Below are 56,001 nucleotides of genomic sequence, written 5' to 3'. Positions count from 1 at the left end.
ACGACTGCGGCCGACTGGAGCCCCAGTGCCGTTGCTGCAGACCCCAAGAAGAAACAGGCCGTCGACAAGATCGTGGCCTGGGCTAAGCAATTGCAGGAGGGCGTGAACAAGGCTATTGCCTTTTCCAAGCCTCAGGATGCATTTGATGGCGTTCCTCCGATCCAAACACTACTGACTGCAGATTGAGACACGCGTCACGCCCACAAAAAAAGCACCCACTGGTGCTTTTTTTGTGTCTGCACACTGCGTTGTCAGCGCACCGTGCTCGCATCCTGTCCAAACAAAATCTTCTTCGCCGCTTCGTCCATGCCCGGGTTGCGGATGCCTTCGGCAATTGCATAGGCCTTGACTGTCGCAGGGCGCGCCGCTACGCGGGCAAACCAGGCGGCCAGGTGGGGGAAGTCTTCCAGCTTCTGGCCCTGGCGCTCGTAGGGCACGATCCAGGGGTAGCTGGCCATGTCGGCAATGCTGTACTCGCCCGCAATGTAGTCCCGGCCATCGCTCAGGTGTTTGTTGAGCACGCCGTACAGGCGCGATGTCTCTTTGGTGTAGCGCTCGATGGCGTAGGGCAGTTTCTCGGGCGCGTACTGGCCGAAGTGGTGGTTCTGCCCGGCCATGGGGCCCAGGCCGCCCATTTGCCAGAACAGCCACTGCAACGTCACGTTGCGGCCGCGCAAGTCCTGCGGCACAAAGCGGCCAATCTTGTCGGCCAGATACAGCAGGATGGCGCCGGATTCGAACATCGGGATCGGTGCGCCGCCGTCGGCGGGCGACTGGTCCACGATGGCGGGGATGCGGTTGTTGGGCGCAATGGCCAGGAACGCGGGCTGGAACTGCTCACCACGTCCGATGTGGACGGTGTGCAACTGATAGGGCAGGCCGGCCTCTTCCAGAAACATGGTGATCTTGTGGCCGTTGGGTGTGGTCCAGTAGTACAGGTCAATCATGCAAAGCGCTCCCTTTCTTTGAAGCGCTGCACCTTAGCGGATTTCAGGAAACCCTGCTGGCCGCGGAAAACCGCAGCATGCCATCGGGCCCCCGCGTGCGCTGCAGTTGTCCCGCGTACCAGAGCGCGTGCAGGTGGGCCACAGATTCGCCCAGCGCAAAGGTGGTCTGGTGGAAGTCCATGGCGCGCGTGAACAGCACGGGAATGATGTCGGCGGCACTGCAGGGCTGCTGGCGGCACGCCTCCAGTACCTTGTCCAGGTGGGCACGGTGGTGGTCGTGCAACTGCTGGATGCGTTCGTGCAGGCCGGTAAAGGGTTTGCCGTGTGCGGGCAGCACCAACGTGTCGGCGGGCAGGGGGCGGAACTTGTCGATGGAGCCCAGGAACAGGGCCAATGCATCGGCCTCAGGCTCGGACTCGTAGACGCTCACATTGGTTGAGATGCGCGGCAGCATCATGTCGCCGCCGATGAGCACGTTCAGGCTTTCGCAGTACAGCGCCATGTGCTCGGGCGCATGGCCGTAGCCGCTGATGCAGCGCCAGGTGTGGGCGCCTATGCGCAGCGTCTGGCCGTCCAGCAGGCGGTGGTAATCGTCGGGTACCGAAGGCACTAGGGTGGTGAAGTAGTCGCGCCGGTTCAGCAATTTGGACTGGGTCTCTTCGTCGTTGAGCCCGTGCTGGGCAAAGAAGGCCGCCGTGCGCGCACCGCCGAAGCTGGTCGGCGCCAGACACGCTAAGCGAGCGACTTGGTAGTCCAGCCCGCTGATCCACAGCGGTGCATTCCATCGCTGGCACAGCCAGTGCGCCAGTCCAATGTGGTCGGGGTGCATGTGGGTGACGATGACGCGCAGGATGGGCAGGCCTTCCAGCTCCTGCGCAAAGATGTCTTCCCATTGGGCCTTGGCCTCGTCGCGGTGGATGCAGGTGTCCACCACGCTCCAGCCCGCCACGCTATCCATCTCGTCGCGCAGCAGCCAGAGGTTGATGTGGTTCAGCGCAAACGGCAGGGCCATGCGGATCCACTTGATACCGGGCGCCACCTCGATGCAGCGGCCGCTCTCGGGCAGGGTGTCGCCCAGGGGGTAGTGCAGGCGCTGTTCCAGGTCGTTCATAGGCCCCAATCGTTTTGCTTCATAATTGACGTTTACGTAAACGTCAATCCAGGTTGGCATTGTAGACAGGCCCTGCTTGTCGCGGTGTCGCCACTTTTACCGCACCATGAGCACCACCTACAGCATCAGCGATCTGGCCCGCGAGTTTGACCTGACCACCCGTGCCATCCGGTTTTACGAGGATTTGGGCTTGCTACAGCCCGAGCGTACTGGGCCGGGTGGGCGTAACCGCGTGTACAGCGGCCGCGACCGTACCCGGCTCAAGCTGACGCTGCGCGCCAAACGGCTGGGCCTCTCCCTGACCGAGGCGCGCGACATCATCGAGATGTACGACAGCCCGCGTGACACGGGGGCCCAGCTGCAGAAGTTTCTGGACGTGCTGGCCGCCCACCGCAAACAGGTGGAAGAGCAAATGGCCGATCTGCAGGCGAACCTGGACGAAATCAAAGTGCACCAGCGCGAAGCGCGGGCCCTGCTGACCAAAAGTGAGCAAAAGGCCAAGGGCGTGACCAAGCCCGCCAAAACCCCCACCAAACCATAACGAGGAGACCCCATGAACACCCTGCCCGGACTGAACTTCCAACTCGGCGAAGACATTGACGCCCTGCGCGACGCGGTGCGCGAATTTGCCCAAGCCGAGATTGCGCCCCGCGCGGCCGAGATCGACAAGACCGACCAGTTCCCCATGGACCTGTGGCGCAAGATGGGTGACCTGGGCGTGCTGGGCATCACCGTGGGCGAGGAGTACGGTGGCGCCAACATGGGTTACCTGGCGCACATGATTGCGATGGAAGAAATCTCCCGTGCATCTGCCTCCGTGGGCCTGAGCTACGGCGCGCACAGCAATCTGTGCGTGAACCAGATCAAGCGCAATGGCACGGACGCGCAACGCGCCAAGTACTTGCCCAAGCTCATCAGCGGAGAGCATGTGGGTGCACTGGCCATGAGCGAACCTGGAGCTGGCAGCGACGTGCTGAGCATGAAGCTCAAGGCCGAAGACAAAGGTGGTTATTACCTGCTCAACGGCAACAAGATGTGGATCACCAATGGCCCCGATGCCGACACGCTGGTGGTCTACGCCAAGAGCGAACCCGAACTCGGCGCGCGCGGCGTCACCGCCTTCCTGATCGAGAAAGGTATGCCCGGTTTCAGCATCGCCCAAAAACTCGACAAGCTGGGCATGCGCGGCAGCCATACGGGCGAGCTGGTGTTTAACAACGTGGAAGTGCCGCTAAGCAATGTGCTGGGTCAAGTGAATGGCGGCGCCAAGGTGCTGATGAGCGGGCTGGACTACGAACGCGCCGTGCTCACCGGCGGCCCGCTGGGCATCATGCAATCGGTGATGGACAACGTCATCCCCTACATCCACGACCGCAAGCAGTTTGGCCAGAGCATTGGTGAATTCCAGCTCATCCAGGGCAAGGTGGCCGACATGTACACGGTGCTGCAGGCGGGCCGCAGTTTCGCCTACACCGTGGCCAAAAACCTGGATCTGCTGGGCACCGAACACGTGCGCCAGGTCCGCAAGGATTGCGCCTCTGTCATCCTCTGGACGGCCGAAAAGGCCACCTGGATGGCGGGCGAGGGCGTGCAGATCTTCGGCGGCAATGGCTATATCAACGAATACCCGCTGGGCCGCCTGTGGCGCGACGCCAAGCTGTACGAAATCGGGGCTGGGACCAGTGAGATTCGCCGCATGCTGATCGGCCGGGAGCTGTTCGCGGAGACAATGTAGGGCTGATGAAGTCCACAATTACCCGCACCCTGACAACCCTTCTCCATGGCGCCCTGCGCGGCCTGCTGCGCGCTTGGGTGCTGGTGGTGCCGCTGGTGCTGGCACTCAGCCTGATTCGGCTGGGGCAACTGGCGTATTTCTGGCCCAGCGGTTACCAGGCCTCCAGCGGGGACCTGACTGCTGTAGTGGTCCAGGGGCTGCGTTTTGACCTGAAGGTCAGCGCGATTGCCGGCTTTTTGCTGCTGCTGGTGCTGCCTTGGGTATCCGGCAAGGTGCAGGCCCGTATTGCCGGTGGGGTGGCCTTTGTGTTTGTGATGGCCTCGCTGGTCAATCTGCACTACTTTGGTTTTTACAAGACGCCGATCGACTCCTTGGTGTTTGGGCTGGTGGAGGACGACACCGCCGCCGTGCTGGAAACCATTTGGCGCGACTTTCCGGTCATCTGGACCCTGCTGCTGGCGGCTGCCCTGACCTGGGCTGCCATTGCGCTGCACCGCGGGCTGGTGCGGCGCCTGCAGCCCGATACCCTGCTGCAGACCCGCCATGCCCTGACCAAAGTGTTAGTGGTGCTGCTGGTGCTGTTTGCCATGTTGTTTGCGGGCAAAGGCACCTTGCGGCAGATGGCACTGCAGCGCCAGCATTTGACGGTGACCACTTCGCAGTTCCTCAACGACATGGTGCCCAACGGCATCATTGCCCTCAAGTACGCGTGGGACAGCCGGGGCCAATCGCAAAACCTGTCGGACCCGCTGGTCGGACTCCAGGCCATGGGGTTTGAATCGCCGCAGGCCGCAGCCCAGGTGCTGGGGCTGCCCATGGGGTCGGACGATGAAGTCAAGGCCGCGCTGTACCAGCACGACCCGCTGCCGATGGGCACTGCCAAGAAGAACCTGGTGTTTTTTCTCATGGAGTCGTGGAGCGCCGAGCCCATGCTCTACCAGAGCCCGAAGTTCGACGTGTTGGGCCGCCTGGCGCCCACGCTGACCGACCCGAGCAAAGCCTGCCACTTTCGCAACTTTGACTCGGCCCACGCGGGCACCCACCCCTCGCTGGAAGCTATCCTGTTTTCCACCCCCATCACGCCGCTGACGCTGGGTGACGTGGGGCGCAAACCGATTCCCTGGGCGCTGGCCAAGGTGGTCAAGGACGCGGGTTACCAAACCCTGTTTGTCACCTCGGCCCGCTCGGGCTGGCGCGACCTGAACCGGGTGCTCAAGGTGCAGGGGTTTGACGAGGTGGTGGACGCCAACACGCTGAAGGAAGCCTACCCCGAGGCCACGCTGGGCATTTGGGGCGTGTGGGACAGTTATGTCTTCAAGTACCTGAGCAAACGCATGGCGGCGCAGCCCCCCGACAAACCGCTGTTTGTGTTTGTGCTCACCAGCACCAACCACCCGCCGTATGACCTGCCGGCGGACTACCAGCGCGTGCCACGCGACATGGGCCTGTGGAAGGGTGAAACCAGCTCCGAGACGCTGATCCCCAACTTGGACAGCTACCACTACGCGGCCGACCTGCTGGGTGGTTTTGTGCAAGAGATTCAAAATGGCCCCCTCAAGGACAGCACGCTGATTGCCGGCACCGGCGACCACAATGTGCGCTCCTTTGGCGTGTATGCCGAGGCCAGCCGCCGCTACCTGGTGCGCCAAGTGCCGTTTGTCATCTGGGGCAACAAGCTCCAGTGCGGCAACCAGCTGGACCAGCCCGCCAGCCACCGCGACATGTTCAACACCCTGCTGCCGCTGGCGGGCATTGATGCGCCATACATCAACGCCGGGCGCAACCTGCTCAAGCCGCTGCCCGCGCAGCCCGACCCGATGAATGCGCCGCGCGCCATGTTTTTTACCGGGGATGCGCGCAACGCCCAGGGCATGTGGCAGCTCGGTAACCCCAGCTCGTTTGTCTGCACCGGGGCCCAGGCGCCGGCTGGCGCGTGCGAGTTCAATGCGCTGGACGACCAGCAGGAACGTGCCCGGTACGGACTTCTGGACTGGCATGTGCGTATCTCACTTAAGAAATAATAGAAGCCTATGACTGACAAACTCAACGACCTCTTTTCCCGCAACCGCGAATGGGCCGCCGAGATGGAGCGCAGCCGTCCCGGCTTCTTCACCGGGCTGGCCAACCAGCAAAAGCCCAAATACATGTGGATTGGCTGCTCCGACAGCCGTGTGCCCGCCAATGAGATCATCGGCCTGGCGCCTGGCGAAATTTTTGTCCACCGCAACGTGGCCAACGTGGTGGTGCACTCCGATCTGAACGCGCTGTCCACCATCCAGTTCGCGGTGGAACGGCTCAAGGTCCGTCACATCATGGTGGTGGGCCACTACGGCTGCTCGGGCGTGCAGGCCGCACTGGAAGGCGCGCGTATTGGCCTGGCCGACAACTGGCTGCGCCACATCCAGGACGTGCGAGACCGCCACCGCGATGTGATGGACCTGATCCCCGAGCATGGCAAGGCTGCGGCCCTGTGCGAGCTCAATGTGATCGAGCAGGTCATCAACGTGGCGCAAAGCACAGTGCTGCAAGACGCCTGGGCCGCCGAGCAGGATGTGACGCTGCACGGCTGGGTCTACGGTGTGCACGACGGCCTGGTGCAGGACCTGCACATGACCGTGGCACGCCAGGACGACCTGGAGTCGCTCTACCGCGAAGCCGTGTCCGGCGTGCGCCTGATGCCCAGAAATTTAAGATAAATAAGCTTCTAGCGCCCGTGGAATATGCGCGAGCAGCTATTTAATTGATAGCGATTAGGGCGCAACATGTTCCCCACCCGGCTCGATTCCTCGGTCGCTTACGACATCGCCCGCGCGATGCTGGATGGTTTTAACCGCCACTACCAGCTGTTCCGCGCGGAAAGTGCCCGCGCCAAACACCGCTTTGAGGTGGCTGACTGGCATGGCCAGCAGCGCGCCCAGCGCGAGCGCATCGAGTTTTACGACCTGCGGGTGAAAGAGTGCTCCAAGCGGCTGGAGCGTGAATTCAAGGCGGGTGAGCAGGGCATGGACGTGTGGCAGCAGATCAAGCTGCATTACATTGGCCTGCTGGTGGACCACCACCAGCCCGAGCTGGCCGAGACCTTCTTCAACTCGGTCACCACCAAGATCCTGCACCGCAGCTATTTTCAGAACGACTTCATCTTTGTGCGCCCCGCGGTCAGCACCGAGTACATCGAAAACCTGGTGTCCTCCGGCCGCCCCAGCCACCGTCCCACCTACCGCAGTTATTACCCCGCGCAGGACGAGGTGCAGGCCCAGCTGCTGCGCATGGTGCAAGACTTTGATTTGCGTGTGCCCTTTGACGACTTGGAGCGTGACGCCACCCGGGTGAGCGAGGTGATGCGCACCCAGCTGGGCGACGTGAAGCTGCGCGCCAACTTCCAGGTGCAGGTGCTGTCCAACTTGTTCTTCCGCAACAAGGGTTGTTACATCATCGGCAAACTCATCAACGGCTTTGTGGAACACGGCTTTGCGCTGCCCGTGCTGCATGGCCCGAATGGCAAGCTGCGCATCGACGCGGCGCTGTTTGGTGAGGATGACTTGCTGCGCCTGTTCAGTTTTGCGCGTGCCTATTTCATGGTGGACATGGAGATACCCAGCGCTTACGTGCAGTTTCTGCGCAGCATGATGCCGCGCAAGCCGCGCAACGAGCTCTACAACGCGCTGGGGCTGGCCAAACAGGGCAAGACGCTGTTCTACCGCGACTTTTTGCACCATCTGCAGCACAGCACCGACCAGTTCCGTATTGCAGCGGGTATCAAGGGCATGGTGATGCTGGTGTTCGACCTGCCCAGCTACCCCTATGTGTTCAAGGTCATCAAGGACTACTTTCCGCACCAGAAAGAGACCACTCGGGATCAGGTCAAGGCCAAGTACCAGTTGGTCAAGCAGCACGACCGCGTGGGCCGCATGGCCGACACGCTGGACTATGGCGACGTGGCCTTCCCACGCGAGCGCTTCAGCGACGTGCTGATGGCCGAGTTGTTGCAGTTCGCCCCCAGCCAGATCGAAATCAGCGACCGCGATGGGGACGACCAAACCGAGGTCATCATCCAACACCTCTACATCGAGCGGCGCATGATCCCGCTCAATATGTACTTGCAAGAGGCGTTTGACGCCGGCGGTGCCGACCCCGCCAACACCAGCCCGGCCGCGCAGCGCGCACGTGAGCAGATCACCCGCGCCGTCATCGACTACGGCTACGCCATCAAGGACATGGTGGCCGCCAACATTTTCCCCGGCGACATGTTGTGGAAGAACTTCGGTATCACGCGCAACAGCCAGGTCGTGTTTTACGACTACGACGAGATCGAATACCTGACCGACTGCAACTTCCGCAAGGTGCCCGAGCCGCGTAACGAGGAAGAGGAAATGTCCGGCGAGATCTGGTACCGCGTCGGCCCGCACGACGTATTCCCCGAAACCTTCGCCCCCTTTCTACTGGGCAACCCCCTGGTACGCGAAGTCTTCATGCAATACCACGCCAACCTGCTGGACCCTGCCTTCTGGCAGACGCAGAAAGAGCGGATTGCGGCGGGGTATGTGCATGATGTGTTTCCGTATGAGCGGGAAAAGAGGTTTATCAACAAAGTGTGATGGGGCGGGACGATGAAATTCAGAAATTTACTGGTGTGTGCGCTGCTCTGTATGGCCAGCCTGTGGTCGCAGGCACAAAATAATTTGCAACCCAAATACGGTGGACAGACGAAAAATCCTGCACAGCTGGCGGCGGATGCGGAATTTCTGGCGGGTGCAGACAAGGCATTTGGCAATGACCGTGTGAAAGCGGCCAACGAAGTCGCTGCGAGGGGGTGGACGTTGCTACGTGGAGGCAAGCTGGACGACGCCATGCGTCGCTTCAATCAGGCGTGGTTGCTAAATCCGGAGGATGGATCTGCCCTGTGGGGCATGGCTGTGATTGAGATGAGCAGACAGCGCATAGCCTCTGGTCGCGAGCTGTTTGAGGAGGCCGCAAAATCGATGTCTAAAGACATCGATTTTCAAGTGGACTATGTGCGTACCAAGGCTCAACTGGCGGACAGCGAGGCCGAGTTGAAGGCCACCTGGCCGGAATTTGCACGCATCTTTGCCAAGGCGCCTGACCACACGTTGAACCTGCAAAACTGGGCGATCAGCTACTTCGTGGTCGAACGGTACCGGGACGCATGGGAGAAGATTCTGCTGGCCGAAAAGACGCCACGTGCGCGCGAATTGGACCCCAACTTCATCAAAGCGCTGAGCGCGAAAATGCCGCGCCCCTGAGCGCTGGCCTTGGCGGGCGGCGTGTGACTTGGCGTACACTCCGCCCTGCCCGGGGTGCGCAATGGTTGCGCTGAGATGGATACCGAACCCGCGAACTTGATCTGGTTCATACCAGCGTAAGAAGTGCAGCGCAGCCGACGGCCGAATGCCGTCCGGGCGGCGTCTTTTCTCATCAGTTTGCGGAGCCGTGTTTTTTCTCTGAGTCTTCGGGTCTTAACCGGAGAACTCCCGTGAACGCACCCGACAAACTCGCCCAGTTCATTCGCCTGACGCGCGAACCGCTTCCCGCTTCCACCAAACGTTATCTGCAAGGCAGCCGCCCTGACATCCAGGTGCCGTTGCGCGAAATTTTGCAGAGCAATGGCGAAGCCATCACGGTGTACGACACCTCCGGCCCCTACACCGACCCGCGTGCCAACATCGACGTGCGCCAGGGCCTGCCGCTGGTGCGCCAGGGCTGGGTGGACGGCCGGGGCGACACTGAGTTGTACGAAGGCCGCAAACCCTTTGCGCTGGATGACGGCCTCAAGAACGGTGAGACCGATGCCCTGGCCGCCCTGCGTGCCCAGGCCGCCGGCCTGCAGCGCCAGCCACGCCGCGCGCGCAGCGGTGCCAACGTGACGCAGTTGCACTACGCCCGCAAAGGCATCGTCACCCCCGAGATGGAGTACGTGGCCCTGCGCGAGAACCAGAATCTGGAATGGCAGGCGCAGTACCTGGGCAATGCCGAGCGCGAAGCACGCCTGGCCGGCAACAGCTTTGGCGCCAGCATCCCCAAGGTGGTAACGCCCGAGTTTGTGCGCGATGAGGTCGCGCGCGGCCGCGCCATCATCCCCGCTAACATCAACCACACCGAGCTGGAACCCATGGCCATTGGCCGCAACTTCCTGGTGAAGATCAACGCCAACATTGGCAACTCGGCCGTCACCTCTAGCATCGAGGAAGAAGTGGAAAAGCTGGTCTGGTCCATCCGCTGGGGCGCAGACACCGTGATGGATCTGTCCACCGGCAAAAACATCCACACCACGCGCGACTGGATCGTGCGCAACAGCCCCGTTCCCATCGGCACCGTGCCGATCTACCAGGCGCTGGAGAAGGTGGGTGGCATTGCCGAAGACCTGACCTGGGAGATCTTCCGCGACACGCTGATCGAACAGGCCGAGCAGGGCGTGGACTACTTCACAGTGCACGCTGGCGTACGCCTGCCCTTCATCCACCTGACGGCCAACCGCGTGACCGGCATTGTCTCGCGCGGCGGCTCCATCATGGCCAAGTGGTGCATTGCGCACCATAAAGAGAACTTCATCTACACCCACTTCGATGAGATGACGGAGATCATGAAGGCGTATGACGTGAGCTACTCGCTGGGTGATGGCCTGCGCCCCGGCAGCGGTGCCGATGCGAACGACGAGGCGCAGTTTGCCGAGCTGCGTACGCTGGGCGAGCTCACGCACAAGGCCTGGCAGCAGGATGTGCAGGTGATGATCGAAGGCCCTGGCCACGTGCCCATGCACATGGTGCAGGCCAATATGACCGAGCAGCTCAAGCACTGTGGTGAGGCCCCGTTCTACACCCTGGGCCCACTAACCACGGACATTGCGCCGGGCTACGACCACATCACCAGCGGCATTGGCGCGGCCATGATTGGCTGGTTCGGCACCGCCATGCTCTGCTACGTCACACCCAAGGAACATCTGGGCCTGCCGGACCGCGAAGACGTGAAGGTCGGCATCATCACCTACAAGATTGCCGCCCACGTGGCCGATGTGGCCAAGGGCCACCCCGGCGTGCGGGCGCGGGATGACGCGTTGTCCAAGGCGCGCTTCGAGTTCCGCTGGATGGACCAGTTCAACCTCTCGCTGGACCCGGAAACCGCCAAGCAGTTTCACGATGAAACCCTGCCTGCCGAGGGCGCTAAGGTGGCGCATTTCTGCTCCATGTGCGGCCCCAAGTTCTGCAGCATGAAGATCACACAGGAAGTGCGCGACTACGCCAAGAACCTGGGCGTGAGCGAAGAGCAGGCGCTGCAGTCGGGCATGGACGTGATGTCCGACGAGTTCAAGAAGGTGGGCGGGGAAATTTATATCCCCATCGCCAGGGCAGAAGACACCAAGGCCTGACCGTGGCCGCCAAACGCATCGGCATTGTCGGCGCGGGCGTGCTCGGGCGGCTGCTGGCGTACACGCTCAGCCGCGCGGGCCACGCGGTGCAGGTGTTCGACCCCGCATCCGGTCCCGGTCCGCGCGCGGACTCGGGCTCGCTGGCTGCGGGTTGGACTGCCGCGGGCATGTTGAGTCCCGTGGCCGAGCTGGAGCGCGCGGGTGCCGAGGTGTTTGCGCTGGGTATACGCTCCTGCGCGCTGTGGCCTCAGATCGTGCAAGGTTTGGATCAACCCGTGGAGCTGCGTATGCAGGGCAGCCTGCTGCTGGCCCACCGCAGCGATGCAGGCGCCGCCCAACGCGTGGTCGGGTTGCTGCAGGCCAAGGCGGATGCGCCATACCAGCCGCAGCCCCTGACGCCCGCGCAGTTGCGCGAACTAGAGCCCAGTATCAGCGGCCCGGCACTGGCCTGGCTGCTGCCGTGTGAAGGGAAAATCCATCCGATCCAGGCGCTGCAGGCCCTGGCGGCGCAGGCCACGGCGCAGGGTGTGCAATGGCATTGGGGCACGACGGTGAGTGCGGTGGAGGCGAGTGTTTTGCGCGTGGGTGATGCACAGCACCGCTTTGACCATGTCTTCGACGTGCGCGGTGTGGGCGCCAAGCCCGCACTGCCCGTGCGCGGCGTACGTGGTGAAGTGTTCTGGCTGCACGCGCCCGGCGTGCAGTTGCACCGCCCCGTGCGCCTGCTGCATCCACGCCATTCGGTCTACCTGGTGCCGCGGCCCGGCGATGTCATCGTAGTCGGCGCCAGCGAGATCGAGAGTGAGGACCGCTCGCCCGTGTCGCTGCGCAGCACGCTGGAACTGCTGAGCGCCGCCCACAGCGCCATCCCCGCACTGGCCGAAGCACGCGTGCTGCATTCGGAGACCAACCTGCGCCCCGCGCTGCCCGACAACCTGCCCGTGGTGCGCCACCGCGCAGGCAAAACAGAAATCAACGGCCTCTTCCGCCACGGCTGGCTCATCGCCCCCGCCCTGGTGGAGCAGGCCCTGCACGAGTTATCGCTATGAGTACAACAGACACTGCACTGCCCACCATCACCGTGGTGGTGAACGGCAACCCGGAAAACACTACTGCCCGCACCCTGCAAGCCTGGGTGGATGCACGCGGCGTGCTACCTGCAGCCCTGGCAACTGCCGTCAACGGCAACTTCGTACCGCGCAGCCTGCGCGCGCAACAGCCATTGGCCGAGGGCGACACCATCCTGACTTTCCAACCGATAGAAGGAGGTTAAGCAAATGTCCGCAACACCAAGAGACTGGGAGGTCGGGCGTTCTGCGCAGGTAAAGGAGGAGCCCGCAGCGCGGGCGGGGGACACGGAGCAGAACGTCCGGCCTCCCAGTCGCTCCCATGACCAGAGCCAATGGCACATCGGCGGCCGCACCCTCACCAGCCGCTTCTTCCTAGGCACCGCCAGCTACCCATCGCCCCAATTGCTGCAGGACGCCATCGCCGCTTCTGGAGCACAGGTCGTCACTATGGGCTTGCGCCGCCAACTCGCCCATGGCGCAGAAGCAGGGGACTTCTTTGTCCTGGTGAAAGCCACCGGCGCCCACCTGCTGCCCAACACCGCCGGCTGCCACACCGCACGCGAAGCCATCACGCTGGCCCACATGGCACGCGAGTTGTTCGACACCACGTGGATCAAGCTCGAAGTGGTGGGCGACGCCCACACCCTGCAGCCCGACCCGTTTGAGTTGCTGGCCGCCGCCACGCAGTTGGTGAAAGACGGCTTCGAAGTCTTCCCCTACTGCATGGACGACCTGGTGAGCTGCCAGCGCCTGCTGGACGCGGGCTGCAACATCCTCATGCCCTGGGGTGCACCCATCGGTTCGGGCCAGGGGCTGGTGAATCCCGGCGCGCTGCGCACCCTGCGCGCCCGGCTGCCCGGCGTGCCGCTCATCGTGGACGCAGGCATAGGCTCACCTGCCGACGCCGTGCAGGCCATGGAGCTGGGGCTGGACGCCGTGCTGCTTAACAGCGCCGTGGCCCACGCGGTGGACCCGGTGCGCATGGCGCGTGCGTTCAAGCTCGGGATCGAGTCTGGCCGCCTCGCGTTTGAAGCTGGCGTCATGGCCCGCCAAGACATGGCTGTGGCCTCCACGCCCGTCGCCGGCCATCCTATTTTGCTCTGAGGTTGCTATGAAAAAAGAAGCTACTCGCGCAATGCCTATGAGCTCCAGAAGCACTTTAAGTACTGAAACTCCCCCGGTGGCTGCCGGCGCACGCCCCGTGGTCTGGAGCATTGCGGGTTCGGATTCGGGCTCCGGTGCCGGCCTGCAGGCCGACCTCAAGGCGCTGCAGGCGTTTGGTGTTCATGGCTGTACGGCCGTGGCCGCCCTCACCGCACAGAACTCCGTGGCCGTTACGCGCGTGGAGCCGGTCAGCGCCGAGTTGCTGGACGCGCAACTGGCAGCCCTTGCTGCGGACCTGCTGCCTCAGGCCATCAAGACCGGCCTGCTGGGCAGCGTGGAGAACCTGCACGTGGTTTGCCAATGGGTGGACCGACTGCGCGCGCAGGGCCAGCCCGTGGCGCTGGTGGTGGACCCGGTACTGGGCTCGACCACCGGGGCCAGCTTTGCAGGGGATGCCTTGGTGCAGGCCTACCTGCAAAAGCTGTTGCCACGCGCCACGCTGGTCACGCCCAACCGCGCGGAGGCCGAACGCCTATGCCTGCGTGTGGGACAAACATATGAAGTGGGACAACCCTCGGTGGTCATTACCGGTGGTGACGACGCGAGGGCCAACGGCTTGGCCAGCGACTGGTTCAGCAGCCCACAAGCCTGCGGCTGGCTCAGCCTGCCGCGCGTGGACACTCCGCACCACCACGGCACCGGCTGTACCTTTGCTTCAACAGTCGCCGCCGCGCTGGCCAGTGGCTACTGCGTGGCCGATGCGGTGGTGCTGGCCAAGATGGCCACCACGCACGCCCTGCGCCACGCCTATGCCGCAGGGCAAGGCGCGGGCCCCGTGCAGGCCTTGCCAGACTTTGCGCAGCACGCCGACAACCTGCCGTGGCTGCAGGCGCAACCCGCCGCGCAGACGGCCTTTCCCGATCTGAGCAACCCGGCTCTGGGCGTCTACGCCGTGGTGGATAGCGCCGCCTGGGTACGCCGCGTGTTGGCCGCTGGTATTCGCACCGTGCAGTTGCGCATCAAAGACCCCGCCGAGCCCACGCTGGCCGCGCAGATTGCAGAGAGCATCGCCATCGCGAATGCGACTCCGGGCGCACAACTCTTCATCAACGACCACTGGCAACTCGCCCTGCAGCATGGCGCCTATGGCGTGCACCTGGGCCAGGAAGACCTGGACACCGTGGACCTGGACGCCCTGAGAGCAGCCGGCGTGCGCCTGGGCCTAAGCACCCACAGCTACTGGGAAGTCGCCCGTGCCTGGGCCCTGCGCCCCAGCTACATCGCTTGCGGCCCCATCTTCGCCACGCAGAGCAAAGACATGCCCTGGATCCCCCAGGGATTGGACAACCTGCGCTACTGGGCGCATGTGCTGCCAATGCCCGTGGTCGGCATTGCAGGCATTGATGCGAGTAATGTGGCAGATGTGGCCGCGACGGGCGCTGCCAGTGCGGCGGTGATTTCGGCGATAACGAAGGCGGGTGATCCCGAGGCGGCGTGCAAGGCGTTGATGCAGCGGTTTGAGAGGTTGCTCCTATAGACTGAGACTCAAAATAGGAAATTCACACTATGAACGAACTTTGCGTACTCTCGAATTTGTCCAGTTCTGATTGGGCTGCATGGACACAAGCAGGGGTCGGGGCCATTGCGATGATTGTTGGTGCCGTGGCAGTTGTTTGGCAGGTACGGCGTAATCGTATGGAGATTTCGGAGCGGGAAGCTCGCGCACATGACGGTCTTGCGAGGCTACTGATTCATCTCAAAGATTCTGCGGTCGAGGCTCGTTTAGAAAAGCGGAAGTTGGAACGCTGGCCACTGGGCCATCCGGCCGAACCAAGCTCGCGATTCAAAGAGCTCGCTGATGCAATCCAATCCTATCCACTCGACGCGATTCAAGCTGAGGTCCCGTTCGACGCATTGCTCAATGCAAGGCGCGCTGCCAGAGAGATGTGGCCCCTTGTCAGCCCCGAGTCTGAAATTAATATAAATCCGGACTTTGAAAATACATTTCAGCAATACGTTGGCCTGCTCGAACAGCAAATACTTCAACTTCGTGCAGAAGCCGAGCGCTTGTACAGAGGTGAGCCAGCGCGCCATGCTGCGGCTGCAGAAATGACCGGTTCCGCGAGCGAGGAGTAGCTGTCCGATCGAGCTAGTCGCGCCATTCTTGGTTGCGGATTAACCGGTATTGTTCGTTCAGCTTTAGTGCCCGGTCTCAGTCTTTATCCCCATCGCAACAAAATTCTTCTCCCCTCCATGCTGCACCAGCAGCGCCACCGACCCCTTGACCTGCGCCAGCAGCGCGCGGGCCTGCTCCACGGACGTGACGGGCATATGGTTGATGGCCAGCAGGATGTCGCCGGGAGCGATGCCGGCCTTATCGGCTTCCGGCTGAACGCCTTCGATCATCAGGCCGTGGCGCGCTTCGGCGGCGCGTTGTTCCACGGGCAGCAGGGGGCGCACGGCCAGGCCCAGTTGGGGTAGTACGGGGACGTTGGGCCGCGCGTCGGCCGCCGGTTTGGCCGTGCTGGGGTCTTCCAGCGTGGCGAGCACCTGGATGGCCCGGCCGTTGCGCAATACGTCGATCTGCATCTGCTGGCCCGGCAATGCCATAGCCACCCACAAAGGCAAGTCGCTGGACGCCAGGATGGCGTGGCCATCGATGCCCACAATCACATCACCAATCTGTAAACCCGCTTTGGCCGCGGCCGTGTCCGTGCGCACGTCTGAGATCAGTGCGCCGACGGGGCGGGGCAGTTTGAACGCATCGGCCAGCGCCTGGTTCACTTCTTGCACCGAGACACCCAGCACCCCGTGTGAGGCATGGCCCGTGGCGACGATCTGGCGCTGCACCGATTGCGCCAGGTCGATAGGGATGGCAAAGCTCAGGCCCTGGTAGCCGCCGCTACGGGTGTAGATCTGGGAGTTGATACCTATCACCTCGCCACGCGCGTTGAACAGCGGGCCGCCCGAGTTACCGGGGTTGATGGCCGCATCGGTCTGGATGAAGGGCACGGTGTAGTCATCCGGTAGGGTGCGGCTCTTGGCGCTGACCACGCCGGTGGTCACCGTGTTGTCTAGCCCAAAGGGCGAGCCAATGGCCAGCACCCACTCACCCACGCTCAGGTCGGCCGGCTTGCCGATGGCGACGGTCGGCAAGTTGCTCGCCTCGAGCTTGAGCACGGCCACATCGGTCTTGGCGTCGCTGCCCAGCACCTTGGCCTTGAACTCGCGCCGGTCGGTCAGCTTGACGGTGACTTCGCTGGCATGGGCGATGACGTGGGCATTGGTCAGCACCAGGCCATCGGCGCTGACGATGAAGCCCGAGGCGCGCCCACTCACCGGAATCTGCATGCTGGCGCCGGTGGCACCAAACTGCTCCTGGAACTTACGCAGAAACAGCTGCGTGGGGTCTTCGCTGTCAGCGCCTTTGGCGTTGGTGCCACTGTCCTTGCTGTCGGCCGTGATGAGCCGCGTACCGCTCACGCTGATGTTGACCACGGCCGGGCCGTAGCGCTGGACGATCTGTGTGAAGTCGGGCGTGCCCAGCGTGCGGATGGTCGGTGGCGGCGCACTGCTGGGGCTGGCGGTTTGCGCATAGCCGGTGGCCAAGAGGCTGGCGCTGGCCAGGGCGAGGAGGGCGGTGCGCGCCAGGTGCGGCAGGGAAGGGGCAAAGGCTTTCATGTGACCCATGGTGCAGTGCCTGCATGAAGACGTGTGTGCCGCAGGTGAAGCCGCGGTAAAGTTTTTTCTGCCACAATTGACGTTTACGTAAACGTCAATTGCGTTCAACCCCTGCCAACCGAGGAACACCATGCCAGACTCCATCGTGATCGTCAGCGCCGCCCGCACCCCCATGGGGGCCTTTCAGGGCGATTTCTCCAGCCTTGCCGCCCATGACCTGGGCGGTGCCGCCATCCAGGCTGCCGTGCAGCGCGCGGGCATCAGCCCGGAGCTGGTCACTGAAGTGCTGTTTGGCAACTGCCTGATGGCGGGCCAGGGCCAGGCGCCTGCGCGCCAGGCGGCGTTTAAGGGCGGCCTGCCCAAGAGCGCGGGCGCGGTCACCTTGAGCAAGATGTGCGGCTCCGGCATGCGCGCAGCCATGTTTGCGCACGACATGCTGCTGGCCGGCAGCCACGATGTGCTGGTGGCAGGCGGCATGGAAAGCATGACCAACGCGCCACACCTGCTGCTCAAGGGCCGCTGCGGCATCCGCATCGGCCACGACCGCGTGATGGACCACATGATGCTGGACGGCCTGGAAGATGCCTACGAGGCCGGCCGCTCCATGGGCACCTTTGGCGAAGACTGCGCTGCCAAGTACAGCTTCACCCGCGAACAACAAGACAACTTCGCCACCACCAGCGTGCAGCGTGCGCAAGCAGCGATTAAAAGTGGAGCGTTTGAGGCGGAAATCACCCCCGTGACCGTGAAGACCCGCGCAGGCGAGGTACAGATCAGCGTGGACGAAGGCCCTGGAAAGATCAAATTCGACAAGATCCCCACGCTCAAGGCCGCGTTCAAAAGAGACGGCACCATCACCGCCGCCAGCAGCAGTTCCATCAACGACGGGGCTGCGGCCATGGTGATGATGCGCGCCGGCACCGCCGCCGAACTGGGCTGCAAGCCGTTGGCCCGCATCGTGGCCCACGCCACCCACGCGCAAGAGCCCAACTGGTTTGCCACCGCCCCCGTAGGTGCTACGCAAAAGCTGCTGGCCAAGGCCGGCTGGAAGGTAGAAGACGTGGACCTGTGGGAAATCAACGAAGCCTTTGCCGTGGTGCCCATGGCGCTGATGGCCGAGCTGCATATTCCGCACGACAAGGTGAACGTGAACGGCGGCGCCTGCGCACTGGGCCATCCGATTGGCGCGTCCGGTGCGCGCATCATGGTGACTTTGATCCACGCGCTGAAGGCACGTGGCCTGAAGAGGGGCGTGGCAACTTTGTGCATTGGTGGTGGTGAAGCCACCGCGTTGGCGCTGGAGTTGCTATAAATTGAGGAGCTGCTCGCGCTTGTTCTGCGTGGGCTAGGATGCTAAATGACCATGCAGGGGTGCGGAGTGTCGGGGGCCGATTTCTGCGCGTTTGGCAGTATGAGGCCCCCGGCACTCCGCACCCCTGCATAGCGGGCGCCACTAACTTGGAGTGAGCATGACTGTTTTTGTAATAGGCGCATCGCGCGGCATTGGCCTGGAGCTGGTGCGCCAGTACCTGGATGCCGGTGAGCGCGTGATCGCCACCGCGCGTGACGAGGCGGGGCTGGCGCGCCTGCGCGATCTGGGGGCCCAGGCCATGAAGCTGGATGTGAGCAACCCTGCCAGCGTCAGCGGCCTGAGCTGGCAGCTGGATGGTGAAAAGATTGATGTGGCCTATTACGTGGCCGGCGTGTTCTCCGACGAGGACGCCAAGTCCCCGCCCACGCAACAGGCGTTCGATTCCATGATGCACGCCAACGTGCTGGGCGCCATGCAAGCGCTGCCACAGGTTGCGCCCTGGGTGGAAGAGGCGCACGGGCAGTTCGTGTTTTTGACCAGCGACTTCGCGCAGATTGGCGGCGTGCAAAGCAGCCATGGCTGGGTTTACCACGTGAGCAAGGCCGCCCTCAATATGGCCGTGGTGGCCGCGCAGCCCGACTACCCGAAGGCCCAGTTTCTTCTGATCCACCCCGGCTGGGTGCGCACCGACATGGGCACCCCCGATGCGCCCTTGCTGCCCGAGGAAAGCGTGGCCGCCATTCGCGCCACCGTGGCCGCGCGCAAAACGGGTAAGACCGGTTTTGCCTGCAGCGATGTGCCCTACCTGCGCTGGGACGGCACGCCCTTCTCTAGCTGGTAAGTCCCACAAACCATAACGACCCGAGAGAAACAAACCCCATGCTGCTGACCCAAGACCAGGAAATGGTGCGCGACGCCGTACGCGCCTTTGCGCAGGCCGAACTCTGGCCGAATGCCGCCCAGTGGGACAAGGACCACACCTTTCCCAAGGCCGCCCACCAGGGGCTGGCCGCGCTGGGTGCCTATGGGATCTGCGTACCTGAGCACCAGGGCGGCGCGGGGCTGGACTATGTGACGCTGGCGCTGGTGCTGGAAGAAATTGCCGCGGGCGACGGCGGCACCAGCACGGTCATCAGCGTGACCAACTGCCCGGTCAACGCCATCCTCATGAAATACGGCAACGCGCAGCAGCACAAGCAATGGTTGGAGCCGCTGGCGCAGGGCCAACTGCTGGGCGCCTTCTGCCTGACCGAGCCGCATGTGGGCAGCGATGCGTCGTCACTCCGCACCACGGCCGTGAGGGATGGCGACAGCTACGTCATCAACGGCGTCAAGCAATTCATCACCAGCGGCAAGCATGGCGATGTGGCCATCGTCATCGCAGTCACCGACAAGGGGGCGGGCAAGAAGGGCATGAGCGCATTCCTGGTGCCCACCAACGCGCCCGGCTATGTGGTGGCGCGGCTGGAAGACAAGCTCGGCCAGCACAGCAGCGACACCGCGCAGATCAACTTTGACAACTGCCGCATCCCGGCCGAGAACTTGATTGGCAAAGAGGGCGAGGGCTATGGCATCGCCCTGGGCGGGTTGGAGGGCGGGCGCATTGGCATTGCCGCGCAAAGCGTGGGCATGGCGCGCAGCGCGTTTGATGTGGCCGTGGCCTATGCCAAGGACCGACAGAGCTTTGGCCAACCCATCTTCAACCACCAGGCCGTGGGCTTTCGTCTGGCCGAATGCGCCACACAGATCGAGGCCGCGCGCCAGCTCATCTGGCATGCCGCGGCACTGCGCGATGCAGGCCGTCCGTGTCTGAAAGAGGCTGCCATGGCCAAGCTGTTTGCCAGCGAAATGGCCGAGCGCGTCTGCAGTGCCGCCATCCAGACCCTGGGTGGCTACGGCTATGTGAGCGACTTCCCGGTGGAGCGCATCTACCGCGATGTGCGCGTGTGCCAGATTTACGAAGGCACGAGCGACGTGCAGAAGATCATCATCCAGCGCGCGCTGGGCTGAGTCTTTTGGTATGACTTACCTTGCGGTTTTTCACGAGTTCGCTAAAATGTACATCTGACTTGTACATTTAAAGGGCTTGCCATGCAGACCATTCCTTTTTCTGAGGCCAGAGCACAACTTGCCGATGTGTTGCGTGGGGTGGAGGCTGGGGATGCACCTATGGTGATCTCCCGCAGGGGCCAGGCCAGCGGCGTGCTGATGTCGTTTGCGCAGTACCAGCAACTCAGCGGTGAAGGGCTGGGCTTTGCTGATCGTTTGGAAGGCTGGCGCGCCAAGTACTTGGCGCCGGATATGCCCGGTGATGATGTCAATCCTTTTGATGGCGTTCGCCAATCCGACGATGCGAGGGATTTCGCGTGGTGAGCGCGATGACGTGGTTGCTGGATACCAATGTGGTGTCCGAGGCCATCCGGCCGCAACCAAACCCGGCAGTGATGGGGAGTCTGAAGCGCTATCAAGGTGAGATGACGATTGCGGCTCCGGTCTGGCATGAGCTGCGCTTTGGCTGGCTACGCTTGCCTGAAGGCCAGCGCCGTGACGCGATCGGGCGCTTCGTGCAAGATGTTGCCGGGCAGCTTCCGGTTCTGCCTTATGACGCATCTGCTGCACGCATTCACGCAGAGTTGCGGTCCCAGCGCGCACTGGCGGGCCAGACCTTGCCCTTTGTGGACGGGCAAATTGCAGCCATTGCCATTGCGCATGGCACAACCCTCGTCACCCGCAACACCAAAGACTTTGCAGGACTGCAGGGGCTGCGGATGGTGGATTGGTTTGAAGGTTAAGCCAATGGCCGTGCTGCTTCCTCCCGGTGTCACCGTTTTCGAGCGCGGCTGGCTGTCCAGCAACAACATCCTGATCCAGGGCGAAGGCGGCAGTGCGCTGATCGACAGCGGCTACTGCACGCATGCCGATCAAACCTTGGCATTGGTGGACTCCGCCTTGCAAGGTAGTCCGCTGGACTTGTTGCTCAACACCCATTTGCACAGCGACCACTGCGGTGGCAACGCCGCGCTCCAGGCCCGCTACCCGGCGCTGCAGACCCACATCCCGCCCGGCCATGCCGAGTACGTGCGTGTGTGGGATGCACATGCGCTGAGCTACACGCCCACGGGGCAGAACTGCCCGCGCTTTCATCTGGATGCCACCTTGCAGCCCGGTACCACCATGCGGCTGGGCGATCTGCTGTGGCAGGTGCATGCCGCGCCGGGGCACGACCCGCATTCGGTCATCCTGTTTGAGCCCGCCAGCCGCACGCTGGTGTCGGCCGACGCGCTGTGGGAGCGCGGCTTTGGCGTGGTGTTTCCCGAGCTGGACGGCGAAGGCGCGTTTGACGAGGTGGCGGCCACGCTGGACCTTATTGAGCGCCTGAACCCTGCCGCCGTCATTCCCGGCCACGGCGCTGCGTTTGCCGATGCGCCCGCAGCCATCGCGTTTGCGCGCCAGCGACTGAACGGTTTTGTGCAGAACCCCGCCAAGCACCTGCAGTACGCGGCCAAGGTGCTGCTCAAGTTCAAGTTGCTGGAAGCCCAGCGCCTGGAGATGGCCGCGCTGCTAGGCTGGGCCCGTGGCACCCCTTACTTTGCGGCCATGCTGGCCACGCACTTTGCGGGGCAGAGCTTTGAAGCCGCTGCCGGCCATTTGGTGCAGGACCTGGTGCGCTCCGGCGCCGCCACGGTGCAGGGGTCACTGGTGCTCAACGCTTGAACTGAAGGAGATTTTCATGCCCATCACCAAAGGATTCCGTGCCCTGGTGGACACCGCCATGGCGCAGGTCACCACCTACAGCGTGGCCGAAGTGCTGGCCAAGTTGCAGAGTCCACGGGTGCAACTGGTGGACATCCGCGATATCCGCGAGCTGGATGCGGGCACGGCGGTGGGCGCCTTCCATGCGCCGCGCGGCATGCTCGAATTCTGGGTGGACCCCGACTCGCCGTACCACAAGAAGCTGTTTGCCGACGAACACAAGGAGTTCATCCTGTTCTGCGGCCTGGGCTGGCGCAGCGCACTGGCCGCCAAGGCGCTGCAAGACATGGGCATGACCAACGTGGCCCATATGGACGGTGGCTGGGAGGGCTGGGTGCAGGCCGGCGGCCCGACCGAAACGCTGGACCAGCAGAAAGCCCGCCGCGCCGCCAAGGCATGATGACGGGCATGAAACGTTGTGAGATAAATTCCGCCTGCCCCTGCGGCAGGCTGTACCAGAAGAAACCCCTCGCCTACGGCGCTTGCTGCGGCCGCTGGCTGGAGACCGACACCCCCGCGCCCGACGCCGAAAGCCTGATGCGCAGCCGCTACAGCGCCTTCTGCCTGGAGCGCGTGGCCTACCTGCTGCGCACCTGGCACGCCAGCCACCGCCCGCCCAGCATGGAGTTTGAACCCGGGGTGAAATGGCTGGGGCTGGAGGTGCGCAGCCATACGGTGCTGGACGCGACCCACGCCGAGGTGGAATTTGTAGCGCGCCAAAAGCCGTTGATTGGTCCCGCCGTGCGCCTGCATGAGTGCAGCCGCTTTATCTTGGAGAACGGCCACTGGCTGTATGTCGATGGAGATGCCCTGTGAAGTTTGATGCCGTGTTGTTTGACTGCGATGGTGTGCTGGTGGACAGCGAACCGATTACCAATGGTGTGCTGCGCGACATGCTGGCCGAACAGGGCTGGCGGCTGAGCGTGCAGGAGTGCATGGACATTTTTGTGGGCAAAGCCGTGATCGACGAGCGCGCCCGCATCGAGGCGGAGACCGGCAAGCCGCTCACGCCCGAATGGATGGCCGAATTCCGCGTGCGCCGCAACGTGGCGCTGGATGCGCAGGTGGCTGCCATTGACGGTGCGGTGGCCGCGGTGGCGGCCGTGCATGCCAGTGTGCAGGGGCGCATTGCCTGTGCCTCGGGGGCCGACCGGGCCAAGGTGGAAATGCAGCTGCAGAAGGTGGGCCTGTGGACCTTTTTTGACGGGCGCGTGTTCAGCGGGCACGAGATGCCGCGCTCCAAGCCACACCCCGATGTCTACCTAGCCGCCGCTGCCGCCTTGGGGGCAGACCCTAAGCGCTGTGCCGTGGTGGAGGACACGGTGACAGGCATTGCCGCCGGCGTAGCCGCAGGTGCCACGGTGTTTGCCTATGCGCCAGCGGGTCAAGGCGATGCGCTCATCCAAGCCGGCGCCCACCAGGTGTTTACACACATGGACGCGCTGCACGCCCGCCTGCTCGGCGCAGACCGTCGCGACGCAAGTTAGGGCCGGATGTCAGGCGAGGGCGTGGTCGGCACGCCCTGGTCCAGTGCCGCTTGCTGCTGTACCCGCAGCGCGCGCTGGTAGGCCGGGCGCGCCTGCAGGTGTTGCCAGTAGGCAGCAACGGCGGGTGGAAACTGCGCCGACAGGCCCAGGTGCTGCGCTAGCAGCAGTGCATAGCCCACCGCCACATCGGCTGCGGTGAATCGGCCCGCGCACAAATACTCCGCACTCTGCAGCGTGGCATCCACCGCGCGCAGGCGCGCCAGAAACCAGCGCGCGTAGTCCGCTGCCACCTGCGGTTGCAGGCGCTCCGGCGGCTCGAAGTGGGTGTAGCGCAGCACCAGGGTTTGTGGGAAGGTCAGCGTGGCGTCGCTCATGTGCAACCAGTTCAGGTAGGCGCCATAGGCTGCATCGTCCACCGGCACATCGAGTACGCCTGCGCTGTGGCGTGCGGCCAGGTACTGGCACATGGCGGCGGATTCGGTCATGCGCGTGGCGCCGTCCACCAGCAGTGGCACTGTGCCCAGCGGGTTTTCTTGCAGGTAGTCACGCGCCAGCACGCGGGGCGGAAACGGCAACATGCGCAGCTCGTACGGTAGGCCCAGTTCCTCCAGCATCCAGAGGGGCCGCAGAGAGCGTGCGCTGACGCAGTGGTGCAAAACAATCATCGCGGAGTTCCTCAACGTTTTTTGAAGGCGCGCAGGTCGTGCATGCCGGGCAGGGTGCGCGGGTCGCTGCCTTCGGGGAAGATGCGGTGCTTCTGGATCTTCTGCGTGCCCGTGGTGGGAATCTCGGGCGCAAACCAGAGCCAGCCCGGCGCCTTGTAATAGGCCAGTTGCTGGTGGCAAAAGTCGAACAGGGCGCGTGCCGTGTCGGCGCTCTCCGCGCCTTGCTTGAGCACCACGCAGGCCAGCACCTCTTCCTCACGCACATCGTCGGGCAGCGCCATCACGGCCGCATTAGCCACCAGCGGGTGTGTCAGCAGCAGGGCCTCCACCTCGGCCGCGGCAATGTTTTCGCCGGAGCGGCGGATGATGTTCTTGCGCCTGTCCATGAAATGGAACATGCCGTCGGCCCCGCGCACCACCACGTCACCGGTGTGGAACCAGCCGCCGCGCCAGGCATCCGCCGTGGCCTCGGGGTTGTCCAGGTAGCCGCTGAAAAAATGCCGCCGTGGGGTGGCCGCGCTGTGGCGGATGACCAGCTCGCCCGGCGTGCCATCGGGCAGCACCTGGCCCGCCTCGTCCATCACGCAGGCGTCCAGCCCGGGGCGGGCGCGGCCAAAGGCGCGCGTACCGACTTGTCGGGGCGCCTGGCAGTCGCACAGCGGGCGCACCATCTCGGTCATGCCCCACAGTTCCAGCAATGGGAAGCCGTAACGTTCCTCAAACACGGCATGCAGCTGCGGCTCCACGCCGGCGCCATAGCCAAAGCGCACGCTATGCGCGCGCTCCAGCGGGCTTGTGGGCTGGTTCAGCAGCATGGGCACCACCACGCCCAGGTAGTGCACGATGGTGGCGCGGCTTTGCACCACCTCGGCCCACCAGCGGCTGGGCTGGAAGCGGTCGGTCTGTACCTGGCAGCCGCCGCTGAGCAACATGCAATAGAAGGACAGGATGGACGCGTTCACATGGAACAGCGGCAGCGGGTTGTAGAGGCGCTCCTGCCCCTCGCGCACCGCGCCCAGCCCGCCCTGGTGGGCGTACCAGTGGCCGGCGGCCAGCTCGTAGGTGTGGGACAACACGCAGCCTTTGGGCTGACCCGTGGTGCCCGAGGTGTAGAGGATGCTGGCCGGCGTGTCGCCCACCGGATCTCCGGCCTGGGCGGGTGTTGCAGGGGCCGGCAAGGACGCGTCTGCCAGCGCCTCCAGCACGCGCACCGGCGGCTGGTGCTGGGTCAAGGCGAGTGCGGCCTGCACGGCCTCCAGGCGGTGGGCCAGCACCACGACCAGGTCCACGCGTGCATGGTCCACCAGGTAGGCCAGTTCACGCGGGCGGTAGTCGGGGTTGATGGGCACGCAGCACACGCCCAGGCTGTTGAGCGCCAGCTTGTGCAGTAGGTGTTCCGGCCGGCTCTCCAGAAACAGGCCCACGCGGTGGCCCAGGCCGTAGCCAGCGGCGCGGTACTGCGCCATCAACCCGCGCACGGTGTCGGCGGCCTCGGCATACGTGATCTCGCGGCCCTCGGGGTCGTAGGCACGTGCCGGGTTGGCGGGTACGGCCAGCAGGCTGTGGGTGGCGTAACGCGCACAGGCCGAAAAAAAGGCTTGGCCTATGGTGGTGGCATCGTCAATGTCGATCATGGGCCCCTAGTCTATGAACGGTGCGGGCGCAGCGTGCGCCAACAAGGCCACAAATCACGCCAGTGGCGTGGCGCTGCGGCGGAACTCGGCCGGGGACTGGCCGGTCCAGCCTTTGAAGGCGCGGATAAAACTCTTCTCGTTCTGAAAGCCCGCCGCCTCGGCCACCTGCTTGACGGGGCGCTGGGTGCGCAGCAGCAGCTCGGTGGCGCGGCTTTGGCGCACCTCGTCTTTCAGGGCCTGCAGCGTGGCACCTTCCTCTTTGAGCTGGCGGTGCAGAGTGCGCGGCGACACGTGCAGCAGCGCGGCCAGTGCCTCGGCGCCATGCGTGTCCTGCGGCTGGGCGCCCAGCAACTGGCGCACGCGCTGCACCAGCAGGCGGTCACGCCGGTACTGCAGAACCGTCAAGGGTAGGGCGTGTTGCAGCATCTGCTGCAAGGCCCGCTCGTCGCGCCGCAGCGGCAGCTGCAGGTACTGCGCATCAAAACTGATAGCAGCCTGTGCTTGCCCGAAGCGGGTGGGGCCCGAAAACAGCACCTGGTACGCCTCGGCGTGCGCCGGCGCCGCAAACGGAAACTGCGCGTGCAAGAGCGGAATGCGCGAGTCCACCAGCCAGCAGGCCAGGCCATGGATGTTGCGCAGCACCGAGACCAGGCAAAACTCGCGCAGCGCGCCCCGCTCGCCCAATGCACGGTGCTCGGCAATGCTGATGCTGGCCGTGCTGCCAGTGGTCTGCAGCGTGAGGGTGATGTCGTCGGCAATCAGGCCGTGGTGGCGGCACCAGCGTGTCACGGCCAGCGCCAGCGTGGGCGCGCTGATGGAGGCGCGGGCCAGCATGCCGTAGCTGCCCCAGGGCAGGCGGCGGCTGAACCAGCCCAGTGCCTCGTCGTCCAGCTCGCGCATGGCCAGGTCCGAGATGCGCTCCATCTGCCAGGCGGTGATACGGGCCTGGTCCTGCGGTACCTGCTCTGGCGCAATCTGTGCCTGCGCCAGGGCGTTGGACGGGTCCTGCCCACAGCGCGCGTAGGCGGTCACAATGGTTTGGACAAAGGCCATGGGGGTGGCAGCGATGGGGCTGGGATGCGGCATTCCCCCAGTGTGCCAAAAAATGCGCCAGTCGTGGCAGGATTTGCAACCTCAGTGGCGTCCCGCCCGGCGGGCGGCGGACGCACAATGCCTGCTGACTGTCCAACCCCTGACCGGATGCGCCCATGACGATTCTGGAATCCCAGCTCAACCCCCGCTCGGCCGACTTTGCGGCCAACGCCAGCGCCATGCGCGCCCTGGTGGACGACCTGCAGGCCCAGGTGGCCCGCATTGCAGAAGGCGGCGGCGAGGCGGCCCGTGCCAAACATGTGGCCCGCGGCAAGCTGCTGCCGCGCGACCGCGTGGCCATGCTGCTGGACCCCGGCACGCCATTTTTGGAGCTGGCCCCGCTGGCCGCGCTCAATGTGTACGACAACGCCGCGCCCGGCGCCGGCATCGTGGCGGGCATTGGCCGTGTGAGCGGGGTGGACTGCATGATCGTCTGCAACGACGCCACCGTGAAGGGCGGCACCTACTACCCGTTGTCGGTCAAAAAGCATTTGCGCGCACAGGAGATCGCAGCGCAAAACAACCTCACCTGCATCTACCTGGTGGACAGCGGCGGCGCCAACCTGCCCAACCAGGACGAGGTCTTCCCCGACCGCGACCACTTTGGCCGCATCTTCTTCAACCAGGCCAACATGAGCGCGCAGGGCATTGCGCAGATTGCCGTGGTCATGGGCAGTTGCACGGCCGGTGGCGCCTATGTGCCGGCCATGTCTGATGAGACCATCATCGTGAAGAACCAAGGGACCATCTTTCTGGGCGGTCCGCCACTGGTCAAGGCGGCGACCGGTGAGGTGGTGACCGCCGAAGACCTGGGCGGTGGCGATGTGCACACGCGGCTTAGCGGCGTAGCCGACCACTTGGCGCAGAACGACCTGCACGCCATTGCCCTGGCCCGCCAGGCGGTCGCCCATTTGAATAAAAAGAAGCCTCAAGCCTTCGCCGTTATTGCGCCAGTAGCTCCTAAATATATAGCGGAAGAGCTGTACGGGGTTATTCCTACCGATACCCGCAAGCCCTTTGATGTGCGCGAAACCATCGCCCGCATCGTGGACGGCAGCGAGTTCCACGAGTTCAAGCCGCGCTACGGCGCCACGCTGGTGACCGGTTTTGCGCACATCGAGGGAATGGCGGTGGGCATCATTGCCAACAACGGCATTCTGTTCAGCGAATCGGCACTCAAGGGCGCCCACTTCATCGAGCTGTGCTGCCAGCGCAAGATCCCGCTGGTGTTTTTGCAGAACATCACCGGCTTCATGGTGGGCCGCAAGTACGAGAACGAAGGCATTGCCCGCAACGGCGCCAAGATGGTCACGGCCGTGGCCACTGCCGCTGTGCCCAAGTTCACCATCATCATTGGTGGCAGCTTTGGCGCGGGCAATTACGGCATGTGTGGTCGCGCTTACAGCCCGCGCTTTTTGTGGATGTGGCCCAACGCGCGCATCAGCGTCATGGGCGGCGAGCAGGCGGCCAGCGTGCTGGCCACGGTCAAGCGCGACGGCATTGAAGGCAAGGGCGGCGCCTGGAGCATGGAGGAAGAAGAGGCTTTCAAGGCGCCGATCCGCCGCCAGTACGACGAACAGGGCCACCCCTACTACGCCAGCGCCCGCCTGTGGGACGACGGTGTGATCGACCCCGCCGACACGCGCCGCGTGCTGGCCCTGGGCCTGAGTGCGGCATTGAATGCGCCGATTGAAGACACCAAGTTCGGTGTCTTCCGCATGTAATGGGCTGGCCATGACTGCACTGACCCTGACCCACACCGGAGCGCTGCTCACCATCACGCTGAACCGCCCCGAGGTGCGCAACGCCTTCAACGACGAGGTGATCACCGAGCTGACCCAGGCCTTCCAGACCGCCGCCGCCAGCGCCGAGACACGAGCCGTGGTGCTGGCTTCTGAGGGCCCCGCCTTCTGCGCGGGCGCCGACCTGAACTGGATGCGCCGCATGGCGGACTACACGCGCGCCGAAAACTTGGCCGACGCCGCCAAGTTGGCCGAGATGCTGCGCGTGATGTACGCCTGCCCCAAGCCCACCATCGCGCGCATCCAGGGCGATGTGGTCGCCGGCGGCATGGGCCTGGTGGCGGCCTGCGACATGGCCGTGGCGGTCGACAGCGCGGGCTTTTGCCTGAGCGAGGTGAAGCTGGGTTTGATTCCCGCCACTATCAGCCCCTATGTCATTCGCGCCATGGGTGCACGCGCTGCACACCGCTACTTTTTGACGGCCGAACGCTTCAGCGCGCAGGAGGCGTTGCGCATCGGGTTTGTGCACGAGGTGGTGCCGGCCGAGCAGCTGGATGCCAAGGTGGCGGAGCTGGTCAAGGCCCTAGTCAACGCCAGCCCGAATGCCGTGCGCAGTTGCAAAGAGCTGGTGCAGACCGTGGCTGGCCGAGAGATTGACGGCACCCTGATCGCCCACACCGTGGAGGGCATTGCCGATATCCGCAGCAGCAGCGAAGGCAAGGAGGGCGTGCAGTCCTTCCTGCAAAAACGCAAGCCGAACTGGCTGGTCTGAGTTCCCGAGGAAAACAATATGTTCACCAAAATTCTGATTGCCAATCGGGGAGAGATTGCCTGCCGCGTGGCCGCTACGGCTGCGCAACTCGCCATCAAAACCGTCGCCGTGTACTCCGATGCGGATGCCAACGCAAAACACGTGGCCGCGTGTGACGAGGCCGTGCACATTGGCGGCAGCGCGCCCAAGGACAGCTACCTGCGCTGGGAAAAAATCATTGCCGCGGCGCAGGCCACGGGGGCGCAGGCCATTCACCCAGGCTACGGCTTCTTGAGCGAGAACGAAGAGTTCGCCCAGGCCTGTGCCAAGGCGGGGCTGGTGTTCATCGGCCCGCCCGCATCGGCCATCCTGGCCATGGGGCTGAAGGCCGAGTCCAAACAGTTGATGGAAAAGGCCGGCGTGCCTTTGGTGCCCGGTTACCACGGCAATGACCAGGACCCCGCGTTGTTGCAGCGCGAGGCCGACCGCATTGGTTACCCCGTGCTCATCAAGGCCAGCGCAGGGGGCGGTGGCAAGGGCATGCGTGCGGTGGACAAGGAGGAAGACTTTGCCGCCGCGCTGGCGTCGTGCAAGCGCGAGGCCATCAACAGCTTTGGCGATGACGCGGTGCTGATCGAGAAGTATGTGCAGCGTCCGCGCCATATCGAGATCCAGGTGTTTGGCGACACGCTGGGCAACTATGTGTACCTGTTCGAGCGCGACTGCTCGGTACAGCGCCGCCACCAGAAGGTGCTGGAAGAGGCACCCGCGCCCGGCATGACCGAGGCCTTCCGCCAGCAAATGGGCGAGGCGGCAGTGGCCGCGGCGCGCGCGGTCCAGTACGTGGGTGCCGGTACGGTGGAGTTCATCGTCGAGCAAAAGCCCGACGGCGCCATGACGTTTTTCTTCATGGAGATGAACACGCGCCTGCAGGTGGAGCACCCCGTCACTGAAGCCATCACCGGGCAAGACCTGGTGGAGTGGCAGCTGCGTGTGGCGTCCGGCGAGCCGCTGCCGCTGCAACAGCATGAGCTGAAGATCCAGGGGCATGCCATCGAGGCACGCATTTGCGCCGAAAACCCCGACAACAACTTCCTGCCCGCCACCGGCACGCTGCAGGTCTACAGCCTGCCTGCGCATGTGACGTTTGAGCGCGCCAGCCACGGCACGCGGGTGGATTCCGGCGTGCGCCAGGGTGACACCATCAGCCCGTTCTATGACTCCATGGTGGCTAAGCTCATCGTGCACGGCGCCACGCGCGAAGAGGCGTTGGCGCGTTTGGACGCCGCGCTGGCGCAGACCCATATCGTGGGGCTGGCGACCAATGTGCAGTTCCTGCGCCACGTCACCACCAGCGCCTCGTTCGCCCAGGCGAACTTGGACACGGCGCTGATTCCGCGCGAAGCCGCCGCGCTGTTCCACCAGGACAAGCTGGGCCTGCCGCTGGCAGCTGCGGCCATAGTGGCGCACACTCTGCAGGCCGAGCTGGACCAGGGCGTGCAGACCGATGCGACGGGCTGGCGCGACCCCTGGGCGCAGCGCGATGGCTGGCGCTCACACGGTCCCTCGGTGCGCGGTTTTGCGCTGGAATACGCAGGCGAGTCTCACACTGCAGTGCTGACCACGGTGCGCGGCAGTTACACGCTGGCCGTGGCGGGGCAGGCCCTACCGCTGCAGTGGACTGTTGCCGCCAACGGCGCTCTGGACCTGCAGTTCGGTGCGCAGCGTGTCGTAGCCCATATCTATCGAAATGGCGATGTAGCCCACGTATTTAATGCGCAAGGCGCTATACAAATCGTAGCAATTGACGCGCTGGCCCATGCCGGTGAAACCCATGCCGAGGGAGGCCGCCTGACGGCGCCCATGCCGGGCAAGGTGGTGTCGTTTGCGGTGAAGGCGGGTGACGCGGTGACCAAGGGCCAGGCGCTGGCCGTGATGGAGGCCATGAAGATGGAGCACACCATTGCTGCGCCGGCCGACGGCACCGTGGCCGAGCTGCTGTTTGCGCCCGGTGACCAGGTGACCGAAGGGGCCGAGCTGCTGCGCCTGGAGGTGGCCGCCTGAGCCGGGGCCGCGGAGGGGCTTTGCAAAGCGGCGAAAATCCCCCCATGCCTTCTTTGAACGTTACCTACTACTCGGCCGACATGGATGCGGCCTCCTGGATTCCCGGCCTGCAATCGGCCTTGCCCGGTGCCTCGGTCACCCTGTGGGAGCCCGGCGCGCCGCAGGCGGATTTCGCCGTGGTGTGGAAACCGCCCCAGCAACTGCTGGACGAGCAGGCGGGCCTAAAAGCCATCTTCAACACTGGCGCGGGCGTGGATGCGCTGATGAAACTGAACCTGCCCAAGGGCGTGCCCGTGATCCGCCTGGACGATGCAGGCATGTCGGTGCAGATGGCGGAGTACGTGTGCCACGCCATCATTCGCCACTTCCGTGAACTCGATGGGTACGAGGCCGACATGGGCCAGGGCAAATGGTCCTTCCGCAAGCCGCGCAGCCGCGTGGACTATCCCGTGGGCGTGCTGGGTCTGGGGGTACTGGGAGAGCGCGTGGCCAAGGCGGTGGCGCAGTTCGACTTTCCCGTGAATGGCTGGAGCCGTTCACCCAAGGCCGTGCCCGGCATCCAGAGCTTTGCGGGCGAAGACCAGTTGGATGCCTTTTTGGCGGCCAGCCGTTTTGTGGTGTGCCTGCTGCCGCTCACCCCCGACACTGAAAACCTGCTGAATGCCCAGCGCCTGGCCAAGATCCGTCCGGGTGGTTATGTCATCAACGTGGCACGCGGCGCCCATGTGGTCGATGCTGATCTGCTGGCCGCCATAGCCAGCGGCCACCTGGCCGGTGCCACGCTGGATGTGTTCCGCGTGGAGCCGCTGCCGCAAGGCCATGCCTTCTGGAACCACCCCAAGATCACCGTGACCCCCCATACCTCCGCCCGCACGCTGCGCAGCGAGAGCATTGCGCAGATCGCCAGCAAGATTGGCGCGCTGCAGCGCGGTGACGCCGTCGCGGGCCGCGTGGATGCGGCGCGCGGCTACTGAGCTGCAAGGCGCCGAAACAAGACGAAAGACACACCATGGCCATTCCCAGCAAAGTCAAAATCATCGACGTGGGCCCGCGCGACGGCCTGCAGAACGAAAAGGAGCCTGTACCGGCCGCCGTCAAGGTGGAACTGGTGCACCGCCTGCAGGACGCGGGGCTGAAAGAAATTGAAGTCACCAGTTTCGTCAGCCCCAAGTGGGTGCCACAGATGGCCGACAACGCCGAGGTGATGGCGGGCATCCAGCGCAAGCCGGGTGTGCGCTACTCGGTGCTCACGCCCAATATGAAAGGCTATGAGGCGGCGGTGCTCTCCAAGCCCGACGAGATCGTGGTGTTTGGTGCAGCCAGCGAGGCCTTCAGCCAGAAGAACATCAACTGCTCCATTGAGGAAAGCATTGAGCGTTTCCGCCCCGTGGCGCAGGCGGCCAAGGCGGCCGGCATTGCGGTGCGCGGCGCCATCTCCTGCGCCGTGGGTTGCCCCTACGAGGGCGAGATTGCCCCCGAACGTGTGGCGCTGGTGGCGCGGCTCATGAAGGACATTGGTGTGGAGCATGTGGGCGTGGCCGACACGATTGGTGTGGGTACGCCGCTCAAGGTGCAGCGCGCGCTGGACGCCACGCTGCAGTACTACAGTGTGGACCAGGTTTCGGGTCACTTCCACGACACCTATGGCATGGCACTGGCCAACACGCTGGCCTGCCTGGAGATGGGCATATGGCATTACGACACCTCGTCGGCCGGCCTGGGCGGCTGCCCGTATGCCAAAGGTGCCACGGGTAACGTGGCCACCGAAGATGTTGTCTACCTGCTGCACGGCATGGGCATTGAAACCGGGATTGACCTGGACAAGCTCATCGACGCGGGCAAGTTCATCAGCGACTTCCTGCAGCGCAAGCCGCATTCCCGCGCAGCCAATGCACTGCTGACCAAGCGACTGGGATAAACAACACGATGTGTGGAGCTGAATTGACTGAGTTACCCGAAGGCGTGCAGCGCGTGGCTGCAGCCCTGCAAGAGAAGAACCACCCGCACAGCCCAGTGATGCTGGATGGCGCCGCGCGCACTGCACAGCAGGCCGCCGATGCGCTGGGCGTGGCCGTGGGCCAGATCGCCAAGAGCATCATCTTCAAACGCATTGAGGACGGTGTGGCGGTGCTGGTCGTTGCCTCCGGCGACCGCCGTGTGGACGAGGCCAAGGTGGCCGCATTGGTAGGGCCGCTGGGCCGGGCCAATGCCGCGTTTGTGAAAGAGCGCACCGGCTTCAGCATTGGTGGGGTGAGCCCGGTGGCGCACGCCATGCCCGGTGTCACGCTGATTGACCAGGAACTGTTCCGCTTTGACGAGGTGTGGGCCGCGGCCGGCCACCCGCATGGCGTGTTCAAGCTGCACCCCGAGCACCTGGTGGCGCTGACCGGCGCACCGGTGGCCGATGTGGTGGAGGCGCCGGACGCCGAGAGCGAGCTGGACCTGCTGGTGCGCCAAAATGCTATGAAAATGCTAGCTGCTCGCGCATTATCTGTGGGTGCTGTGGCCGAAAACGTGCCTAGTCCTTGTGTCAACGTCTGCCGCATGAACACCGGTAGCGGACTGTGCGAGGGCTGCTTCCGCACCATCGACGAGATCCGCGAATGGGGCCGCAGTGACGACGCGGGCAAGCAAGTGATGTGGAGCCACATCACGCAGCGCCTGCGCGAAACCCACCCCGAGGCCTTTGCCTGAATCTTCTGCCGTCCGAGGCCCGCCATGCACCAGATCACCTTCTACCTCGACTTCATTTCGCCCTACGCCTACCTGGCGTTTGAGGAGCTGCCGCGCGCACTGCAGGGCCTCAGTTACCAGGTGCACTACAAGCCGGTGTTTCTGGGGGGGCTGCTCAAACACAACGCGGTGCTGGGCCCGGCCGAAGTGCCGCCCAAGCGCCATTGGATTTACCGCCACGTGCAGTGGCTGGCGCAGCGCAACGGCGTGGCGCTGGACTTTCCGGCGGTGCACCCCTTCAACCCGCTGGGCTTGCTGCGCCTGGCCGTGGCCACCGATGCACAGGGCCAGCCCAACCGTTATGTGTGTGAAACCCTGTTCCGCCACGTGTGGGTGGGCGGGGCCGATGCGGGTGATGCACAACGCTTGGCCACAGTTGCCCAAGACCTGGCGCCCGTGCAGGACCCGGGTAGCGATGCCGTGAAGGCCCAACTCAAAACCCATGCCGACGAGGCGATTGCGCGTGAGGTGTTTGGTGTGCCCAGTTTTGAGGTGGATGGCAAAGTGTTTTGGGGGCTGGACGCGCTGCCGATGCTGCGCGCCTACCTGGGGGGCGACGCCAGCTTGGTAGGCAGCGACGCTGACACGCGCTGGAACCGCGTGCAAGGCTGGCCATCGGGTATACCCTTGCGCTCGGCCTGAGTTGTCGTCATGTGAAATGGCGTTTAAGGGTTAGACCTTAAACCGTCAGAGGCGAGTCAGTTTCGCGCAAGCCAGCGTTGGTTTCGTGTCAGAGCAGGGTCAGTGCCCCCTCCAAGAATACGGTCAACCTCCATGTCGGAGGTGCTACAACGATTGGAGACACACACTATGGCAACAGCAGCCCCACGGCCGATGTCTGCGGAAGAGAAGAAAGTTATCTTCGCTTCCTCACTCGGCACCGTTTTTGAGTGGTACGACTTCTACCTGTACGGTTCTTTGGCAGCCATCATTGCCAAGCAGTTCTTCAGCGGTCTGGACGAAGGCTCCGCCTTCATCTTTGCCTTGCTGGCGTTTGCTGCAGGTTTCATCGTGCGTCCCTTCGGTGCCATTTTCTTCGGCCGTCTGGGCGACATGATCGGTCGCAAGTACACCTTCCTGGTGACCATTCTGATCATGGGTTTGTCCACGTTCATCGTGGGTATCTTGCCTACCTACGCCTCCATTGGTGTGGCGGCTCCCGTCATCTTGATCATCCTGCGTTTGCTGCAAGGCTTGGCACTGGGTGGTGAGTACGGCGGCGCTGCTACCTACGTGGCGGAGCATGCTCCCCACGGCAAGCGTGGTGCCTACACCTCCTGGATTCAGACCACAGCCACTTTGGGCTTGTTCCTGTCCTTGATGGTGATTCTGGGTACCCGCACCATCATTGGTGAAGCTGCGTTTGCCGATTGGGGCTGGCGCGTGCCGTTCATCGTGTCCATTCTGTTGTTGGCCGTGTCGGTTTACATCCGTTTGAGCATGAACGAGTCGCCCGCTTTCGCCAAGATGAAGGCGGAAGGCAAGACCTCCAAGGCTCCTTTGTCCGAATCCTTCGGCCAGTGGAAAAACCTGAAGATCGTGATCTTGGCCCTGGTCGGTTTGACCGCTGGTCAAGCCGTGGTTTGGTACTCCGGCCAGTTCTATGCCTTGTTCTTCCTGACGCAAGCGCTCAAGGTGGACGGTGCAACCGCCAACATCATGGTGGCTATCTCCCTGATCATCGGCACCCCGTTCTTCATCTTGTTCGGCTCGCTGTCTGACAAGATTGGCCGCAAGCCCATCATCTTGGCTGGCTGCTTGTTGGCTGCGTTGACCTACTTCCCCGTGTTCGAAGCGCTGACTAAAGCTGCCAACCCTGACCTGGCTGCTGCACAAGCTGCCAACAAGGTGGTGGTGACTGCGGATCCAGCCGAGTGCTCGTTCCAGTTCAACCCCACTGGCACCGTGAAGTTCACCAGCTCGTGCGATATCGCCAAGCAAGGTTTGGCCAGCCGTTCGGTGAGCTATGAAAACGCTGTGGCTGCTGCTGGCACCCCTGCAAGCATTGCTGTGGGCGCTACCGTTATCACCGGTTACACATCCAAGGGTTTGACCAAGGAAGAAGGCGCTGCCAAGGCTGCCGAGTTCAACAAGAACCTGAACGAAGCCCTGAAGACCGCTGGCTACCCTGCCAAGGCTGACATGGCCAAGTTCGACAAGGTCAAGGTTGTCATCATCCTCACCTACCTGGTGATTCTGGTGACCATGGTGTACGGTCCTATTGCCGCCATGCTGGTGGAAATGTTCCCGACCCGCATCCGTTACACCTCCATGAGCTTGCCTTACCACATTGGTAACGGTTGGTTCGGCGGCTTGCTGCCCACTACGGCTTTCGCCATCGTGGCCCAGACCGGCAACATGTACAACGGCTTGTGGTATCCCATCATCATTGCGGCTGCGACCGTGGTGATTGGCGGCTTGTTCGTCAAGGAAACCAAGGACGTGGACATCTACGCCAACGACTAAGCGAGTCGAGTCAATTTGAGTTAACGCCCCGGCCAAGTTGGTCGGGGCAATTTCCAGGCTCTCCTTGTGGGGGCCTTTTTTTTGAAAGAAGTGGTATGTGGAAAATTGCTGTGGGTTTTGCCGTATTTGCAGGTTTGGCGCTGTTTATCTTGAGCAAGGGCGGTGACATCGACATGGGTGGTGAAAAGCATGGCGCAGAAGCCCTGCACACCGAGGCGCCCGCGGCGGCTGCATCGGCCCCCGTTGCCGCACCTGCGCCTGCCGCAGCGGCCAGTGAAGCCAAATAGTAGGGTTAACGTGATGTTGCAGGCAGCATGAAAACGCTGCCAGGGCAGGGTGCTCGCCCTAAAATGCCCGCATGAAATACATCAAAACAGAAGCAGGGCAGCAGGCGTTCAAAGAACGCTCGCCGCTCTTTTCTGCACGCCAGCGGTCCACCTTCATCTTGTTCGACGGTAACAAGACGCTAGACCATGTCCTGGCCGCCACGGGCGGCATGGGGGTGACGGCAGAGGATGTAGATCACATGGTGGAGCAGGGCTTCTTGGCCTTGGTTGCAGGCTCTGCAGCTGTGCCTGGCCCTGTGGCCTCGGCAGAGGCTGTGCAGCAGGCTGAGGATGCCGCCCAACCCCCCAGTAACCGCACGCCCCAAGAGCGGTATGCCGATGCCAAACCTATTGCCACCAAGCTCACTGCCAGCTTGGGTTTGCGTGGCTTTCGCCTGAACCTGTCGGTGGAAGCTGCCGCCGGGTTTGACGATTTGCTGATCCTGTTGCCCAAGATCCAGGAAGCCGTTGGCAGCAAAGTGGCCCGGGAATTGGAGCGCGCCCTTAAAGGCTAGCCTCCTCGCGCCGCGGCCCGGCGCGAAATTGTCCTCACGCCTCAGTTTCGGCCATGGGGCTGCCTAGAATGTCTCTCCTCCTCCAGAAGAGCATTCACTTATGTCCCAGGGAACCATCCGCATTCGCGGAGCGCGGCAGCACAACCTCAAGAACCTTGACCTGGACATTCGCACTGGCGAACTGACCGTGGTGACCGGGCCCAGCGGCTCGGGCAAGTCCAGCCTGGTGTTTGACACGCTGTACGCCGAAGGCCAGCGCCGCTACGTGGAAACCTTCAGCGCCTACGCGCGCCAGTTTCTGGACCGGATGGACAAACCCGCCGTGGACAAGGTGGAGGGCGTGCCCCCGGCCATCGCCATCGACCAGACCAACCCCGTGCGCTCCAGCCGCTCCACCGTGGGCACGATGACCGAGCTCAACGACCACCTGAAGCTGCTGTTTTCCCGCGCGGGTAATCTGTTCGACAAAGACACCGCGCTGCCGGTGCAGCACGACACGCCCGAGACGATTTACGCGGAGCTGGTACGTCGCGCTGCGGAGGTTTCGGGCCCACGCCTGGTACTGACCTTTCCGGTGGAGTTACCGGCCAGCACCTCGCAGGAGGAAGTGACCCAGTGGCTCAGCGCCAGTGGTTTCACGCGGGTGCAAGCGGAGCGTGAGGTGGCCACGGTCAGCGGCCCCCGCAAGGTGCTCGACGTGGTGGCAGACCGGTTCCGCATCGACGGTGTGGAGAAGGCCCGCGTGCTGGAAGCCATCGAAGTAGCCTTGAAGCGTGGCAGCGGTCGCCTCAACGTTTATGTGCTAAATGAGGCTCTAGCACCCGTGGATACTGCGCAAGCAGCCCCTGAAACTGTAGCAAATGTCGCGCCCACGCTGTGGCGCTTCTCCACCGGCCTGCATTGCCCGCAGAGTGATCTGCGCTACACGGACCCGATTGCGTCCATGTTCAGCTTCAACTCCGCCGTGGGCGCCTGCGAAGCCTGCCGCGGTTTTGGTCGGGTGGTGGGGGTGGACTATGGGCTGGTGATTCCGAACGACAAGCTGACTCTGCGCGCGGGTGCTGTGAAACCCATGCAGACCCCCGCCTGGCAAGAGTGCCAGGATGACCTGATGCGCCACGCCGAGGCCGCCGGCATTCCGCGGGATACCCCTTGGTACAAGCTGACTGAGGAGCAGAAGAATTGGGTCTACAAGGGCTCGCCCAACTGGAACGGCAAGTGGAACCAGCACTGGTTTGGCGTGGACCGTTTCTTTGAGTACCTGGAGAGCAAGGCCTACAAGATGCACATTCGTGTGCTCTTGTCCAAGTACCGCAGCTACACGCCCTGTGGCACCTGTGGTGGTGCGCGGCTGAAGACGGAGAGTTTGTTGTGGCGCATTGGAACGAAGGAACAAACCGATGCCGTGTTGCCTCCGTCCAAACGTTTCATGCCGCAAGGTGTGAAGTGGACGCGCGATCAACTGGAGGCGCTACCGGGCTTGTGTTTGCACGACATGATGCTGATGTCACTGGACAAACTGAAACGCTTCTTTGATTCGCTGCAGTTGCAGTTGGATGTTGCTGCCGCCCCCAGCCAGGCTGAGGGCAGGGAAGCGTCGGGTGCCGACATTGCAGTTGCGCAGCAAATGCGTGAGGCGCCCGGCGCTTCCCCGCCTTCAGCCCCGCCGGAGAAAAACACCGCCTCCGAGGCCGAGCAGAAGACGCTGAAGTTGCTGTTCGAAGAGGTGGGGACGCGCCTCAAATACCTGTGCGACGTGGGCATTGGCTACCTCACGCTGGACCGCCAAAGCCGCACGCTCAGCGGTGGTGAGGTGCAGCGTATCAACCTCACCACCGCGCTGGGTACCTCGCTGGTCAACACCCTGTTTGTGCTGGACGAGCCCAGCATTGGCCTGCACCCGCGCGACATGAACCGCATCATCGTGGCCATGCAGCGCCTGCGTGATGCGGGCAATACGCTGGTGGTGGTGGAGCATGACCCCGCTGTGATGCTGGCGGCGGACCGCATGATCGACATGGGCCCCGGCCCGGGCGAGAAGGGCGGGCAGATTGTGTTTGACGGCACGACCGAAGCCTTGAAGAGCGCGGACACCATGACCGGTGCTTACCTGGGCGGCCGCAAGCAGGTGGGCATGGGTTTCAAGCGCATGGTGGCGCCCAACACGCCGCGCCTGGTGCTGGAAGGCGTGACCGAGCACAACCTGAAGAACGTGTCGGTAGAAATTCCGCTGCAGCGCTTGGTCTGCGTGACCGGAGTGTCGGGTTCCGGCAAGTCCACGCTGATTCAGGACGTGTTGGCCCCCGCGCTCTTGCGCCACTTCGGCAAGGCGACCGAGACGCCCGGAGCGCACGCGCGCTTGCTGGGTGCCGAGCAACTCAGCGAAGTGGTGTTTGTGGACCAGTCGCCCATCGGTAAAACGGCGCGCTCCAACCCCGTGAGTTATGTGGGGGCATGGGACGCGATCCGCGAGCTGTTTGCGGGTGCGGCCTTGTCCAAGGAGCGCAGCTACACGGCCAGCAAGTTCAGCTTCAACAGTGGCGATGGGCGTTGCCCCACCTGTGGCGGCTCCGGCTTTGAGCACGTGGAGATGCAGTTCCTGAGCGACGTGTACCTGCGCTGCCCGGACTGCGATGGCAAGCGTTACCGGCCCGAGATTCTGGAAGTCACCATTGAACGCAAGGGCCGCAATGTCAATGTGGCCGATGTGCTGGACCTGACGGTCAGCGAAGCGGCCGACCTGTTCAGTGCGGACCGCGATGTGATCCGCGTGCTACAGCCGATTGTGGATGTGGGGCTGGAGTATGTGAAGCTGGGGCAGCCGGTGCCTACGTTGTCGGGTGGTGAGGCGCAGCGCCTCAAGCTGGCGGGCTTTCTGGCGGAAGCGGCCAAGGGCAAAAGCGCCAGCGCCCAGTTCTTGGCCAAGCGTGGCTCGCTTTTCATGCTCGACGAGCCGACCACGGGTTTGCACTTTGACGACATTGCCAAGCTGATGCGTGCGTTGCGCAAGCTATTGGATGCGGGCCACTCGTTGGTGGTGATTGAGCACAACCTGGATGTGATTCGGGCGTCCGATTGGCTGATTGATTTGGGGCCTGAGGGTGGGGATGCCGGTGGTGAAGTGGTGGCGCATGGCACGCCTGAGGATGTGATGTTGCATGCAACCTCGCACACCGGGCAGGCATTGCGCGATTACGCTGCTGCGATGGGTGTGGTGCATGAGGTGGCGGAGCCGTCGGCCAAGTATTTGGTGCGGGCTGCGGCGGACGGGCTTGCGCCGGGCTCCTCGTCGCGTAGCTCAATATCGTCACCCGGCGCAAGCCCATCCACCTCCGGCGCGTTGCTCGCTGACGCATCGAATTCCATTCGTATCGTTAATGCGAAGGAACACAACCTGAAGTCGCTGTCTGTGGACATTCCGCGTGGCAAGTTCAGCGTGGTGACCGGTGTGTCCGGTTCCGGCAAATCGACGCTGGCGTTTGACATTTTGTTCAACGAAGGCCAGCGCCGTTATCTGGAATCGCTGAACGCCTACGCGCGTTCTATCGTGCAGCCCGCGGGGCGGCCGGAGGTGGACGCGGTGTACGGCATTCCGCCTACGGTGGCGATTGAGCAGCGGCTGTCGCGCGGGGGGCGCAAGTCCACCGTGGGTACGACCACCGAGGTTTGGCACTTCTTGCGCCTGCTGTATGTGAAGCTGGGCACGCAGCATTGCTACAAGGACGGTGCGGCGGTGGAGCCGCAGTCGGCGGACAGCATTGCGGCGCAGTTGCTGAAGAACTACCGTGGCCAGCACATTGGCCTGCTGGCGCCGCTGGTGCAAGGCCGCAAGGGCGTTTATACCGAGCTGGCGGACTGGGCGCGGCCGCGTGGCTTTACGCATCTGCGTGTGGATGGCAACTTTCTGCCGACCACCAGCTTTCCGCGCATTGACCGTTTCAAGGAGCACAACATCGAGCTGCCGGTGGCGAGCTTGGACGTGACGCCATCCAATGAACTCGCGCTGCGCCAGGCGCTGGCCGATGCGCTCACGCATGGCAAGGGCGTGGTGTATGTGCTGAGCGAGATTGGTGGCCTGCGTGAGGCCATGCTGGCCGGCACGCCCGCAGCAGGTATTGGCAAGGTGCAGGTGTTCTCTACCAAGCGCGCCTGCCCGGTGTGCAGCACCAGCTATGCCGAGTTGGACCCGCGCCTGTTCTCGTACAACAGCAAGCATGGCTGGTGCCTCGATTGCGTGGGCACCGGTGTCGCGCTGACCAAAGAGCAGCGCAAGGTGTTTGACGATTCGGTGAAGGACGATGACAACAAGGGCCGCGAGCAGACCTTTGCCGAGGCCGACATTGAAGACCTGCATGACGCGACTTGCCCCACCTGCAGCGGAACGCGGCTGAACGCCACGGCGCGCCATGTGAAGTTCGCGAATGTGGGCATCACCGACATTGCACGCCTGAGCGTGACCGATGTGCGCAAGTGGGTGCAGACGCTGCAAGTGGCGGGTGGCATGACCACACGCGAAGGCGACATTGCACGCGACCTGGTCCCGGAGATCAAGAGCCGACTGGAGTTTTTGGAAGAAGTGGGCCTGGGCTACCTGACGCTGGACCGGGGCGCACCCACGCTGTCGGGTGGAGAGGCACAGCGCATCCGTTTGGCCGCGCAGCTGGGTAGCAATTTGCAAGGTGTGTGTTATGTGCTGGACGAGCCCACCATTGGTCTGCATGCGCGGGACAACAAGATTTTGCTGGGCGCTTTGCAGAGCTTGAGCGACAAGGGCAACACGCTGGTGGTGGTGGAGCACGACGAAGACACGATTCGTCATGCGGACCACATCATCGACATTGGCCCCAGTGCGGGCAAGCGCGGTGGGCGGTTGGTGGCGCAAGGGTCGATTGAGGACGTTCAAAACGCGCCTGAATCGCAGACGGGGCGCTACCTTTTGCATGCGATGAAGCATCCGCTGGCTGTTCGCAGGGGAATGGTTAGCCATTCGGAGACATTGGCGCTCGACGCGGCGGAAGCCGTTTCGCCGGGTTCCTCATACGGGACCACGAAATCGTCACCCGGCGCATCGACTCCCCCCGCGGGTGTTGGCGCTAAGCCAGGTAAGAAACTCAGCGCAAAAGCGGCTAAAGCTGCCGTGGCCGCGGCGCAAGTGAGCGCCAGCGAAATGGCAAATATAGAACTTGCCGAGCGCACCAAGGTAGCCGCCGAATACGCCGCGTTGGCAGACCGCCGCACCGCCCAAATGTCCGTCGCAGCAGCGGGTAGCCCTGGGGTGGGTGACGACATTGAGCTACGCGACGAGGAGCCCGCCCCAGGGCTGCCCGCTGCGGGCGCAGCAAAAGCTAACGGGCCAAAACCAAAAATAGACTGGCTCACCGTCAACGGCGCCAACCTGCACAACCTGCAAACCGTCACCGCCCACGTGCCGTTGAAACGCCTGGTCGCCATCACCGGCGTCAGCGGCTCCGGCAAGTCCACGCTGGCGCGCGACGTATTGCTTACCAACGTGCAGGTGGCTGTACAGAAGCGCAGCACCAAGGCAGGCCGTGATGCACTGGACGCGGGCGAGAAAATCCAGTGGACCGGTTGCGAAGGCGTGGAAGGTTTTGAGTCCGTGGACCGCGTGCTCGAAGTGGACCAAACCCCCATCGGCAAAACACCACGCAGCTGCCCCGCCACCTACATCGGTTTCTGGGACACCATTCGCAAACTGTTTGCCGATACGCTGGAGGCCAAGGCGCGCGGTTATGCGTCCAACCGCTTCAGCTTCAACACCGGCGAAGGCCGCTGCCCATCGTGCGAAGGGCAGGGCATACGCACCATTGGTATGAGCTTTTTGCCGGATGTGAAAGTGCTGTGCGAAACCTGCAAGGGCGCACGCTTCAACCCCGAGACACTGGCCGTCACCTGGCGTGGCAAAAACATTGGTGATGTGCTGCAGATGGAAGTGGACGAAGCGGTGGACTTCTTCGCTGCCATGCCGGTGATAGCGCATCCGCTGCAACTGCTCAAGGACGTGGGCCTGGGCTACCTCACGCTGGGCCAACCCTCACCCACGCTGAGCGGTGGCGAGGCGCAGCGCATCAAGCTGGTGACCGAACTCAGCAAAGTGCGCGATGACGTGGGCAAGCGCGGCAACAAGGTGCCACACACGCTCTACGTGCTGGATGAGCCCACCGTGGGCCTGCACATGGCCGACGTGGAAAAACTCATCCACGTGCTGCACCGCCTGGTCAATGGTGGCCACAGTGTGGTCGTCATTGAGCACGACCTGGACGTGATTGCCGAAGCCGACTGGGTCATCGACCTGGGCCCGGACGGCGGCAACGGTGGTGGCCGTGTGGTGGCTGCCACGACGCCCGAAGCGGTGGTGGCCTTGGGCACCCACACGGGCAAGGCGCTGGGGGCAGTGCTGGCGCGGTGACAGGGCGTAACACTTGGGTGCTGGACGAACCGTGCGGGCCTGCCTAAACTGGTTTTCGTTGGAACACAAAGAAGGAGTCCCCATGACGCACACACCCAAAGTACTCAAACAGTGGGCCCTGCTGGCCGTGGCTTGCGGCGCGCTGGCCGCCGTTACCGTGGGGGCGCAGACTACCAGCACCGCCACAACGTCCGCCACCAAACCCGCAGCAGACAGCAGCGCACTGAGCAAGCTGATTGCCCAATACACCCCATGGGCGGGTTCCAAGGAAAATGCGAAGTCTTTGGTGCAGGGGTTGAATACGGGTTCGTCCGTCACGCTCAGTGGCACGGGTAGTGGTACCTCCAGTACGTTCACCCCGGCCACCAGCAAGCTGGGTGTGGGGGAGGTGGGTATTGCCTTGTCCTTGGCCAAGGCGTCCCTGGCACAGCAGGGCATCACCAATCCGACGCCTGCGCAGCTCAGTGCGGCGCTTAACGGTGGTGTCATCACGTCCAGTACCTCCACCACCAGTGTGGCGGGCGTGCTGACGCAGCGGCAAGAGGGCAGTGGCTGGGGGCAGATTGCCCAGTCGTTGGGGGTGAAGCTGGGCTCAGTGGTCAGTGCTAGCAAAACAGACAAATCCAATGCTGGTGCCAAACAGTCTGCCCACGCGAGCAAGGCCGAGCACTCCCAGAAGAGTGAACACGCGCACCACAGCGGGGCAAGTGCTTCGGGCCGGTCTGGCCAGGGTGGGGGTAACTCTGGCGGTGGCGGGGGCGGTAAAAAGTAAGCCCGCGACATAAACCGAAACAAAGCGAAACGGGTCTGACACCCGGTGGGGCGGTAGCACCCCCACCATCGGCGTTTCACTTTTTTCAAAAGGTTTCTGCGATGTACTTCCGTGTATCTGCCCTGTCCCTTTCTGCGTTGGCTGCGGCCAGCGCTGCTTGCATGGGTGCCGCCCATGCCCAACAGGCGCCCAAAGACGGTGGGCGTGTCGGTCTGGTCGCGCTCGGCGGCTATGAATACCAGGGCTCCGACGAAACGCGCACCCTGGTGCTGCCCACGCTGGACTACACCTGGGCCAACGGCTGGTTTGCCGGAGTCAACGGTGTGGGGCGCCAGTGGAAGTCGGGGGACAACCTGCAGTACGGCCTCAAGCTGGGTTATGACATGGGGCGTGAGGAAGGGCGCAGCACAGCACTGCGGGGCTTGGGCAATGTGGATGCCAGTGCGGAGTTGGGCGGCTTTGCCCGCTATGCGCTGGGTAATGGCTTGGCCGTCAAGACCAGCCTGCGTGCGGGCTCCGGCGTAGACAGCAAGGGTGCGCTCTGGGACCTGGGGCTGGAATACGGCCAAGCCCTGGGGGCGAGCTGGCGCCTGGGTAGCGAACTGACGGCCACCTATGCCAATGCCGACTACCTGCAGTCCTACTTTGGCGTCACGGCCAAGCAGGCGCAGGCCAGCGGCTACGCGGTGTACACCCCGTCAGCCGGTCTGCGTGATGTGAGTGCACGGGTCTCGCTCACCTACCTGATCAGCCCACAGTGGTCACTGACGGGCGGGCTGCGCCATACCCAGTTGCTGGGCGATGCCAAGGACGGCCCCATGGTGCGCAAGACCAGCGCCAACACGGCCCTGCTGGCCCTGAATTACGCCTTCTGAGCGACATAAACCGAAACAAAGCGATACCGCCCTGACACCCTGTGTCAGGCCCCCCGCGGCACCATTGCGGTCATGTTCAACCCGTCCTGTGGGACACGAAAGACCGCCATGACACACTTCTCCCGCATCAGCCTGAAACGCACTTTGCTTGGGGCCCTGACCGCCACCGTGCTGGTGGGGGGGCTCAGCGCCTGCGCAGGCAACCGCCACGAATACGGCGCCAACATGAGCGCCGAACAATACGCCCAGAAGCGCGACAAGATGGTGGACAAGGCCGCCAGCAAGCTGGACTTGAACGCGGACCAGAAAAAGCGCCTGAGCGTGCTGGGCGACAAGTTGTTTGAGCAGCGCACCGCGCTCATCGGCCAGACCAAGAATCCCCGTGTCGAAATGCAGGCCCTGGTGGCTGGCGAAAAGTTTGACGCCGTACGTGCCCAGGCCCTGGTCAACGAAAAAACCACCGCCCTGCAGGCCAAGAGCCCCGAAGTCATTGCCGCGCTGGCCGACTTCTACAACAGCCTGAACCCGGTGCAGCAGCAAAAGGTACGCGACTACATGGACGGTCGTGGTCACTGGTTCAGCCGCGGGTAAGCGCCATGGCCACGGCAGCTTTGAACGCCATCGCCGCGCCGCTGCGCGCTTATGGTCCCGTCGTGTTTGAAGGCTACGAGGAGCCCCATGCCGAACTCATGGCACTGGTGTGGGGCCCACGCTTTGACCGGGAGCACGCCCACAGCCTGCTGGAGCGCCGCCCCGGCTACGTGCCACAGGTGTTGCAGGCCGTGCGGCAGGCGGCCGACCAGTTTGACCGTTTGCCCGAGGCCGAGCGGCAGCGCCTGCGCACCCTAATCCTGCGCCACCGCAGCCGGTGGGACAATGCGCAGGCCGCCCACTAGCTCTCTTTATGCACCGCATCCTGCTGATTGACGACGACACCCAACTCGGTGGCCCGCTGGCCGCGTACTTTGCGCGCTTTGACATGGCGCTGGAGTGCGCCCTGCGCCCCAGTGAGGGGCTGGCGCGCCTGCAACAGGGGGGCATCGACGCCGCCATCTTGGACGTGATGCTGCCCGAGATGGATGGTTTTGCGCTGTGCCGCGCCATCCGCAAAGATAGCGACTTGCCCATCATCATGCTCACCGCGCGGGGCGAGGTGATGGACCGCGTGGTGGGGCTGGAGCTGGGGGCAGACGACTACGTGCCCAAACCCTTTGAGCCGCGCGAGCTGGTCGCTCGCGTGCAAACCGTGCTGCGCCGCCGTGCGCCCGTGGCCGCCAAGGTGGTGCCGTTGGATGCCAACACGTTGGTGTTTGACGGCCTGCAGGTCAACGCCGCCACGCGCACGGTGCAGCGCCAGGGCGAGATGGTGGACCTCACCAGCACCGAGTTCGATTTGCTCCTGCTGCTGGCGCGAGCACCCGGCAAGGTGTTCAGCCGCGACGACATCCTCAACCAGCTGCGTGGCCACGAGGCCGAGCTCTATACCCGCGCGGTGGACATTGTGGTGAGCCGCCTGCGCAAAAAGCTGGAGCCGCTGGACTGCATCAAAACCCTGCGCAACGCAGGCTACACCCTGGCCTTGGCCGGTAACGCTGCATGAAGTTCCGGAGCCTCAAGTTTTGTGTCATGGCGCACCGCCGTGCCAAACACGCGCTGGGGCACTCGCTGCGCGTGAAGTTGGTAGCCCTGTTTGTGGTGTTGGCGCTCACCATGGCGGCCGCTTTTACCTTTGGCATGCAGGCTGCCATTGGGGCCAGTTGGCGCGCCGTGGCCAAACCCCTGCTCACCGATTACGTGGATCGCCTGGCCGCCGATATTGGCAGTCCGCCCAGCACCGAGCGGGCCCTGGCCCTGACCGAGCGCCTGCCCCTGAGCATCCGCATCAGCGGCCCGCAGCTCAACTGGCGCAGCCACCCGCAGGAGCCCGAGCGTGACTGGATGTATGACGACCACGGCCCCGGCGATGAGTACAAGTTCTTCCAGCGCACCACGGCCGACGGACACCGGGTCCAGTTTGGTATCAGCGTGGAAGCTTGGAACCAAAAGCCCCGCTTCATCGGCTGGGTCACCCTAGCTACCTTGTTGTTGCTGACCTGGGTGGCCTACAAGTGGGTGCGTCGCATGCTGCGCCCGCTGGACGACATTCGCGCAGGTGCACTGCGCTTTGGCGCGGGCAACTTTGCCCAAAACATCCCGGTGCGCCACGCCCACCGGCCAGACGAACTGGGCGAGCTGGCCGCCACCATCAACACCATGGGGGCCGACATCCACCAAATGCTGGAAGCCAAGCGCACCCTCTTGCTGGCCATCAGCCACGAGTTGCGCAGCCCACTCACCCGCGCGCGCCTCAACACCGAACTGCTGCCCGAAACCACCGAACTGCAACCCAACCGCGAAGCCCTGTTGCGCGACCTGGCCCTGATGCGTGACCTGGTGACCGACCTGCTGGAAAGCGAACGCCTGGCCAGCCCGCACGCCGCCCTGCACCGTGAGGTGGTGGACCTGCCCGCGCTGGTGTGCGACGTGGTGTGTGAGCTGCAGAGTGCGCATGCCCAGCCCGATGGATCGGACGCGCCGCACATCGACACCGCGCTGCCCGCTGCCTTGCCTCCGCTGCCGCTGGACCCCACCCGCATGCGCCTGCTGGTGCGCAACCTGCTGGACAACGCCCTGCGGCACAACAACCACGCCAGCGCCCCGCCGCGCATCGAAGTCCTGCCGCTGGCGGATGGTGCCGTGCAACTCACCGTGCGCGACTTTGGCCCCGGCGTGGCCGAAGACCAGCTCCCCAACCTGGGCCAACCCTTCTTCCGCCCCGACGCCGCTCGCACCCGCGAAGGCGGCGGCGTCGGCCTGGGCCTCTACCTCTGCCGCCTAGTCGCCCAGGCGCATGGCGGCAGCCTCGCCGTGCGCAATGCGCGGCCGGGGCTGGAAATTGTGGTGGTTTTGCCAGCGTACAGGGCCTGATTTGCTATGTTTTATATAGCTGCTTGCGCAATATCTGCGTTGGCTAGAGGCTGATTTAACATGGAATCCATGAAAACCTTCCCTATCCGCCTCACCCCCGGCCAAGACCTGCGCGCGGCACTAGAGGCCGCGGTCCAAAGCCAAAACTGCCGCGCCGCCTTTGTGTTGTCCGGCATCGGCAGCCTGTCCACGGCGGGTATCCGTCTCGCGGGTGCAGAGCAGCCCACGCGACTGACGGAGAGCATGGAAATCCTTACGCTGTCGGGCACGGTGGCGGTGGAGTGTGACAAGACCGCCTCCCACATGCACATGGCCATTTCCACCGCCACGGGGCAGGTACTGGGTGGGCATGTGGCCACGGGCTGCATTGTGCTCACCACGGCCGAGGTGCTGCTGGCCCTGCTGCCCGACTGGCAATTCACCCGCGAACCGGACGCACATACCGGGTATGACGAGCTGGTGATTCGGTCGCGAAGCTGAATCGCTCCATTTTTGATAGCTGCTTGCGCAGATCCTGCCGAGGCTAGAGGTTAATCTCATCCATAACTTGCCTTCACTTGGCAATTCATTTACATTCAATATTCGTGAATCGCGAATATTGAATGTAAATGCAGCTCAAACCCCAAGACTTCCTGGTTGCGCTCAAGCTCGTGGCTTGGGGTGAGCAGCGCTGGACGTATGCGCGGCTGGCGCAGGAGTTGGGCATTAGCGTGTCGGAGGCGCATGCCTGCATCAAGCGGGGGTTGCAGGCGGGGCTGTTGGTCGATGCCGCTTTGCTGATTCCGCCGCCGGAGGCCGCAGCAGGCGTACAAGAGGCTGCTGCGGTTTATCGCGTTCAGGCAAGGCCCCGTCGGGCCAAAGCGGCTTCTGATGACAGCGCGGGCAGCGCGGATAACCCGGCCCGGGTACATAGCCGCAACTTGGCCGAGTTCGCCGTGCACGGGGCCAAGTATGCGTTTCCCGCCGACAGGTTGCCCGTTTCTGTGGGCGTGCCCACCAGCCACAGCGCGCCGGCGTTTTCAGGGGTGTTTGCCCCGGGTTCTGACGATTGGGTGTGGCCACACCCCAATGGTTCGGTACGTGGGCAGGGACTGGAGCCTTTGCATCCCAGCGTGCCTTTTGCAGCGACACAAGATGCCAAGCTCTACGAAATGCTGGCCTTGTTTGATGCATTGCGCGTAGGCCGTGCCCGCGAGCGGGGCATGGCGCTCAAGCGGCTGCCGCTGTTGATTTATCCCAACGGGCCCAAGCCCGCAGAGAGGCCCATGTATGGCTAACCCAAACATTGAGTTGCTCACATCCATTGCAAATGCGATGGGCGCGTTGCGTGAAAAGGTGGTGTTTGTTGGTGGCTGCGCAACTGGGCTGCTGATAACCCAGCCCATCGTTGCGGATGCACGGGCCACCGAGGATGTGGACGCCATCGTGGAAGTGGCCTCACTGGTGGGGTACCACGCACTTGCCCGGCAACTGATGGCCTTGGGCTTCAAGCAAACCATGGCCGACAACACGCCGCCATTCCGGTGGTACTGGAACGGCATGCAACTGGACTTGGTGCCACTGGACGAGAAGGTGCTTGGTTTTGCCAACCGCTGGTACAAGCCCGGGTTTGAAGCGGCGACCACCGCGACCTTGCCGTCCGGCTTGCAACTGCGGCATCTCTCTGCGCCGTACTTTATGGCCACCAAGCTGGAAGCCTTTAAAGACCGGGGTAACAATGACGTCTACTTGAGCCATGATCTGGAGGACGTTGTCTCCGTGGTCGATGGCCGCGATGAATTGACGGACGAGTTGAAATCCGCACCAGCCGATGTGCGGAGTTTTGTAGCATCTACCTTTCGCGAGCTTTTGCAGCACCCTGATTTCACCAACGTATTGCCCGGCATCGTTTCACAGAGCGCTCGTACCGGCCTTGTGCTGCAGCGCTTTACGAACATTGCCGCTGACCAAGCAGTGGACATCCCGTAAAAACGTCCCAATTAATCTCTCTCAAATAGAACCATGTCCACATTCGAAATTGAAGGCGGCGTGCCCCTGCGGGGCACCATCCGCGCCTCTGGCAACAAGAACGCCATCCTGCCCATGATCGCGGCCTGCATCCTGACCGACCAAGAAGTGGTGCTGGACAACGTGCCTGACATCATTGACGTGCGCCACATGTTGGACGTGATCGTCGAGATTGGCGGCAAGGTGGAGCGTAGCGGGGAGCGCGTGAGCATCCATGTGGCCAGCGTGCGCACGAACGAAATCGGTCAGGTGCTGTGCAACAAGGTGCGCACCTCCATCCTCTGCGTGGCGGGCCTGCTGCACCGCACCGGCAAGGCGCGCCTGCACCCGCCCGGTGGCGACGTGATCGGTCGGCGTCGGCTGGACACGCATTTTTACGGTCTGCAAAAGTTGGGCGCCAAGGTGGCGATTGACGGCACCTACGACTTTGAAGTGCCCGGCGTGCTGACAGGCGCCGAGCTGTTCTTTGACGAGCCGTCCGTCACCGGCACCGAGCACATCCTCATGGCCGCCGCCGTAAGCCGGGGCCACACGCTGATCCGCAACGCGGCCTGCGAGCCGCATGTGCAGGACCTGGCCCACCTGCTCAACGCCATGGGCGCCAAGATCACCGGCATCGGCACCAACCAGCTCAGCGTGGACGGTGTGGAGTCGCTGCGCGGCACCACCTACACTGTGTGCCACGACCACATCGAGGCCGCTTCGTATTTGGCCCTGGCCGCAGCCACGGGCGGCGAGATCACGGTGGAGGGCACCGACAAACACGCCTACGGCATGTGCCACCGCGTGTTCGAAACCCTGGGCGTGAAGATCGAGCTGCACGACAAACACATCTACCTGCCTGCTAACCAGAGCCTGCGCGTCACGCGCGAGTTCGACGGCGCCATGCCGGTGATTGGCGATGGCCCCTGGCCCCAGTTCGCCACCGACCAGATGAGCTGCATGATCACGCTGGCCACGCAGGTGGAGGGCAATGTGCTGTTCTTCGAGAAGATGTTCGAGTCGCGCCTGTACTTTGTGGACAAGCTGATCGCCATGGGCGCTGCCGCCGTGGTGTGTGACCCGCACCGCGTGGTCATCAGCGGGCGCAGCAAGCTGCGTGGCACCACACTGCCTTCACCCGATATTCGCGCGGGCATGGCGCTGCTGGGCGCGGCCCTGTGCGCCAGCGGCAAGTCCACGCTGCAAAATGCCAACATGATCCAACGCGGCTACGAAAAGCTGGACGAAAAACTGCTGGCGCTGGGTGCACGCATCACCCAGAAGGCCTGAGGGTTGCTATACAAAACGTAGCTGCTTGCGCAATATCCACCTGGGCTAGCGCCCTGTTTGATGCCTAAACCATGAAAACCTTCTACAACCACCTCCACGCCCAGCACCAGGGCAAGGTCGAAATGTTCCGCGGCGCGCTGGTGCCGTGCTTTGAAGTGCCGGCGCGCGCCGACCATGTGTTGGCCGAGCTGAAGCGCCGCCAGTTGGGTACGGTGTTGAACCCACAGGCGTTTGACGACAGCGCGCTCACCGCCATCCACAGCCCGCGCTACCTGAACTTCCTGGCCACGGCTTGGGACCAGTGGGTGGCGCTGGATCCGGCCAACGCCGACAAGGACATCCTGCCCTCGGTCTGGCCCACGCGTACTTTCCGCACGGACATCGAGCCCGACAATTTTGCGGCCAAGGTGGGGCTTTATTCGTACGACGCGGGTTCGCCGTTCACCAGTGGTACCTGGGTGGCAGCGCGTGCTGGCGCCCACTGTGCACTGAGTGCGGCGCAAGCCCTGCTGGACGGTGACCGCGCCGCATTTGCGCTGAGCCGCCCGCCGGGCCACCACGCGGGTGCGGATTTCTTTGGCGGTTACTGCTTCCTGAACAACGCCGCCATCGCTGCGCAGCATCTGCGCAATGCGGGGATGAAGAAGGTCGCGGTGCTGGACGTGGACTACCACCACGGCAACGGCACACAGGCCATCTTTTACGACCGATCTGACGTGTTCTTCGCCAGCCTCCACGGCGACCCGCGCACCGAGTACCCGTTCTACCTGGGCCATGCCGACGAAACCGGGCAGGGCGCGGGGCTGGGTACCAACCTGAACCTGCCGCTACCGCGTGGCACCAACTACGCCACCTGGGCGCAGGCGCTGGATGCGGCGCTGGCGGCTATCGAGACGTTTGGCGCCGAGGCGCTGGTGGTGTCGCTGGGCATGGACACGTTTGAAGGTGACCCGATCTCGGGCTTCACCTTGAAGAGTGACGACTACCTGCGTGTGGGTGAACGCCTGGCGCGCGCCGGTCTGCCCACGGCCTTCATTTTTGAGGGCGGTTATGCGGTGGAAGAGGTGGGCATCAACGCGGTGAATGTGCTGCAGGCTTTTACAAGCGCTTAACAAAATCCTGCGTGCCGGGCCTGCCCGGTGCGGATAAGCTCCCGTCCCATGATCCGAATTTCATGCTTGCCAGCGATCTTGTGTGCTGGGCCCCGCCGCTGGCTGTTGGCCAGCCTGCTGGGCACCCTGATGGCTTGCGCCGGTGTGCCCGCGCTGGCCAATGCTGACGATGGCTACACGGCGCGCCTGGTGACCGAGTTCGCCCCCTGGGTGGGCAGCCCGCAAGACACCGAGAGGTTGGTGCAGAGCCTGCAAAGCGGCCAGGCGCTGGACCCGAGTGGGGCGGCCAGCGGGGTGCCCGCCACCGGGGCGCTGGGTTATGGCGAAACGCGGCTGGCGCTCAAGCTGGCGCAAGCCACCCTGGCGCAAGAGGGCGTGACCCAGCCCAGCGGCGCGCAAATCCAGGCCGCTTTGCATGGCGGTACTTTGGACACGGCCAACGGTCCCAAGGCGCTGCCCGGCGTGCTGCCACAGCGCGCCCAGGGCGTGAGCTGGGGGGCGATGGCGCAAAGCGCGGGCATGTCGGTGGAAGACCTGATACCGCCCAAATCGGCCGCTCCCAAGAGGGCCGCCGTCCGCAAATCGGCCAAGGCCAAGAAGAAGGTTGCTGGCAAACAGGCTGTCAAAACGGGCGCGAAGACGGCGACCAAGAAGGCCGCCACACCGCGCAAAACCGTCACCAAAAAAACTACCAAATAGTGCTAATCCGCGCCGGGCGTTAAAACGCGCCGCTGCGCCGGGTGCGCAGCAGTGCTACCAAACCGATAGCGGCTACCGAAATCAGGACGAGGGGAAAGCCGGTATTGGGTGACCAATCAATGAGCGCCCCGGACAAGGCCGACGCCACCAGCCCGCCCAGCGTGTAGTTCAGTACCAGCACCGCGGTGCTGTTGACCAGCGTGATGCCCTGTTCACGCGCACCGATGTCCGTCATGCTGAGTGTGTACAGGCTGCTGCCCGCCGCACCCAGCACAAACACGATGGGCCAGGCCAGCCACTGCAGCTGTGCCACCAGCGGCAGCCCGCAGGCGGCCAGCAGTGCGATGGCCACACACACCACCATCAGCGTGCGTCGCCCGCGGACTTTGTCGGTAAAACGGTCCGCCACTATGCCCACCGGAATGGCAATCAGTGTGCTGCCCAGGCCGCTGACCGAAATCAGCAGCGCTGCGGCCACTGCGCCCAAGCCGATAGCCAGGCCATACAGCGGCAGGATGGAGGCCAGGCCCAGCTCAAAAAAGCCGCCAATAAATCCAGCCAACATGATGATGGGATGGCTGCGTACCGCCTGCCACAGGCCTGCCAGTCCGACGCGCGCGTGGGCTGATTCGGCATGGGGCGGCACCACGGGAATCAGCGCGGTCCATGCCAGACCGATGCAGAGTAGTGCAATGACCAGCCCCAGCGCCGCGTGGCCGCCGGACCCCACCCAGGCCAGCAAGGTGGGGCCGATGATGAAGGTGGCACCCACCATGGTGGCGTAGATGCCGATGTAACGACCCAGCCGGTCTGAAGGGGCAAACTCGGCAATAAACGCTTCGGCCAGCACCCAGCGCAACCCGCCTGCCACACCGGCCAGCAGCTCCAGCGCAAACCATAGCCACAACACGTCGGTGGTCAAAAAGCCAATGGCCGCCAGCAGCGGCGCGGCCGACGCAAACCACATGGTGGTGCGCTGGCCCCAGCGTTTGGTGAGTGCAGAGGCAAACGGGGTGACGATAAAAATGCCCAGCCAGGTGGTGGCCGCAAACAGCCCAGCCACGGTGGTGGACACCTCGCGCTCCTTCAGTAGCACCAGCATCAGCGGCGAGAGCATAAACACACCCGACAGCTGGAACAGCGTGGAGCCAAACACGCTGAGCAGGCCCATGGGGGAGCCGGCGGATGTGCGGCGTACGGTAGCGCCGCTCATAGGCCGCGTGCCTGCAGAATGGCCCGCGCCACTTCGGCAAAGCCTGCGCCACGTTCTGCCGTGGCAACGTAGCGTGGCAGGTGGGTGAGCTGCGGGGCAAAGTGCGCAATGTTGGCCACACCCACGCTGTGGGTGAAGTGTTCAAACATGGCCTGGTCGTTGCCCGAGTCACCCACAAACACCCAGCGGTCCAGTTCCGCGCCCAAGTCGCGCCCCAGCAGCTCCTGCGCGATCCAGCAAGCGCCCTGCCATTTGTTGAAGTCGCCAAAACAGCCGTGGATGTGGATGCTGCTCACGGTGGTTTGCATGCCCGCGCGTTGCAGCACGGCCAGCACCTGCTGCACCGTGTCGGTCGAGTGGCGGGCGAATTCGGCGTAGTCAAACGCCAGGTCGGTTTCGCGTCCGGCGCTGTCGCGGCTCAGCTGCACGCCGGGCACCTCGGCCACCACCTGTGCAGCAATCGCCTGCATGCGGGCCTGGTTGGTGGCGCGCGTGGTTGCATCCTGTTGGTACAGTTTTGATAGCGGCTCGCGCAGATTCAACGGGGGCTGCAGGCCATTTTTATGCACAAAAGCCACTGCCCCGTTTTCTGCCACCATCGCATTCACGGGCCAAGCCGGGCCCTGTGTGCCAGCCATAAAGGGTTCGCACCAGCCTATGGGGCGCCCGGTGATGGGGATGACGGTGAGGCCCGCAGCCTTGAGGTCGGCCAGCGCCTGCAGTGCGTCGGGCGTGAGGGTGCCTTCGGTGGTCAGGGTGTCGTCAATGTCGGTGAACACGCCCACTATGTTGCGGCGGGCGGCTTCGGGCCAGTGGGTCAGGGCTTGCATGCGGTGGTTCGGTATGCTGCGGCTGTTGCGCGCAAAGGCGCCATTGTCCGGGAGTTGGTTATGCAGCGTTGGGTCGTCATGGGGTTGTCATTGTGGCTGCTGGCTTGGGGCGCTGCCGCGCAGACGCGGGGCGACCAAGCCTTTACCTGCCAGCGTGCCGCCAGCAAGATTGATGGGCTCATCGAAGACTGGCACGCCATGGTGCTGGAGTACCAGGCTGAGGCGAAAAACCCGTCGGTGCTGCAGATGTGGGCCGAG

General features: G+C 63.6%; 54 protein-coding genes, 1 pseudogene and 1 riboswitch (2 of these 56 cut by a window edge). Of the genes and pseudogenes, 47 read left to right on the top strand and 8 right to left on the bottom strand.

Annotation, left to right across the window (positions count from 1 at the left end; genetic code table 11):
- Positions 1-186, top strand: the end of a protein-coding gene (locus C5F53_RS10875) for a hypothetical protein (protein WP_105261387.1). 531 nt of this gene lie to the left of the window's left edge; the window shows 186 of its 717 coding nt (coding positions 532-717); its start codon lies beyond the left edge, outside the window; it ends in the stop codon at positions 184-186.
- A gap of 65 nt (positions 187-251) precedes the next feature.
- Here the strand turns inward: C5F53_RS10875 and C5F53_RS10870 are convergent, their stop codons facing one another.
- Together C5F53_RS10870 and C5F53_RS10865 are read right to left on the bottom strand one after the other, a co-directional pair.
- Positions 252-947: a glutathione binding-like protein gene (locus C5F53_RS10870; RefSeq protein ID WP_105261386.1), complete on the bottom strand. Its 696-nt coding sequence runs from the start codon at positions 945-947 to the stop codon at positions 252-254.
- Between the two features lie 43 nt (positions 948-990).
- Positions 991-2,058: an MBL fold metallo-hydrolase gene (locus tag C5F53_RS10865; RefSeq protein ID WP_105261385.1), complete on the bottom strand. Its 1,068-nt coding sequence runs from the start codon at positions 2,056-2,058 to the stop codon at positions 991-993.
- Between the two features lie 106 nt (positions 2,059-2,164).
- Between C5F53_RS10865 and C5F53_RS10860 the strand changes: the two genes are divergently transcribed.
- From C5F53_RS10860 to C5F53_RS20120, 12 genes are all read left to right on the top strand, one after another.
- The gene (locus C5F53_RS10860; protein WP_105261384.1) at positions 2,165-2,599 is read left to right on the top strand and encodes a MerR family DNA-binding transcriptional regulator; all 435 of its coding nucleotides are present in this window, start codon (positions 2,165-2,167) and stop codon (positions 2,597-2,599) included.
- Between the two features lie 12 nt (positions 2,600-2,611).
- A complete protein-coding gene (locus C5F53_RS10855; protein ID WP_105261383.1) occupies positions 2,612-3,793 on the top strand; it encodes an isovaleryl-CoA dehydrogenase in 1,182 nt (393 codons plus the stop codon).
- Positions 3,794-3,798: 5 nt separating this feature from the next.
- Entirely contained in the window at positions 3,799-5,814 is a 2,016-nt protein-coding gene (locus tag C5F53_RS10850; protein ID WP_105261382.1) for an LTA synthase family protein, read from the top strand.
- A gap of 9 nt (positions 5,815-5,823) precedes the next feature.
- The gene (gene can, locus C5F53_RS10845; RefSeq protein ID WP_105261381.1) at positions 5,824-6,489 is read left to right on the top strand and encodes a carbonate dehydratase; all 666 of its coding nucleotides are present in this window, start codon (positions 5,824-5,826) and stop codon (positions 6,487-6,489) included.
- 66 nt (positions 6,490-6,555) lie between these two features.
- Entirely contained in the window at positions 6,556-8,388 is a 1,833-nt protein-coding gene (aceK, locus tag C5F53_RS10840) for a bifunctional isocitrate dehydrogenase kinase/phosphatase (RefSeq protein WP_105261380.1), read from the top strand.
- A gap of 12 nt (positions 8,389-8,400) precedes the next feature.
- Positions 8,401-9,054, top strand: a complete 654-nt coding sequence (locus C5F53_RS10835) for a hypothetical protein (RefSeq protein ID WP_146097342.1) — start codon at positions 8,401-8,403, stop codon at positions 9,052-9,054.
- Between the two features lie 40 nt (positions 9,055-9,094).
- A riboswitch (TPP riboswitch) is annotated at positions 9,095-9,195 on the top strand.
- Between the two features lie 89 nt (positions 9,196-9,284).
- Positions 9,285-11,174 carry a phosphomethylpyrimidine synthase ThiC gene (thiC, locus tag C5F53_RS10830; protein ID WP_105261378.1) on the top strand — a complete coding sequence of 630 codons (1,890 nt, stop codon included), beginning with the start codon at positions 9,285-9,287 and terminating at the stop codon, positions 11,172-11,174.
- A 2-nt stretch (positions 11,175-11,176) separates the two neighbouring features.
- Positions 11,177-12,223: an FAD-dependent oxidoreductase gene (locus tag C5F53_RS10825; protein ID WP_105261377.1), complete on the top strand. Its 1,047-nt coding sequence runs from the start codon at positions 11,177-11,179 to the stop codon at positions 12,221-12,223.
- The gene (thiS, locus tag C5F53_RS10820) at positions 12,220-12,447 is read left to right on the top strand and encodes a sulfur carrier protein ThiS (protein ID WP_105261376.1); all 228 of its coding nucleotides are present in this window, start codon (positions 12,220-12,222) and stop codon (positions 12,445-12,447) included. Before C5F53_RS10825 ends, thiS begins: the two co-directional genes overlap by 4 nt.
- 4 nt (positions 12,448-12,451) lie before the next feature.
- The gene (locus tag C5F53_RS10815) at positions 12,452-13,348 is read left to right on the top strand and encodes a thiazole synthase (protein WP_105261375.1); all 897 of its coding nucleotides are present in this window, start codon (positions 12,452-12,454) and stop codon (positions 13,346-13,348) included.
- Between the two features lie 37 nt (positions 13,349-13,385).
- Positions 13,386-14,885 (top strand): bifunctional hydroxymethylpyrimidine kinase/phosphomethylpyrimidine kinase, encoded by a 1,500-nt coding sequence (gene thiD, locus C5F53_RS20505; protein ID WP_161499923.1) that lies wholly within the window; start codon positions 13,386-13,388, stop codon positions 14,883-14,885.
- Between the two features lie 29 nt (positions 14,886-14,914).
- On the top strand, positions 14,915-15,484 hold the full coding sequence (locus C5F53_RS20120) for a hypothetical protein (protein WP_146097340.1): 570 nt from the start codon (positions 14,915-14,917) through the stop codon (positions 15,482-15,484).
- Between the two features lie 63 nt (positions 15,485-15,547).
- On the opposite strand, the gene C5F53_RS10800 is transcribed toward C5F53_RS20120, so the two are convergent.
- Positions 15,548-17,038, bottom strand: coding sequence for a Do family serine endopeptidase (locus tag C5F53_RS10800; RefSeq protein ID WP_236635341.1), 1,491 nt, complete (start codon positions 17,036-17,038; stop codon positions 15,548-15,550).
- A gap of 121 nt (positions 17,039-17,159) precedes the next feature.
- Here C5F53_RS10800 and C5F53_RS10795 point away from each other — a divergent pair, with 121 nt between their 5' ends.
- The 9 genes from C5F53_RS10795 to C5F53_RS10755 all read left to right on the top strand — a co-directional run bounded on the left by C5F53_RS10795 (position 17,160) and on the right by C5F53_RS10755 (position 23,581).
- A complete protein-coding gene (locus tag C5F53_RS10795) occupies positions 17,160-18,341 on the top strand; it encodes an acetyl-CoA C-acyltransferase (RefSeq protein WP_105261372.1) in 1,182 nt (393 codons plus the stop codon).
- Between the two features lie 157 nt (positions 18,342-18,498).
- Positions 18,499-19,182 carry an SDR family oxidoreductase gene (locus C5F53_RS10790; protein WP_105261371.1) on the top strand — a complete coding sequence of 228 codons (684 nt, stop codon included), beginning with the start codon at positions 18,499-18,501 and terminating at the stop codon, positions 19,180-19,182.
- Positions 19,183-19,220: 38 nt separating this feature from the next.
- On the top strand, positions 19,221-20,351 hold the full coding sequence (locus C5F53_RS10785) for an acyl-CoA dehydrogenase family protein (protein ID WP_105261370.1): 1,131 nt from the start codon (positions 19,221-19,223) through the stop codon (positions 20,349-20,351).
- An 81-nt stretch (positions 20,352-20,432) separates the two neighbouring features.
- Positions 20,433-20,714, top strand: a complete 282-nt coding sequence (locus tag C5F53_RS10780; RefSeq protein WP_105261369.1) for a type II toxin-antitoxin system Phd/YefM family antitoxin — start codon at positions 20,433-20,435, stop codon at positions 20,712-20,714.
- A gap of 5 nt (positions 20,715-20,719) precedes the next feature.
- Positions 20,720-21,133 (top strand): type II toxin-antitoxin system VapC family toxin, encoded by a 414-nt coding sequence (locus C5F53_RS10775; protein WP_236635340.1) that lies wholly within the window; start codon positions 20,720-20,722, stop codon positions 21,131-21,133.
- Between the two features lie 4 nt (positions 21,134-21,137).
- On the top strand, positions 21,138-22,055 hold the full coding sequence (locus C5F53_RS10770; protein ID WP_105261367.1) for an MBL fold metallo-hydrolase: 918 nt from the start codon (positions 21,138-21,140) through the stop codon (positions 22,053-22,055).
- A 16-nt stretch (positions 22,056-22,071) separates the two neighbouring features.
- Complete coding sequence (locus C5F53_RS10765) at positions 22,072-22,494, top strand: rhodanese-like domain-containing protein (RefSeq protein ID WP_105261366.1); 423 nt, start codon at positions 22,072-22,074, stop codon at positions 22,492-22,494.
- Positions 22,494-22,910 (top strand): YchJ family protein, encoded by a 417-nt coding sequence (locus C5F53_RS10760; RefSeq protein ID WP_370446723.1) that lies wholly within the window; start codon positions 22,494-22,496, stop codon positions 22,908-22,910. The genes C5F53_RS10765 and C5F53_RS10760 overlap by 1 nt, the downstream gene beginning before the upstream one ends.
- On the top strand, positions 22,907-23,581 hold the full coding sequence (locus C5F53_RS10755; protein ID WP_105261365.1) for an HAD family phosphatase: 675 nt from the start codon (positions 22,907-22,909) through the stop codon (positions 23,579-23,581). Before C5F53_RS10760 ends, C5F53_RS10755 begins: the two co-directional genes overlap by 4 nt.
- Here the strand turns inward: C5F53_RS10755 and C5F53_RS10750 are convergent.
- From C5F53_RS10750 to C5F53_RS10740, 3 genes are read right to left on the bottom strand one after another with little or no spacing between them, the layout of a single operon-like run.
- Positions 23,578-24,246 (bottom strand): glutathione S-transferase family protein, encoded by a 669-nt coding sequence (locus C5F53_RS10750; RefSeq protein ID WP_105261364.1) that lies wholly within the window; start codon positions 24,244-24,246, stop codon positions 23,578-23,580. The genes C5F53_RS10755 and C5F53_RS10750 overlap by 4 nt on opposite strands.
- Positions 24,247-24,257: 11 nt before the next feature.
- Entirely contained in the window at positions 24,258-25,880 is a 1,623-nt protein-coding gene (locus C5F53_RS10745; RefSeq protein WP_105261363.1) for an AMP-binding protein, read from the bottom strand.
- Between the two features lie 54 nt (positions 25,881-25,934).
- Positions 25,935-26,966: an AraC family transcriptional regulator gene (locus tag C5F53_RS10740; protein ID WP_236635339.1), complete on the bottom strand. Its 1,032-nt coding sequence runs from the start codon at positions 26,964-26,966 to the stop codon at positions 25,935-25,937.
- A 122-nt stretch (positions 26,967-27,088) separates the two neighbouring features.
- Here C5F53_RS10740 and C5F53_RS10735 point away from each other — a divergent pair, with 122 nt between their 5' ends.
- From C5F53_RS10735 to C5F53_RS10625, 24 genes and pseudogenes are all read left to right on the top strand, one after another.
- On the top strand, positions 27,089-28,696 hold the full coding sequence (locus tag C5F53_RS10735; protein WP_105261362.1) for a carboxyl transferase domain-containing protein: 1,608 nt from the start codon (positions 27,089-27,091) through the stop codon (positions 28,694-28,696).
- Between the two features lie 10 nt (positions 28,697-28,706).
- A complete protein-coding gene (locus C5F53_RS10730; protein ID WP_105261361.1) occupies positions 28,707-29,486 on the top strand; it encodes an enoyl-CoA hydratase/isomerase family protein in 780 nt (259 codons plus the stop codon).
- An 18-nt stretch (positions 29,487-29,504) separates the two neighbouring features.
- Positions 29,505-31,529 carry an acetyl/propionyl/methylcrotonyl-CoA carboxylase subunit alpha gene (locus C5F53_RS10725; protein WP_105261360.1) on the top strand — a complete coding sequence of 675 codons (2,025 nt, stop codon included), beginning with the start codon at positions 29,505-29,507 and terminating at the stop codon, positions 31,527-31,529.
- A 44-nt stretch (positions 31,530-31,573) separates the two neighbouring features.
- A complete protein-coding gene (locus C5F53_RS10720; RefSeq protein WP_236635338.1) occupies positions 31,574-32,503 on the top strand; it encodes a glyoxylate/hydroxypyruvate reductase A in 930 nt (309 codons plus the stop codon).
- 35 nt (positions 32,504-32,538) lie between these two features.
- Entirely contained in the window at positions 32,539-33,447 is a 909-nt protein-coding gene (locus C5F53_RS10715) for a hydroxymethylglutaryl-CoA lyase (protein WP_105261359.1), read from the top strand.
- An 8-nt stretch (positions 33,448-33,455) separates the two neighbouring features.
- Positions 33,456-33,956 (top strand): annotated as a pseudogene (locus C5F53_RS20785) (YbaK/EbsC family protein); the annotation flags it as partial.
- 36 nt (positions 33,957-33,992) lie between these two features.
- Positions 33,993-34,223: a DUF1289 domain-containing protein gene (locus C5F53_RS20780; RefSeq protein ID WP_370446726.1), complete on the top strand. Its 231-nt coding sequence runs from the start codon at positions 33,993-33,995 to the stop codon at positions 34,221-34,223.
- 24 nt (positions 34,224-34,247) lie between these two features.
- Positions 34,248-34,904 carry a 2-hydroxychromene-2-carboxylate isomerase gene (locus C5F53_RS10705; protein WP_105261357.1) on the top strand — a complete coding sequence of 219 codons (657 nt, stop codon included), beginning with the start codon at positions 34,248-34,250 and terminating at the stop codon, positions 34,902-34,904.
- A gap of 168 nt (positions 34,905-35,072) precedes the next feature.
- Positions 35,073-36,728 carry an MFS transporter gene (locus tag C5F53_RS10700; protein ID WP_105261356.1) on the top strand — a complete coding sequence of 552 codons (1,656 nt, stop codon included), beginning with the start codon at positions 35,073-35,075 and terminating at the stop codon, positions 36,726-36,728.
- 95 nt (positions 36,729-36,823) lie between these two features.
- A complete protein-coding gene (locus tag C5F53_RS10695) occupies positions 36,824-37,015 on the top strand; it encodes a hypothetical protein (protein WP_105261355.1) in 192 nt (63 codons plus the stop codon).
- Between the two features lie 71 nt (positions 37,016-37,086).
- The gene (locus C5F53_RS10690; protein WP_105261354.1) at positions 37,087-37,569 is read left to right on the top strand and encodes a hypothetical protein; all 483 of its coding nucleotides are present in this window, start codon (positions 37,087-37,089) and stop codon (positions 37,567-37,569) included.
- A gap of 100 nt (positions 37,570-37,669) precedes the next feature.
- Positions 37,670-43,996: an excinuclease ABC subunit UvrA gene (gene uvrA, locus C5F53_RS10685; protein ID WP_105261353.1), complete on the top strand. Its 6,327-nt coding sequence runs from the start codon at positions 37,670-37,672 to the stop codon at positions 43,994-43,996.
- Positions 43,997-44,078: 82 nt separating this feature from the next.
- Entirely contained in the window at positions 44,079-44,768 is a 690-nt protein-coding gene (locus C5F53_RS10680; protein WP_105261352.1) for a hypothetical protein, read from the top strand.
- A 101-nt stretch (positions 44,769-44,869) separates the two neighbouring features.
- Positions 44,870-45,643, top strand: a complete 774-nt coding sequence (locus tag C5F53_RS10675) for a MipA/OmpV family protein (RefSeq protein ID WP_105261351.1) — start codon at positions 44,870-44,872, stop codon at positions 45,641-45,643.
- A gap of 108 nt (positions 45,644-45,751) precedes the next feature.
- A complete protein-coding gene (locus tag C5F53_RS10670) occupies positions 45,752-46,234 on the top strand; it encodes a Spy/CpxP family protein refolding chaperone (protein ID WP_105261350.1) in 483 nt (160 codons plus the stop codon).
- A gap of 5 nt (positions 46,235-46,239) precedes the next feature.
- On the top strand, positions 46,240-46,539 hold the full coding sequence (locus tag C5F53_RS10665; RefSeq protein WP_105261349.1) for a hypothetical protein: 300 nt from the start codon (positions 46,240-46,242) through the stop codon (positions 46,537-46,539).
- An 8-nt stretch (positions 46,540-46,547) separates the two neighbouring features.
- Positions 46,548-47,243: a response regulator transcription factor gene (locus C5F53_RS10660; protein WP_105261348.1), complete on the top strand. Its 696-nt coding sequence runs from the start codon at positions 46,548-46,550 to the stop codon at positions 47,241-47,243.
- Positions 47,240-48,610, top strand: a complete 1,371-nt coding sequence (locus tag C5F53_RS10655; RefSeq protein WP_105261347.1) for a HAMP domain-containing sensor histidine kinase — start codon at positions 47,240-47,242, stop codon at positions 48,608-48,610. Before C5F53_RS10660 ends, C5F53_RS10655 begins: the two co-directional genes overlap by 4 nt.
- A 69-nt stretch (positions 48,611-48,679) precedes the next feature.
- Entirely contained in the window at positions 48,680-49,090 is a 411-nt protein-coding gene (locus C5F53_RS10650; RefSeq protein ID WP_105261523.1) for a PPC domain-containing DNA-binding protein, read from the top strand.
- Positions 49,091-49,218: 128 nt separating this feature from the next.
- Positions 49,219-49,887, top strand: coding sequence for a hypothetical protein (locus tag C5F53_RS10645; RefSeq protein WP_105261346.1), 669 nt, complete (start codon positions 49,219-49,221; stop codon positions 49,885-49,887).
- Positions 49,880-50,578 (top strand): hypothetical protein, encoded by a 699-nt coding sequence (locus C5F53_RS10640; RefSeq protein WP_146097339.1) that lies wholly within the window; start codon positions 49,880-49,882, stop codon positions 50,576-50,578. Before C5F53_RS10645 ends, C5F53_RS10640 begins: the two co-directional genes overlap by 8 nt.
- Positions 50,579-50,611: 33 nt before the next feature.
- Positions 50,612-51,889: a UDP-N-acetylglucosamine 1-carboxyvinyltransferase gene (murA, locus tag C5F53_RS10635; protein WP_105261344.1), complete on the top strand. Its 1,278-nt coding sequence runs from the start codon at positions 50,612-50,614 to the stop codon at positions 51,887-51,889.
- 71 nt (positions 51,890-51,960) lie between these two features.
- On the top strand, positions 51,961-53,001 hold the full coding sequence (locus C5F53_RS10630) for a histone deacetylase family protein (RefSeq protein ID WP_105261343.1): 1,041 nt from the start codon (positions 51,961-51,963) through the stop codon (positions 52,999-53,001).
- 48 nt (positions 53,002-53,049) lie between these two features.
- On the top strand, positions 53,050-53,700 hold the full coding sequence (locus tag C5F53_RS10625; RefSeq protein WP_146097338.1) for a hypothetical protein: 651 nt from the start codon (positions 53,050-53,052) through the stop codon (positions 53,698-53,700).
- A gap of 19 nt (positions 53,701-53,719) precedes the next feature.
- On the opposite strand, the gene C5F53_RS10620 is transcribed toward C5F53_RS10625, so the two are convergent.
- Positions 53,720-54,913, bottom strand: coding sequence for an MFS transporter (locus C5F53_RS10620; protein ID WP_105261341.1), 1,194 nt, complete (start codon positions 54,911-54,913; stop codon positions 53,720-53,722).
- The gene (locus C5F53_RS10615; protein WP_105261340.1) at positions 54,910-55,743 is read right to left on the bottom strand and encodes an HAD family hydrolase; all 834 of its coding nucleotides are present in this window, start codon (positions 55,741-55,743) and stop codon (positions 54,910-54,912) included. The genes C5F53_RS10620 and C5F53_RS10615 overlap by 4 nt, the downstream gene beginning before the upstream one ends.
- Positions 55,744-55,803: 60 nt before the next feature.
- Between C5F53_RS10615 and C5F53_RS10610 the strand changes: the two genes are divergently transcribed.
- Positions 55,804-56,001, top strand: partial view of a hypothetical protein gene (locus C5F53_RS10610; RefSeq protein WP_105261339.1) — the 5' portion only. 165 nt of this gene lie beyond the right edge of the window; 198 of the gene's 363 nt are visible here — the first part of the coding sequence; it begins with the start codon at positions 55,804-55,806; the stop codon falls past the right edge of the window.

It is taken from the genome of Rhodoferax sp. TS-BS-61-7 (assembly GCF_002943465.1).
Taxonomy (GTDB): domain Bacteria; phylum Pseudomonadota; class Gammaproteobacteria; order Burkholderiales; family Burkholderiaceae_C; genus Allorhodoferax.
This window is presented reverse-complemented; position numbering and strand designations above follow the sequence as displayed.

Excerpts from the sequence above, each read along its gene's own strand:
- C5F53_RS10870 (WP_105261386.1), bottom strand. The coding sequence starts at position 947 with ATGATTGACCTGTACTACTGGACCACACCCAACGGCCACAAGATCACC.
- C5F53_RS10865 (WP_105261385.1), bottom strand. The coding sequence starts at position 2,058 with ATGAACGACCTGGAACAGCGCCTGCACTACCCCCTGGGCGACACCCTG.
- C5F53_RS10860 (WP_105261384.1), top strand. The coding sequence starts at position 2,165 with ATGAGCACCACCTACAGCATCAGCGATCTGGCCCGCGAGTTTGACCTG.
- C5F53_RS10855 (WP_105261383.1), top strand. The coding sequence starts at position 2,612 with ATGAACACCCTGCCCGGACTGAACTTCCAACTCGGCGAAGACATTGAC.
- C5F53_RS10850 (WP_105261382.1), top strand. The coding sequence starts at position 3,799 with ATGAAGTCCACAATTACCCGCACCCTGACAACCCTTCTCCATGGCGCC.
- can (WP_105261381.1), top strand. The coding sequence starts at position 5,824 with ATGACTGACAAACTCAACGACCTCTTTTCCCGCAACCGCGAATGGGCC.
- aceK (WP_105261380.1), top strand. The coding sequence starts at position 6,556 with ATGTTCCCCACCCGGCTCGATTCCTCGGTCGCTTACGACATCGCCCGC.
- C5F53_RS10835 (WP_146097342.1), top strand. The coding sequence starts at position 8,401 with ATGAAATTCAGAAATTTACTGGTGTGTGCGCTGCTCTGTATGGCCAGC.
- thiS (WP_105261376.1), top strand. The coding sequence starts at position 12,220 with ATGAGTACAACAGACACTGCACTGCCCACCATCACCGTGGTGGTGAAC.
- C5F53_RS10815 (WP_105261375.1), top strand. The coding sequence starts at position 12,452 with ATGTCCGCAACACCAAGAGACTGGGAGGTCGGGCGTTCTGCGCAGGTA.
- thiD (WP_161499923.1), top strand. The coding sequence starts at position 13,386 with ATGAGCTCCAGAAGCACTTTAAGTACTGAAACTCCCCCGGTGGCTGCC.
- C5F53_RS20120 (WP_146097340.1), top strand. The coding sequence starts at position 14,915 with ATGAACGAACTTTGCGTACTCTCGAATTTGTCCAGTTCTGATTGGGCT.
- C5F53_RS10800 (WP_236635341.1), bottom strand. The coding sequence starts at position 17,038 with ATGGGTCACATGAAAGCCTTTGCCCCTTCCCTGCCGCACCTGGCGCGC.
- C5F53_RS10795 (WP_105261372.1), top strand. The coding sequence starts at position 17,160 with ATGCCAGACTCCATCGTGATCGTCAGCGCCGCCCGCACCCCCATGGGG.
- C5F53_RS10790 (WP_105261371.1), top strand. The coding sequence starts at position 18,499 with ATGACTGTTTTTGTAATAGGCGCATCGCGCGGCATTGGCCTGGAGCTG.
- C5F53_RS10785 (WP_105261370.1), top strand. The coding sequence starts at position 19,221 with ATGCTGCTGACCCAAGACCAGGAAATGGTGCGCGACGCCGTACGCGCC.
- C5F53_RS10780 (WP_105261369.1), top strand. The coding sequence starts at position 20,433 with ATGCAGACCATTCCTTTTTCTGAGGCCAGAGCACAACTTGCCGATGTG.
- C5F53_RS10775 (WP_236635340.1), top strand. The coding sequence starts at position 20,720 with ATGACGTGGTTGCTGGATACCAATGTGGTGTCCGAGGCCATCCGGCCG.
- C5F53_RS10770 (WP_105261367.1), top strand. The coding sequence starts at position 21,138 with ATGGCCGTGCTGCTTCCTCCCGGTGTCACCGTTTTCGAGCGCGGCTGG.
- C5F53_RS10765 (WP_105261366.1), top strand. The coding sequence starts at position 22,072 with ATGCCCATCACCAAAGGATTCCGTGCCCTGGTGGACACCGCCATGGCG.
- C5F53_RS10760 (WP_370446723.1), top strand. The coding sequence starts at position 22,494 with ATGACGGGCATGAAACGTTGTGAGATAAATTCCGCCTGCCCCTGCGGC.
- C5F53_RS10750 (WP_105261364.1), bottom strand. The coding sequence starts at position 24,246 with ATGATTGTTTTGCACCACTGCGTCAGCGCACGCTCTCTGCGGCCCCTC.
- C5F53_RS10745 (WP_105261363.1), bottom strand. The coding sequence starts at position 25,880 with ATGATCGACATTGACGATGCCACCACCATAGGCCAAGCCTTTTTTTCG.
- C5F53_RS10740 (WP_236635339.1), bottom strand. The coding sequence starts at position 26,966 with ATGCCGCATCCCAGCCCCATCGCTGCCACCCCCATGGCCTTTGTCCAA.
- C5F53_RS10735 (WP_105261362.1), top strand. The coding sequence starts at position 27,089 with ATGACGATTCTGGAATCCCAGCTCAACCCCCGCTCGGCCGACTTTGCG.
- C5F53_RS10730 (WP_105261361.1), top strand. The coding sequence starts at position 28,707 with ATGACTGCACTGACCCTGACCCACACCGGAGCGCTGCTCACCATCACG.
- C5F53_RS10725 (WP_105261360.1), top strand. The coding sequence starts at position 29,505 with ATGTTCACCAAAATTCTGATTGCCAATCGGGGAGAGATTGCCTGCCGC.
- C5F53_RS10720 (WP_236635338.1), top strand. The coding sequence starts at position 31,574 with ATGCCTTCTTTGAACGTTACCTACTACTCGGCCGACATGGATGCGGCC.
- C5F53_RS10715 (WP_105261359.1), top strand. The coding sequence starts at position 32,539 with ATGGCCATTCCCAGCAAAGTCAAAATCATCGACGTGGGCCCGCGCGAC.
- C5F53_RS20780 (WP_370446726.1), top strand. The coding sequence starts at position 33,993 with ATGAAAATGCTAGCTGCTCGCGCATTATCTGTGGGTGCTGTGGCCGAA.
- C5F53_RS10705 (WP_105261357.1), top strand. The coding sequence starts at position 34,248 with ATGCACCAGATCACCTTCTACCTCGACTTCATTTCGCCCTACGCCTAC.
- C5F53_RS10700 (WP_105261356.1), top strand. The coding sequence starts at position 35,073 with ATGGCAACAGCAGCCCCACGGCCGATGTCTGCGGAAGAGAAGAAAGTT.
- C5F53_RS10695 (WP_105261355.1), top strand. The coding sequence starts at position 36,824 with ATGTGGAAAATTGCTGTGGGTTTTGCCGTATTTGCAGGTTTGGCGCTG.
- C5F53_RS10690 (WP_105261354.1), top strand. The coding sequence starts at position 37,087 with ATGAAATACATCAAAACAGAAGCAGGGCAGCAGGCGTTCAAAGAACGC.
- uvrA (WP_105261353.1), top strand. The coding sequence starts at position 37,670 with ATGTCCCAGGGAACCATCCGCATTCGCGGAGCGCGGCAGCACAACCTC.
- C5F53_RS10680 (WP_105261352.1), top strand. The coding sequence starts at position 44,079 with ATGACGCACACACCCAAAGTACTCAAACAGTGGGCCCTGCTGGCCGTG.
- C5F53_RS10675 (WP_105261351.1), top strand. The coding sequence starts at position 44,870 with ATGTACTTCCGTGTATCTGCCCTGTCCCTTTCTGCGTTGGCTGCGGCC.
- C5F53_RS10670 (WP_105261350.1), top strand. The coding sequence starts at position 45,752 with ATGACACACTTCTCCCGCATCAGCCTGAAACGCACTTTGCTTGGGGCC.
- C5F53_RS10665 (WP_105261349.1), top strand. The coding sequence starts at position 46,240 with ATGGCCACGGCAGCTTTGAACGCCATCGCCGCGCCGCTGCGCGCTTAT.
- C5F53_RS10660 (WP_105261348.1), top strand. The coding sequence starts at position 46,548 with ATGCACCGCATCCTGCTGATTGACGACGACACCCAACTCGGTGGCCCG.
- C5F53_RS10655 (WP_105261347.1), top strand. The coding sequence starts at position 47,240 with ATGAAGTTCCGGAGCCTCAAGTTTTGTGTCATGGCGCACCGCCGTGCC.
- C5F53_RS10650 (WP_105261523.1), top strand. The coding sequence starts at position 48,680 with ATGAAAACCTTCCCTATCCGCCTCACCCCCGGCCAAGACCTGCGCGCG.
- C5F53_RS10645 (WP_105261346.1), top strand. The coding sequence starts at position 49,219 with ATGCAGCTCAAACCCCAAGACTTCCTGGTTGCGCTCAAGCTCGTGGCT.
- C5F53_RS10640 (WP_146097339.1), top strand. The coding sequence starts at position 49,880 with ATGGCTAACCCAAACATTGAGTTGCTCACATCCATTGCAAATGCGATG.
- murA (WP_105261344.1), top strand. The coding sequence starts at position 50,612 with ATGTCCACATTCGAAATTGAAGGCGGCGTGCCCCTGCGGGGCACCATC.
- C5F53_RS10630 (WP_105261343.1), top strand. The coding sequence starts at position 51,961 with ATGAAAACCTTCTACAACCACCTCCACGCCCAGCACCAGGGCAAGGTC.
- C5F53_RS10625 (WP_146097338.1), top strand. The coding sequence starts at position 53,050 with ATGATCCGAATTTCATGCTTGCCAGCGATCTTGTGTGCTGGGCCCCGC.
- C5F53_RS10620 (WP_105261341.1), bottom strand. The coding sequence starts at position 54,913 with ATGAGCGGCGCTACCGTACGCCGCACATCCGCCGGCTCCCCCATGGGC.
- C5F53_RS10615 (WP_105261340.1), bottom strand. The coding sequence starts at position 55,743 with ATGCAAGCCCTGACCCACTGGCCCGAAGCCGCCCGCCGCAACATAGTG.